The following is a 55,068-nucleotide window of genomic DNA, read 5'->3' as shown; positions in this document are numbered from 1 at the left end:
GCTGATAGTTGCCGATCACGCTGCCGCTTTGCAAGCGCAGCGGTTCGGCGAAGTGCATGGTCTGTGGAGCGACGATGCCGATCGATTCCATTCGTTCCGCCTTATGCCATATGACTGGGCGGCTAAATGGTGTCGGCGAGGCGCGGAGTCGAAGGTGCGCGGCTGACGACCTCTTTAGCCGCATTTGTAGTGAACCGCCGGGGAACGACGCATCGACGCGTCAAGGCCCCGGCCGGTTCGCGCGCCCGCAATCGAGTCAGCAAATCGGCGCGCTTCCGGCCTGCCGCCAAGGGGGCGGCAAGTCGGCAAAGTATAGCGGAATTCCGCCGGAGGCGGATTGCATCGGGGCGTGCGGCCCGCTGGCCCGTTACCAGCAGCGGTACTTTGCCGTGAATTGCCCCGTGGCCACCGAGTAGTCGGACAGGTTGCCTTCCGCGCGGAGGCTGGCCGATATCGAGAAGCGCTGGCTCACTTGTCCGGTCGTGCCGAGTCGGATGGAAGCGCGCGTCACTGCAGAATCAGCCGCAAATGCGCATCGGCCTGTTCCCCGGGCGGCTTCTGGAACCCGCCTTTGGCAAAGCGATGCCACCGGCCGATCACATAGCTGACGAGCAGGCTTGCGCGCGCGGCGGGATCGTAATCGGCCGGCAGCACGAACGGCGCCGCGCCGTCGGGCGCCTGGGATTCGGTGCGCGCGACCCGCAGGCACTGCTTGACGGTCGCCTCGATCCGGTCGAGCAGCTGGTTCACGCGCTCGGTGAGCCGCTCGTCCTCGCCGACCAGCGCCTCGCCGGTCAGCACGCGCGTCATGCCGGGGTTCTTCGCGGCGAAATTGAGCATCGTCAGCGCGATCGTGCGTGCCTGCAGCACGCCGTTCGGCTCCTTCGCGACGATCTGGTTGACGAGGCCGAACAGCGCCTGCTCGATGAACTCGATCAGCCCTTCGTACATCTTCGCCTTGCTGGAGAAGTGCCGGTACAGCGCGGCTTCCGACACGTCGAGCCGGGCCGCGAGCGAGGCCGTCGTGATTTTTTCGGGCTTCGGCGCCTCCAGCATCGCGGCGAGCGTCTGCAGGATCATCACGCGCCGCTCGCCCGGCTTCGGGCGCGGGCGGGACGGCGTGGCCTGGTCTTCCGTTACGGCTTGGTCCTGCGGGTAAGTCGGCTGCATTTTTGTCGCCCCGATCGTGTGCCCAGTCGCAGCGATTTTAACGAACGAATGCGCTGGTCGACATAATGCGGCCGGCCGATGTTCGGCAGATGACCCGGAAGGTGGCCCGTGATCCATACGGTGCCGATGCCGAGGCGCTTGTAGCGCTTCAGGTGGCTGCGGGTATCCTCGACGAGGATCGCGTCGGCGAGCCGCGCGTGCGCGGCGCGCAGCGTGCGGCGCAGCATCGTGTGATCGGGCTTTGCGCGCCACGCACGCCGGTCTCGCATGTGCTCGATCGCGATCACGCGCTCGAACAGGCGTTCGATGCGCAGCTCGCGCAGCACCGCGCGCGCGTAGTTCTCGGGCGCGTTGGTCAGCACGAACTTGCGGCCCGGCAGCGCGGCGATGATGCGCGCAAGGCCGCGCTCGGCGCGCAGCATCGCGGGCAGGTCGGAAAACGTGTGCACGACCCGCAGGAAGTCGTTCGGATCGATCGGATGGTGGCGCGTGAGGCCGAGGAGCGCGGCGCCGTAGCGCTGCGTGTAGCCGGTGCGCAGGCGATCGGCTTCGACGCGCCCGACGTGGAGCGTGTCGATGATGTATTGCGTCATCGCGCGGTTGATCTCCGGGAAGATCGCGTGCGATGCGTGGTGAAGCGTGTTGTCGAGATCGAACAGCCAGACAGGCGAGCCGGCGCGCGGCCGGCTGCGGGAGATGCGCCGGCGTCGCAGCGACGCCGGCAGGTCGGGGCGGGTGGTCTTGCGGCGCGCGCTCAATGCGAGCGGATCATCGTGCCGAACGGCTGCTCGGTCAGGATTTCCAGCAGCACCGAGTGCTCGATGCGGCCGTCGACGATGTGCACCGACTTCACGCCGCTCTTCGCCGCGTCGAGCGCCGACGAGATCTTCGGCAGCATGCCGCCCGAGATCGTGCCGTCCTCGAACAGCGCGTCGATCTCGCGCGCCGACAGGTCGGTCAGCAGGTTGCCGTCCTTGTCCATCACGCCGGGGATGTTGGTCATCATCAGCAGCTTCTCGGCGTTCAGCACCGTGGCGAGCTTGCCCGCGACCAGATCGGCGTTGATGTTGTATGAGAGGCCGTCCTCGCCGAAGCCGATCGGCGAGATCACCGGGATGAATGCGTCGTCCTGCAGCGCCTTCACGACCGCCGGGTTGATCGCCTCGACTTCGCCGACCTGGCCGATGTCGATGTACTGGCCCGGATTGTCGCGGTCCGGCATCAGCAGCTTGCGAGCATGGATCAGGCCGCCGTCCTTGCCCGTCAGGCCCACCGCATGGCCGCCGAAGTGGTTGATCAGCATCACGATGTCCTGCTGGACTTCGCCGCCCAGCACCCATTCGACGACTTCCATCGTTTCTTCGTCGGTGACGCGCATGCCCTGGATGAAGGTGCCGGCCTTGCCGATCTTCTTCAGCGCATGATCGATCTGCGGGCCGCCGCCGTGGACGATCACCGGATTGATGCCGACCAGTTTCAGCAGGATCACGTCGCGCGCGAAACCCTGCTTGAGCCGCTCTTCCGTCATCGCGTTGCCGCCGTATTTGATCACCACGGTCTTGCCGTGGTAGCGGCGGATGTACGGCAGCGCCTCGGCGAGGATTTCTGCCTTCAGCGTGGGGGCGATCTGCGAGAGGTCGATGGGCTCGGACATGGCGGCGGCTCTGGCTGGGAACGGTTGAAACAGGGCGAATTGTACAGGAGTGGCGCAGCGCAGCATCGGGTTTTTGGGCTGGCCGGACGGCCGATCGCGCGGGCCCGGCGCCACGCGCGGCGGCCCGTCGGCCATGGCGCCGGACCCTGCGCCGGACCCTGCGCCGAACCCCACGCCGAACCCCACGCCGAACCCCACGCCGAACCCTGCGCCGACCCCCGCGCCGGCGGCGCGAGCGGGGCGACGTGCGCCGCGTGCGGCGCGGTGTCGGCGGCACGCATCGGCCGGACGGCAGACGTGCAAAATCCGTGCGCCGCGCTATGCTTGTCGCGTAGGGAGACGTGCATGCCCGCTTTCACGCTTGAGCCATGACCGATTCCGCCGCCGCCGCCCGTTCGACCCCGCGCCGAGCGCGTTGCCCGCACTGCGGGCGCGGCTTCGACTGCGGCGCCGGCACGCAGCCGTTCGAGTGCTGGTGTGCATCGATGCCGGCCCTGCCCGGCGGCGCGCCGTCGGCAGCCGGTACGCGTTGCCGCTGTCCGGAGTGCCTCGCCGACGAGATCGCGCAACGCATGACCGGTGCGGCCGGCTGACGGTTGCCGGCCCGTGCAACCCGATGCGACGCCGGCTCGCCCGGTGCTCCGTTCGTCCCCACCGATCCGGCCCCCGGTAGAGGCGCCGGGCGCTAAACGGGTAAACTGCTCGGATGCAACGAATCACCACCACCGGGCGCGTCAACCTCAGTCACCTGTTCTGGCTGCGCAATCTCGCGATCATCGGCCAGCTCGTGACGATCGGCGTCGTGCAGACCTATTTCGGCGTGCATCTGCCGCTGCCGGCGATGCTGATGGTCATCGCGCTCGAAATCGTTTTCAACGCGCTGACCTGGGTGCGCGTGCTGCGCGCGCGGCCCGAGACCAATTTCGAGCTGCTCGGCCAGCTGTGGGTCGACCTCGGCGCATTGTCGGCGCTGCTGTTCCTGTCGGGCGGCACGACCAACCCGTTCGTGTCGCTGTACCTGCCGTCGCTCGCGATCGCGGCGGCCGTGCTGCCGTGGCACCTGATGATCTGGCTCGCGGCGTTCGCGGTCGCGTGCTACGCGGCGCTCGGCTTCGATTCGGTGCCGCTCAACATGGATAACCCGGCGAACCTGTTCGACTACTACCGCACCGGGATGTGGGCGAACTTCATGGTCAGCGTCGGGCTGATCGCATGGTTCGTCGCGCGCATGTCGAACGCGCTGCGCCAGCGCGATGCGGCGCTCGGCGAGGCGCAGGCGCACCTGCTGCGCGACGAGCGGGCGGTCGCGCTCGGCGTGCAGGCGGCCACCGTCGCGCACGAGATGGGCACGCCGCTGTCGACGATCGCGATGCTCGCGGAGGAACTGCGCGATGCGGCCCGCGCCGATCCGGGGCTCGCGCGCTACGAGGGCGACCTGAAGGTGCTGGAAGAACAGATGACGCTCTGCACGTCGGCGCTCGCGCGGCTGCGCAGCCGCGCGAGCGCGCCGGCGAGCCGTCAGCCGGTGGATGACTGGCTCGACACGTTCGTCGAGCACTGGCGCCTGCGGCATCCGCACGTGCAGTTCGAGCTGCTGGGTGCGCGCCCGTCTGGCGTCGCGCTCGACGACACGGTCGCGGCCGGCCAGATCCTGACGATCCTGCTCGACAATGCCGCGCGGGCGAGCCCGCACCGCGTGACGCTGGCCGCGAAGCTCGCGCACAACGACCGGGCGGGCGACCAGATCGAATTCGAAGTATGCGACGACGGCCCGGGCATTCCGGCCGCATTGCGCGAATCGCTCGGCGCGATGCCGGTCGACAGCACGCAGGGCGGGCACGGGGTCGGCCTGTATCTTGCGTTCAGCGCGGCCGCGCGCCTCGGCGGCGAGGTCGAGCTGTCCGATGTCACGCCGCGCGCGGCGGGCGGCAACGGGCGCGCGGGTGGCGGTGCGAACGGTCACGCCGCTGCTGCGTCGGGCCAGCGCGCGAGCGAACGAGCGGCAGCCGCGCCGGACAGCCGCCCGGCTGGCGTCACCGGCCGCGGCACCCGCGCGGTGCTGCGCCTGCCGGTGGCGCGCGTCACGGCGCCGGCCGCCTCAACCAACACGTAGACGGAGAAACCACATGAGCGAGAACAATTTCCTGGTGATCGACGACAACGAGGTGTTCGCGGGCACGCTCGCGCGCGGCCTCGAGCGCCGCGGCTACGCGGTCCAGCAGGCGCACGACAAGGAGGCGGCGCTGCGGCTCGCGGCCGGCGGCAAGTTCCAGTTCATCACCGTCGACCTGCATCTCGGCGACGATTCGGGGCTGAGCCTGATCGCGCCGCTGTGCGACCTGCAGCCCGACGCGCGGATTCTCGTGCTGACCGGCTACGCGAGCATCGCGACCGCCGTGCAGGCCGTGAAGGAAGGCGCCGACAACTATCTCGCGAAGCCGGCGAACATCGAGTCGATCCTGGCCGCGCTGCAGACCAACGCGAGCGAAGTGCAGGCCGACGAGGCGCTCGAGAATCCGGTCGTGCTGTCGGTCGACCGGCTCGAATGGGAGCACATCCAGCGCGTGCTCGCGGAGAACAACAACAACATTTCGGCAACCGCGCGCGCGCTGAACATGCACCGCCGCACGCTGCAGCGCAAGCTCGCGAAGAAGCCGGTGCGCCAGTAAGCGGTGCGGCGGCAGCGGCCGGCCGCCCCAACGAAAACGGGCGGCCCCGAAGGAGCCGCCCGTTTCGCATTCGCCACCGCGCGCGTTACAGCACGTAGCGCGACAGGTCTTCGTCCTGCGACACTTCGCCGAGCGCACGGTCGACATACTGCGCATCGATCGTCACGCGCTCGCCGGCGTGGTTGCCGGCCGAGAACGACACTTCCTCGAGCAGCTTCTCGATCACCGTGTAGAGCCGGCGCGCACCGATGTTCTCGGTCTTCTCGTTGACCGCGTACGCGATTTCGGCCAGGCGGCGAATGCCGTCTTCGGCGAACTCGAGCTGCACGTCTTCGGTGGCGAGCAGCGCCTGGTACTGTTTGACGAGGCTGGCATCGGTCGCGACGAGGATTGCCTCGAAATCCTTCACCGACAGCGAGTCGAGCTCGACGCGGATCGGGAAGCGGCCCTGCAGTTCGGGAATCAGGTCGCTCGGCTTCGCGAGGTGGAATGCGCCGCTCGCGATGAACAGGATGTGATCGGTCTTCACCATCCCGTACTTCGTGTTGACCGTCGTGCCCTCGACGAGCGGCAGCAGGTCGCGCTGCACGCCCTGGCGCGACACTTCGCCGCCGCTGCCTTCGTTGTTGCGCGACGTGATCTTGTCGATCTCGTCGAGGAACACGATGCCGTTCTGCTCGACGTTCTGCACGGCCTTCGTCTTCACTTCCTCGTCGTTGAGCATCTTCGCCGCTTCCTCGTCGGTCAGCAGCTTCAGCGCTTCCTTGATCTTCACCTTGCGGCGCTGCTTCTTGCCGCTGCCGAGGTTCGAGAACATCGAGCGGATCTGCTCGGTCATTTCTTCCATCCCCGGCGGCGCCATGATGTCCATGCCGGCCGACGGCTGCTCGAGGTCGAGCTCGACTTCCTTGTCGTCGAGCTGGCCTTCGCGCAGGCGCTTGCGGAAGGTCTGGCGCGTCGCGTTGTTGTCGTCGTTCGCGTGGTCGGCATTGCCGCCGAAGCCCACCGCGCGCGGCTGCGGCAGCAGGATGTCGAGGATGCGGTCTTCCGCCTGGTCGGTGGCCTTGCTGCGCACCTTGCGCATCTCGGATTCGCGCGTCTGCTTGACCGAGATCTCGATCAGGTCGCGCACGATGCTGTCGACGTCGCGGCCGACGTAGCCGACCTCGGTGAACTTGGTCGCTTCGATCTTGATGAACGGCGCGTCGGCGAGCTTCGCGAGGCGTCGTGCGATTTCGGTCTTGCCGACGCCCGTCGGCCCGATCATCAGGATGTTCTTCGGCGTGATTTCCTGGCGCAGCGGGTCGGCGACCTGCTGGCGGCGCCAGCGGTTGCGCAGCGCGACCGCGACGGCCTTCTTCGCCTTGGCCTGGCCGATGATGTGCTTGTCGAGTTCCGAGACGATCTCGGCAGGGGTCATGGTGCTCATGGGGCGGTCCTTACTCGATCGTTTCGATGATGCGGTTGTGGTTCGTGTAGATGCACATGTCGCCGGCGATCTCGAGCGACTTCTCGACGATCTCGCGCGGCGACAGCTCGGTGTTCTCCGCGAGCGCGCGGGCCGCGGCCTGCGCATAGGCGCCGCCCGAACCGATCGCGCAGATGCCGCCTTCCGGGTCGAGCACGTCGCCGTTGCCGGTGATCACGAGCGTGGTGGTCGCGTCGGCCGTGATCAGCATCGCCTCGAGGCGGCGCAGCATCCGGTCGGTGCGCCAGTCCTTCGCGAGCTCGACGGCCGCGCGGGTCAGGTTGCCCTGGTGCTTCTCGAGCTTCGCCTCGAAGCGATCGAGCAGCGAGAACGCATCGGCGGTGCCGCCCGCGAATCCGACCAGTACCTGGTTGTTGTAGATCCGCCGCACTTTCCGCGCGCCACCCTTCATGACGATGTTGCCGAGGGTTACCTGGCCGTCGCCGCCGAGCGCGACCTTGTCGCCGCGCCGGACCGAAACGATGGTCGTGCCGTGAAATTGCTCCATCTGCGTTCCTTGAGAAAAACGGGGAAGAGTCGGGCGGCGCGACGCGCCGCCGCGTGAATCCGCAGTGCGCCGGGGAGCGGCCCGGCGCGCGTCCGTTTCATTTTAGGGCGGGCGCCGGGATATCAAGAGGGGGACGCAAATCGGCCGGCGGGCCGGGAACCGGTGCCGGAAAAACAAAAAGCGCGCGGCAGGCCGCGCGCTTTCGGGAAGCAGCGTGTCGGAGCGGAACGCCGCTCGATCAGTCGCCGAACAGCTTTTGGCGCAGCTCGCGGCGCTCTTGCGCCTCGAGCGACAGCGTGGCCGTCGGACGCGCGAGCAGGCGCGGAATGCCGATCGGTTCGCCGGTTTCCTCGCACCAGCCGTAGTCGCCGGAATCGATGCGGGCGAGCGACTGCTGAACCTTCTTGAGGAGCTTGCGTTCGCGATCGCGCGTGCGCAGCTCGAGCGCGTGCTCTTCCTCGATCGTCGCGCGGTCGGCGGGATCGGGGACGATCACCGTCTCGCGCAGGTTCTCGGTCGTCTGGCCTGCGTTCTTGAGGATGTCCGCCTGCAACTGTTCGAGCCGATTTTTGAAGAAGGCGAGCTGATCCTCATTCATGTAATCCTTGTCGCTCATCTTCAGGATTTCGGCTTCGGTCAAGAGTTTCTTCGTCATCTGCTTGCTTCTTCAATGTGCGGCAAATCAGGAGATAGTGCCTGCACTTTGGGATTACCCGCAACTGCCGCTTGCAATCATTTGCGATTTGCCGTCGCGGGGCCGAAAGCCTCTGGAAAACCGGTTCTCAAATACCAGGACAGGCCTGGCGCGGATTTGCGCGCGCGGCGAACCGGTACTGCGCGGCAGATCGCATCGGCCGCGGCCGGGTGGCGGATGGGCGATCCGGCGCGGTTGCGATGCCCGGGTAATGGTTCTGCAAGAACCGGGCCTGTTATTGCCGTACTCCAGCGGGCACGTATTGTAACTGAATCGCAAGCGGGCGCCGTATCGGGTCGATCCCCGTCGGCTGCGCCAATATCTAGAAAATATAACGCGCAAATCGCGAAAAAGCGATGACGGCGAAACCCTGCCCGGAAACGGCACCCCGCAAGCCCCGCGGCCGCCCGCGAAGGCGGCCGCACGGAAGGCCTGCGACACCGGCCCGACCGCTCAGGCGAGGCAGGCGTCGAGGCCGTCGGTGATCAGGTCCTGCGGCAGGTCGACGCCGATGAACACCATCTTGTTGGTCTTCTTCTCGACCGGCAGCCACTTCGCGGCGAGGTCGCTGCCCATCATCTGGTGCACGCCCTGGAACACGACCTTGCGGTCGACGCCCTTCATGTACAGCACGCCCTTGTAGCGCAACATCCGTTCCCCGTAGATCTGCAGGATGCCGCCGAGGAAGTCTTCCAGCTTGTTCGGGTCGAACGGACGGTCGTTGCGGTACACGAACGACTTGATCTTGTCGTCGTGGTGCGCGTGATGATGATGGCCGTGGTCGTGATCGTGCGCGCATTGACCGTGATCGTGGTCGCAATCCGCGTGATCGTGATCATGGTCGTGATCGTGGTGATGGTGCGCGTGGTCGTCCTCGGCGAGGAAGTCCGGGTCGATCTCGAGCTTCGCGTTCAGGTTGAAGCCGCGCAGGTCGAAGATTTCCTTGATGTCGGCTTCGCCAAAATTCACGACCTTGATCGTCGCCTTCGGGTTCATGTGCATCAGGCGGTGCTTGAGCGCCGCGACGGCCTGGTCGTCGACGAGGTCCGACTTCGTGATGAACAGGCGATCGGCGAAGCCGACCTGGCGCTGCACCACTTCGTGTTCGTCGAGCTGCGCGTTCGCATGCTTAGCGTCGACCAGCGTGATGACGGCGTCGAGCAGGAAATCGTCGGCGATCTCGCTGTCGATGAAGAAGGTCTGTGCGACGGGGCCCGGGTTCGCGAGGCCGGTCGTCTCGATCACGATGCGGTCGAAGTCGAGCTTGCCTTCGCGCTTCTTCGCGGCCAGATCGCCGAGCGCGCGGGCGAGGTCGCCGCGGATCGTGCAGCAGATGCAGCCGTTGCTCATCTGGATGATCTGCTCGTTCGTGTCCTGGACGAGGATCTCGTTGTCGATGTTCTCTTCGCCGAACTCGTTCTCGATCACGGCGATCTTCATGCCGTGCTGTTCATTCAGGATGCGCTTGAGCAGCGTCGTCTTGCCGCTGCCGAGGAAGCCGGTGAGGATGGTGACGGGAGTGGCCATGTCGGTCGCCTGTGGTTCGTGAATCGGGGTCAAAACCAGGATGTGTGCGTCGCGCCGTCGACTCGCGAGCCGGGGCGCACAACCATCCATTGAAACATACCTGTCAAGCCCTCGCCCGTCGTCCGGACGACAGGCGAGAGCGCGGTTCCGCCAGCGCACGAACGGCCGGCGGACGGGTGTGCGTCTAGATCGGGGCGATCAGACGATTTGCAACAGCAGGCCCTTCAGATATTCGCCTTCCGGGAACGCGGCGAGCAGCGGGTGATCGACGCCCGCGCCGAGCCGCTTCAGGATCCGCGCGTCGACCTTCGCGTCGGCAGCCGCGCCCGCGACGATCTTCTGGAACAGGTCCATGTCGATCGCGCCCGAGCACGAGTACGTGAACAGCAGGCCGCCCGGACGCAGCAGCTTGAAGCCGCTCAGGTTGATGTCCTTGTAGGCGCGCGACGCGCGATCGACGCTGTCGCGGGTCGGCGCGAACTTCGGCGGATCGAGCACGATCAGGTCGAAGCGCTCGCCTTCGTCGACGAGGCGGCGCAGCGTCTTGAACGCGTCCGCGTCGAGCCAGGTCGCGCGGTCGGGATCGAAACCGTTCGCGACGACGTTCTGCTGCGCGAGCGCGAGCGCGTCGCCCGACGAATCGATCGACACGACGCGTTTCGCGCCGCCCTTGAGCGCCGCGAGCGAGAAGCCGCCCGTGTAGCAGAAGCAGTTCAGTACGTCGCGGCCGTCCGCGTATTGCGCGACGAGCGCGCGGTTGTCGCGCTGGTCGACGTAGAAGCCGGTCTTGTGGCCGTTCGGCACGTCGACGTGATAACGCACGCCGTTTTCGTTCGCGATCAGCGTAGCGGGCGGCGCGTCGCCGGCGAGCACGCCGGTCGTCTGCGCGAGCCCTTCCTTGTCGCGGATCGACACGTCCGAGCGTTCGTACACGTTCGGGCAGCCGGTCGCGCCGCTGAGCGCCGCGACGATCGCATCCTTCCATGCCTCGACGCCCGCGGCCATGAACTGGCACACGAGCTGGCCGCGCGGCGCGGCGCCCGGCTCCGCCGTGTCCGCGATGTAGTAGTCGACGATCAGCCCCGGCAGCCCGTCGGCTTCGCCGAACACGAGCCGCACCGCGCCCGTGCCCGACACCATCGTCGTGCGGTGCGCGACCGCGCGCTGCACGCGGCGCTTGAAGAAGGCGTGATCGATCGGCTCGTTTTCGTCGAAGCTCCACACGCGCACGCGGATCTGCGACTGCGGGCTGTACGCGCCGCGCGCGAGGAAGCGGCCGTCGTGCGCGCGCACGACCACGGTCGCGCCGGGGGCGGGCGTGCCGTCGACGCGGTCGATCGCATTGGCATAGATCCACGGATGCCGGCGCAGCAGCGATTTTTCCTTGGACGGTCTGAGTGTGACGGTTTGCATGATCGGATCGATTGGGGCCGCGGACGGCGCTGGCCGTTGCCGGCCGCCGCGCGCGGCGGGTAGGGCGGAACGCGCGTCAGTCGCGCTTCTTCGCGCGCGGATGCGCGCTGTCGTAAATTTTCGCGAGATGCTGGAAGTCGAGCGACGTGTAGACCTGCGTGGCGGCGACGCTCGCGTGGCCCAGCAGCTCCTGCACCGCGCGCAGGTCGCCGCTCGACTGCAGCACGTGCGTCGCGAACGAATGGCGCAGCACGTGCGGGTGGACGTTGGCGGGGATGCCCGCGGCCAGCGCCGCGCGCTTCACGCGGTCGCGCACGACGCCCGGCGCCATCCGGTTGCCGCGCACCGACACGAACAGCGGATGCGGATCGTGCTTCACGAATTCGCCGCGCACCGCGAGCCACGCGTTCAGCGCGTCGATCGCCTTGCGGCCGACCGGCACCTTGCGCTCCTTGTTGCCCTTGCCGCGCACGGTGACTTCGGCTTCGGCGAGATCGAGCCAGCCGGCCGAGCGGTAGCCGTCGGCCTGCGTATACATGACGTCGAGCCCGACCAGTTCCGCGAGGCGCAGCCCGGACGAATAGAACAGCTCGAGGATCGCGTGATCGCGGATGCCTTCGGTCGTGCCGGCGAGCGGCGTATCCATGAGTGCGACCGCATCGTCGACCGACAGCGCCTTGGGCAGCGATTTCTCGCGTTTGGGCGCGCGCACCCCGGCAACGGGATTCGCGGGCAGCTCGACGCGCTGCGCGAGCCAGCGATAGAACGCACGCCATGCGGAAAGCCGGTGCGAGATCGAGCGAGCGGACAAGCCGCCCGCGTGTGCGCGCACGACCGCGCCGCGCATGTCGGCGGCCGTCAGCGCGTCGAGCGGGCGGCCGGCGGCGAGTTTCTTCAGTTCGTCGAGTTCGTGCGTGTACGCACGCAGCGTGTGTTCCGACAGCTGCCTGACGTGTTTCAGGTTCGACAGGTAGGCGGCGATCGGATCGTCGGTCATCGCGGGAGCGATCTCAATGCGGCAGCAGACGCGTGAGCGCGGCGCTCGCGAGCGTCGCGATCTGCGCGAGGAAGTCGGTCGCCATCCCGTCGTGGAAGCGGCGCGGATCGGGCGAGCCGAGCACGAGCAGGCCGAACGCGGGCGCATCGGTGCCGCCGAGCGGCGCACGCAGCGCGAGCAGCGCGACCGACGTGGCCGCGCCGTCGCCGGCCGGCGCGGCTTCGGCGCCTTCCGCCGCATTCGCGGCCGGCGCCGCGAGCGCGGGCGCGAGCCACTGGGCCGCTTCGAATCCGGTGTTCGCGCCGCAGTACGGCGTCGACAGCCCGTTCGTGAAGAGCCGCACTTCCTCGCCGACCTGGCGCGCGAAATCGGCCTGCGCATAGGTGTCGGCGACGTCCCAAACGCGCAGCGCGGTTTGCGGCACATCGAACACGTCGGCGATGCCTTCGGCGATCGTGCGCGGCAGCGCGTACGGGTCGCGTTCCGCGATCACGCGCGCGGTCCAGCGGCTGAACTTCGCGGACAGGCTGTCGTTCTCGTGGCCGTAGCGCACGAGTTCGGCGAGCCGGCGCTCGAGATGCTTGTTCTTGTCGCGCAGCATCTCCATCTGCCGCTCCTGCAGCGAGATCGCGGCCTTGCCGTGCGGGTTCGCGAGACGGATCGTCGCGAGCAATTCCGCGTGTTGCGCGAAGAATTCGGGATTGGCGAGCAGGTAGTCGGCGACTTCGCGATCGTTCATGTGGCTGGAGCGTTCTTCGGTTATCGGGACGTTGAAGGGTCAGACGTTCAGGTCGATCTCGCCTTCGAACACGGTCGTGGCGGGCCCGGACATCATCAGCGCGGCGGCTTCGTCGCGCGCGCCGCCCCAGCCGATCGTCAGCGTGCCGCCATGCGTGTGCACGGTCACCGGCGAATCGAGCAGGCCGCGCCGGATGCCGGCCGCCACCGCCGCGCACGCGCCGGTGCCGCATGCGAGCGTCTCGCCCGCGCCGCGTTCGTACACGCGCAGCTTCACCTCGCTGCGCGACACGATCTGCATGAAGCCGGCGTTCACGCGCTGCGGGAAGCGGGCGTGGCGCTCGATCAGCGGGCCTTCGTCGAGCACGGGATACGCTTCGACGTCGTCGACGACCTGCACCGCGTGCGGGTTGCCCATCGACACCGTCGAGATCCAGCGCGTGTGGCCGCCGACGTCGAGTGGCCACAGCGTGTCGTTGCCTTCCGTCCGGCCGTCGAGCCCCGCGGCGTCGAACGGCACCTCCGCCGGCGCAAACACGGGCGCGCCCATGTCGACGACGACTTCGCCGTTGTCCTGCATCGTCAACGTGATCAGGCCCTTCATCACCTGCACGCGCACGCTGCGCTTGTCGGTCAGGCCGCGGTCGCTGACGAACTTCACGAAGCAGCGCGCGCCGTTACCGCAGTGTTCGACTTCGCCGCCGTCGCAATTGAAGATCCGGTACTTGAAATCCGCGCCGTCGACGGTCGGTTTCTCGACGAGCAGCAACTGGTCGGCGCCGATGCCGAAGTGTCGGTTGGCGAGCGCGCGCACCTGCGCCTCGGTGAGCGGCGGCAGCGCGCGCGAATAGCTGTCGAGCACGACGAAGTCGTTGCCCGCGCCGTGCATCTTGGTGAACGAGAGTTTCACTGGGTCCGGAATTCCATGGCGAACAGGGCGGCCGGCACGACGGACGCGGCGCGCCGTCATGCCGGGCGGCGTCGTTCGTCGTGCTGATCTCAACCGCAAATGATACATGCAGCCGACAGGGGCGTCCTGCGCGGGCGGGGCGCCGGGTGCCGTTCGGGCGGCGGAGCGCGGCGATGCCGGCCGATCGGCTGACTGGTCGCGTGGGCACCGAGTCGGCAGATTGAGGTGGTGCGGTGTGGCGAGCGTTGTCGGGACAGGTGAATCCGGCGGTACGCGTCGCGCCGTTTCCAGCGCACGGGATTTCGCCGCGTGCGCGTTTTCGTACCGGTCAAATTGACAAATCAATCAGGCGATTCGTATAGTCTGGCTATACGCCATGTGGGCCATGCCGTCGAATCGCACTCGAGTGTGGGAGGCCCATGATCAAGTCATGGCAGCACAAGGGGCTGGAAGCGTTTTTCACGAACGGGAGCAAGGCTGGCATCCGGCCGGATCATGCCCCGAGGTTGCGGCGCCAGCTTGCCCGTCTCGACATGGCGAGCCAGCCGTTCGACATGAACGTACCCGGCTGGCGCCTGCATGGCCTCGCCGGCGGGCTGGAGGGTTACTGCTCGGTGAGCGTGAGCGTCAACTGGCGCCTGACGTTCAGATTCGAGGGCCCGGATGCCGTCCTGGTCAACTATCAAGACTATCACTGAGGTCATTCAACGCCATGACTCGCATCTTCAATCCGCCCCATCCGGGCGAGGCGCTGCGCGACGACGTCTTGCCGGCGCTCGGCCTGACCGTCACCGAAGCCGCCGCGCAGCTCGGCGTCACGCGCGCGGCGCTGTCGCGCATCCTGCACGGCCATGCCGGCATCTCGCCTGAAATGGCGCTGCGTCTCGAAGCGTGGCTGGGCGAGGAAAACGGCGGGAAGGCGGATCTGTGGCTGGCGCAGCAGTCGGCCTACGATCTCTGGCAGGCGCGCGCGAAAGGCGCGCCGAAAGTGGCGAGGGTACAGGCGCGTATCTGACGACGCGCCCGCGGGTTCGACTCAGTAGAGGCTCGGCTCGCCGGGCGGGCGCGTCTTGAAGCGCTTGTGCACCCAGTAATACTGCTCGGGCATCAGCGGAATCTGCTCTTCGAGGAATTCGTTCATCCGCCGCGCGTCGAGATCGTCGTCGCCGGTCGGATAGTGATCCCACGGCTTGAACACCTTCAGCCGGTAACCCTGGTAGTTCGGCAGCACTTCGCCGATGAACGGCACGACCTGCGCGCGGCCCGTCTTCGCGAGCCGGCCGACGGCCGTCAGCGTGCACGCGGGCACGCCGAAGAAGGGTACGAACGTCGAATTGCGCAGCCCGTAGTCCATGTCGGCGCCGAGCATCACCGGCTTGCGGTCGCGCAGCCAGCGCAGCACGACGCGCGCGCTGTCCGCGCGGCCGACCATCTCGGCGTCGAAACGCCCGCGCGCCTTCTTCGCTTCTTCCTCGAGTATCGCATTCGAGAACGGCTGGTACAGCGATCCGCAACGGCGCTGCAGTGAACGGTTCAGCCAGATCGAGCCGGCTTCGATGCCGACGAAATGCAGGCCCAGGAACAGCGTCGGGGGCAGATCGGGGTCCGTGAGATCGACCGCGCTGTCGACCTGGATCAGTTTCGCGAGCTTGCGCTCGGAGCCGAACCACTGGACGCTGCGCTCGACGTAGCTGCGGATCGCGTGGCGGAAATGCCGGCCCGCCACTTCCTCGCGCCGCTCGTCGCTCCAGTCGGGGAAGCAGAGTTTCAGATTGGTATGTACGATGCGCTTTCGCCGGCTGGGAATCTGGTACAGCAGCCAGCCGAGGCCGTCGCCGAACCGTGCGGTCAGACCGTACGGCAGCAGGGCGAGCAGCTTCAGCAAGCCGATGGCGAGGTGCGTGCCGAGGCGGCCTAGCATGCGGAATCTCCGTGGGGCCGGCTGGCCGGCGCGTTGCGAACAGGGGGGTAGGACAGCGGACGATGCAGCACGTGTGGCGCTCTGTGACAATTCACGAAAGCCGCTATAATACGGGCTTCGCCGAGTTAACTGACAACTTGCGGGGCGAAGCCGGCTGGCGCGAAGCGCGCTGCCCGGTCCTGGTAATCCGCTAAAGCGTCGCCGCTTCAGGCCAACGAAGCTGGCTACGTGAAACCCACCGTAACCACACAGGAGCCTGAAAAAGTGGCAAACGATTATCTCTTCACGTCCGAATCCGTCTCCGAAGGCCATCCGGACAAGGTCGCGGACCAAATCTCGGACGCGATTCTCGACGCCATCCTCGAGCAGGACAAATACTCCCGCGTTGCGGCCGAAACGCTGTGCAACACGGGTCTCGTCGTGCTGGCCGGTGAAATCACCACGACGGCCAACATCGACTACATCCAGATCGCGCGCGACACCATCAAGCGCATCGGCTACGACAACACCGACTACGGCATCGACTACAAGGGCTGCGCGGTGCTCGTCGCGTACGACAAGCAGTCACCGGACATCGCGCAGGGCGTCGACCGCGCGCATGACGACAACCTCGATCAAGGCGCGGGCGACCAGGGCCTGATGTTCGGTTACGCATGCGACGAAACGCCGGAACTGATGCCGCTGCCGATCTACCTGTCGCACCGTCTCGTCGAGCGCCAGGCCAGCCTGCGCCGCGACGGCCGCCTGCAGTGGCTGCGCCCGGACGCGAAGTCGCAGGTCACGGTCCGCTACGTCGACGGCAAGCCCGATTCGATCGACACCGTCGTGCTGTCGACGCAGCACGCACCGGACATCGAGCTGCCGGCGCTGCGCGAAGCAGTGATCGAGGAAATCATCAAGCCGACGCTGCCGGCCGACCTGATCAAGGGCGACATCAAGTTCCTGGTGAACCCGACCGGCCGGTTCGTGATCGGTGGCCCGCAGGGCGACTGCGGCCTGACGGGTCGCAAGATCATCGTCGATACCTACGGCGGTGCCGCACCGCACGGCGGCGGCGCGTTCTCGGGCAAGGATCCGTCGAAGGTCGACCGTTCGGCAGCGTATGCCGGCCGTTACGTCGCGAAGAACATCGTCGCGGCAGGTCTCGCATCGCGCGCGCTGATCCAGGTGTCGTACGCGATCGGCGTTGCCGAGCCGACCTCGGTGATGGTCAACACGTTCGGCACGGGCCGCGTGTCGGATGCGGTGATCACGAAGCTCGTCCGCGAGCATTTCGACCTGCGTCCGAAGGGCATCATCAAGATGCTCGACCTGCTGCGCCCGATCTACGAGAAGACGGCCGCTTACGGCCACTTCGGCCGCGACGAGCCGGAATTCTCGTGGGAAGCAACCGACAAGGCACTCGCGCTGGCCGAAGCGGCTGGCGTGGAGCCGACGGCACGCGTCGCATAAGCGTCGTCCGCCTGAAACGAAAAACCCCGGCATGCCGGGGTTTTTTTATGCGCGTCGCGCGCCGGCGGAATGACGCGCGCGCGACGATCGTGGCGGGCAGCGTGCCGCCGGCTCGGCTTCAGCGTGCGCCGAACCCGAACCAGCCGTTGCTGGCCGCGAGGCGGCGCGGGCGATTGACGCGGCGCTGCGGGCCCAGCGTGCGGCGCAGCGCGAGCGCGCGCAGCGACGACGGCTTCTGCAGCAGCGAGCGCAGGCCGGCGCGGCGGGCGAACGCCTGTGCGCTCATCATCGAGAAGAACGCGTGGAACCACGCGCGGATGCCGTCCAGCCGGCTGTGCGCGTGCGTGTGCTCGGCGAGCGCCTGCGTGCGCGCGCGGTGATGGCGCAGCGGGCGGGCGGGAGCGGACGGCACGACGCGCTTCGCAGCGCGGCTGAGACGGGAAGTCAGACGGAATGGCATGTGAACGATGCTTCGCTTGTATGGATGGCGCCCTTGAAGAGCGCACTGGTATGAACGGCCTCGGATGGCGCAACGGATCTTACCGAAAGTCGTTGCGCGCCGCGCCCGCCAGAATTGACAGGCCGCGACAGGCTACCGGGGTTTCATGACGTGCAAAAGTCGCGATAAACCCTTGTGCCGCAAGCGTGTCGTCGCATACCGCCTGTCGCTGAGGCTCGCGCCGCGCCGCACAGTTCCCTTGAGCCAGATCAAATCGGCGATTGGCATGCCCCTGCGTACGACAATGGCGCTGTTCGCGGCATCCGGCGCCGATTTACAATCGTCACATTCACACAATAAACGTCTGGCATCCCATGTCGTCTTCATTGCAGTCGGAATCGATCCGCGCGCAAGTCGCGGAATTGCGCGAACGCGGCTTCGTCGTCGCGCGCGGCCTCGTCGGCGAAGCGCAGTGCGCGACGCTCAAGCGGATCGCGGCGCGCCAGTTGCAGGAAGCGGCGGAGCCGATCGAGTTCGAGGCGGATTTGCGCTACCCGGGCGCGCCCGAGTCGAAGCATGCGCCGGGCGGGCATACGGTGCGGCGGCTGCTGGACGCCTACACGCGCGATCCGGCGTTCGCCGAGCGCGCGATCGCGCCGGAAATCGGCGCGTGGATGCGCGAGTACTTCGGCGAGCAGCCGGTGCTGTCGCGCGCGCATCACAACTGCATGATGACGAAGCATCCGGCGTACGGCAGCCTGACGGGCTGGCATCGCGACTTCCGCTACTGGTCGTTCGAACGCGCGGACATGGTGTCGGTGTGGCTCGCGCTCGGCCCGGAAACGAATGAAAACGGGGCGCTCTGGCTGGTGCCGGGTTCGCACACGGCCGAATTCGGGCCGGAAGCGTTCGACGACGCGAAGTTCTTCCGCAGCGACCTGCCGGAAAACCGCAAGATGATCGACGCGGCAACCTGCCCGCCGCTCCAGACGGGCGACGTCGTGTTTTTCCACTGCAACACGCTGCATTCGGCGGGGCAGAACCGCTCCGACCAGGTGAAGTTCTCGCTCGTCTACACGTATCACGGCGTGAGCAACCGGCCGGTGCCGGGCACGCGTTCGGCGGCGAAGCCGGAAGTGCAGTTCTAGCAGCGGTTCGGGCGGCGCTGCAGCCGCGTCGATGGTTCGATGCGGCGCGGCGGCCGCATGAGCGGATGAAGAAACGGGCGGCCTGGCCGCCCGTTGCGTTTTGTGCGGCCCGCATCACGCGAGGCGGGAACGTCGTCGTGCGTCGCGCGACTGCGTGATCAGCGCTTGTTGGCCGGCATCGCGAGGCCGATCAGGCCGATCAGCATCGCGACGGCGCCGCTGGCGATCAGCAGGATCGTTTTCGTGGCGGGCGAGCCGGTGAAGAAGCGCGACACGTTGTCGTTGATCGAATGGAACGACTGGCCGCCGAAATACAGCAGCACGACGCCGCCGACGAGCAGCGCAACCGAGATGACCCGGGACATACCAACCTCGCTGTAACGGTGATTCGAGACGCCGCAGTGTAGGCGACGCGCGCAGCCGCGTCCATTGCCGTGCGCGCGTCGGCCACGTTCGCTACCATAGCCGTCGTATGTTTCCTTCGCCGCCGGCGCGTGATGTTCGCGCGCGGCGCGCGTCCCTTCCCCGACGTCCTGACGGAACCGACTCATGGCCTACGAAGCAGCTTCCGAACGTTATGCCGACATGCAATACCGCACCTGCGGCAAATCCGGGCTCAAACTGCCCGCCCTGTCGCTCGGCCTGTGGCACAACTTCGGCGACTCGACGCCGATCGCGACGCAGCGCGAGATCCTGCGCACCGCGTTCGACCTCGGCATCAATCACTTCGACCTCGCGAACAACTACGGGCCGCCGTACGGCAGCGCCGAAACCAACTTCGGCCGGCTGCTGAAGGAAGATTTCCGGCCGTACCGCGACGAGCTGCTGATCTCGACGAAGGCCGGCTGGGACATGTGGCCGGGGCCGTACGGCAGCGGCGGCGGGTCGCGCAAGTACGTGCTCGCGAGCCTTGACCAGAGCCTGCAGCGCATGGGCCTCGACTACGTCGACATCTTCTATTCGCACCGCTTCGACGCACACACGCCCCTCGAGGAAACCGCCGGCGCGCTCGCATCGGCCGTGCAGCAGGGCAAGGCGCTGTATATCGGCATCTCGTCGTACTCGGCCGCGAAGACGCGCGAGATGGCCGAACTGCTCGCGCAATACAAGGTGCCGCTGCTGATCCACCAGCCGTCCTACAACATGCTGAACCGCTGGATCGAGCCGGACCTGCTCGGCACGCTCGACGAGATCGGCACGGGCAGCATCGCGTTCACGCCGCTCGCGCAGGGGCTGCTGACGTCGAAATACCTGAACGGCGTGCCGGACGACGCACGCGTGAACAAACCGGGCGGCGGCTCGCTGAAGCAGGATCACCTGAGCGCGGAGAACCTCGAGCACGTGCGCAAGCTCAACGGCATCGCCGAGCGGCGCGGGCAGAGCCTCGCGCAAATGGCGCTCGCGTGGGTGCTGCGCAATGGCCGCGTGACGTCCGCACTGATCGGCGCGAGCCGTGCGGAGCAGGTGCGTGAAAACGTCGGCGCGCTGAAGAATCTCGAATTCTCGGCCGACGAACTCGCGGAGATCGATCGCCACGCGATCGAGGGCGGCATCAATCTGTGGGAAAAGCCGTCCACCGATCAGGCGATCTGACCGGCAGCAACGACCGTCGATACGGGATGCGAAGCATTGCATGCCGTATCGCCGCGCACGCACACACGCCGTCGCGTCGCTGCAATGCAGCGACGTGACCGCCGCGCGCCGACGCGTGGCTAGAGGAGTGCAGGCAGGCCCTCGACGAGCAATACCGCAACGCCGACGCCGAGGATGACGCCGAGCACGCGCAGCAGGTTGTGGCGGAATTCGGTTGCGCACGGCACCGCGCCGAGAAATAGCGCTCCGGCCAGCGCCATCGGAATCAACAGGATGAAGTCGCCGATCGTGAAATAGGTCGTCATGCGTGTCTCCGTAGTCGGCCGGAACAGGCGCATGCGCGTCTTCCAGCCCCATGCCGGGCATTTCTCTTGTTCGGCCGACCGATTCGCGATTGCGAGCGGGTCGGACAGTTCGAGTATAGGCAAGCTCGCCGCGTTTTTCGCTATCCGAACCATTAAAAGTATGCGGAAAACCCCGGGGATTCCGCATTTTTCCCGCGAATTGGACGAATGCCTTGCGCCAGTCTTTCCCGTTCCTTTCGATTGGCGCGGAAACGTCGTACGTGTTCGCTACGGGCTGCCGCACCCGCGGGCGCGGCAGCCCAGCCGCTTACGCGCGATCGGGTTGCGCGCGAACGGCGGGCGTGCGGAACACGAGCGCGAGGCCCCCGACGATCGCCCCCATGCCGGCGAGCGCGAGCGGTTCGGGCCGGTTGCCGAGCCAGAGCGCGTCCATCAGCGTGGTGACGACGGGCACGAGATAGAACAGGCTCGTCACGTTGACGAGATCGCCGCGCTGCATCAACCGGTAGAACAGCAACTGCGCGATCACCGAGATCACGATCCCGAGCCACAGCAGCGGCACGACAAACGCCCAGCCGATCTCGAGCGAGATCGGCCGGAACGGCAGGATCGCCACGCACAGCACGAGGCCGATCGCGTTCTGCAGCGGCAGCACGTCGGCAGGCGCCGCGCGCACGCGCTTTTGCAGCAGCGAGCCGGCGGTCAGCGCGACGAGCGCCGTGAGCGCGCAGGCGACGCCGATGACCGGCAGGCCGGTGCCGCCCACGCCGCGGCACACGACGAGCGCGAGACCAGCCAACGACAGCCCGAGCCCGGCGATACGTATCGGTTGCCAGCGCCGCTCGACGATCGCGAGCGTGAGGATCGGCTGCACGCCGAGGATCGTCGCGAGCACGCCCGGCGCGATCCCGCGATCGAGCGCGAGCAGGTAGAAGATCGAATAGCCGCCCATCATCAGCAGGCCGGTCAGCGCGGCCATGCGGCGCTCGCCGCGTGGCGGCAGCCAGCGTCCGCGCATGACGGCCAGCGCGAGCAGCACGAGTGACGCGAGCGCGAATCGCGTGGTGAGAAAGACGAACGCGGATGCGTGATGCAGACCGAGTTCCGCGAAGATCGCGCCGCTGCTCCACAGCAGGACGAAGAGCGACGTCACGCCATGCGCGGCGAGCGCGTGTTTGAACGAAACCATGTGAATCCACCTGTCGAACGGATCGAAACGTTCCATGTCGCGCGTGCGGGAACGCGTCGTGCGCGATCACGCACGAACGGCCCAAACGGGCAAATGGAAAACGGAAACCGAAAGCCGGCTGGTCAGCCGACGTGTGCCGCCGGCGGGGGCGGCGCGGCGCCGACGCGCGGCGGTGCGACAGGAGGAGGGAGGACCGACGGATGCGCGCACGCCTGCGGCCGCGAGTCGAACTGCGGCCGGGATTTTGCGAGAGCGGACGTGAGCGGATGCATCGTGTCGAAATGCGCTTGAACGCGAATGAACGTCAAAGGTAACGCAAGGCGGCCGTGCAGCGCAACCGCTGGCGCACCGGCACCGCCATACGCTATGGCGCCACGACACTACGACATCACGCCGCACGCCGCGCGCCGGTAGCTTCGTGAGTCTCGTTCGAGGTAGGGGGCGCGGCATTGAGGCGCGAGGCCGCGGGCGTGGTTCCGTTCGCTGCGCTCACGCGAAGTCTCCTCGCGACCGGGCAAAGGGCAGACGATAAGCCTGTCGTGCGATTCGCGTGCGCGCCGCGCGTATGGCCGGATTCGGCGGACAGTCACATTCGACAGGGTATGATGGGGGTATCCGCCCGTGCAAGCGCACGCGCGGCGCAGTGGTTGATTGGAGACATTCGACGAATTCGCGGCACTTCGCCTGCTTCTTCTTCTTTTCGCGCTTCGATAAACCGTGAACAATGGGATCACGCGCAACACCCCGACGAGGGCGGCGCGGATCGTGCATTTGCCGGCTCGCCAGCGAGCCGGGTTTCAAGTTTCAAGAGTGGGGAACCATCATGCATGTCGGGTCGATTGTCTGCACTACCCATATCGCAGTGCCGAAGGGCGCGCGCGGCATCGTTCAGCGCGTTCTGGGCGACATGGCCATGGTGACCTGGTACGCGGGCGTGCCGGGCGAGTCGAAGGAACTCAACACCGAGCCGTTCTTTCTCGAGGACCTGATCGACACCGGCGAATCCGTGCTGCCGGCCGGCGCCGCGATCCACTGAGCGCGCGTGCCGCACCGGGCGCTCGTGTTTCGGCGCGGCTGACGGCACAATGCGGGGCATGAAAGACGACACTTCCGCCCCCGCAGCTCCCGCCGGCCCGCCGTTCGCCGGCCTCACGCCCGAGTGCGTGCTCGACGCGCTCGACAGCGTGCTGATGCCGTCCGGGCTGCGCACCGACGGGCGCCTGCTCGCGCTCAACAGCTACGAGAACCGCGTCTACCAGGTCGGCATCGAAGACGGCCCGCCGGTCGTCGCGAAGTTCTACCGGCCCGCGCGCTGGTCGGACGACGCGATCCTGGAAGAACACGCCTTCGTCGCCGAGCTCGCCGCGCGCGAGATTCCGGCGGTGCCCGCGCGCGCGTTCGACGGCCGCACGCTGCATGCGTTCGACGGCTTCCGCTTCTCGATCTTCGAGCGGCGCGGCGGCCGCGCGCCCGATCTCGACCGCAGCGACACGCTCGAATGGCTCGGCCGCTTCATCGGCCGGATTCACGCGGTCGGCGCGACCGAGCCGTATGTCGCGCGTCCGGTGCTCGACATCCGCACGTTCGGCTACGAGCCGCGCGACTACCTGCTCGCGCACGATTTTCTTCCCGACGATGTCCGGCCCGCCTACGAGACGGCGGTGAACCTCGCGCTCGAAGGCGTCGAGGCCGCGTTCGAGCGTGCGGGCGAGATTCGCCTGCTGCGCACGCACGGCGACTGCCATCCGAGCAACGTGTTGTGGACCGACGCAGGCCCGCATTTCGTCGACTTCGACGATAGCCGGATGGCGCCCGCCGTCCAGGATCTGTGGCTGCTGCTGCCGGGCGATCGCGAAGGCGCGTCGCGCGCGCTCGCGGACCTGCTCGCAGGTTATGAGGACTTCTGCGAATTCGAGCCGCGCGAGCTGCATCTGGTCGAAGCGCTGCGCACGCTGCGCTTGATCCACTACGCGGCCTGGCTGGCGCGCCGCTGGGACGATCCGGCGTTTCCGGCCGCGTTCCCGTGGTTCAACACGCATCGCTACTGGGAAGCACGCGTGCTCGAGCTGCGCGAGCAGATCGGCGCGATGCAGGAAGGGCCGCTCTGGCCCGTGTGACGTGCGACGGCGCGCGCGGCAGCGTCGCCGCGCGGCGTTCGCGGGCGGGCCGGCGCGTGTGGCGCGCGGCCCGCATCGCTCAGAACTTCAGCATCATCCTGATGACCGCGGCGAAGCGCTTGCCGTAAGGCGGTGCGATCAGCCCACGGGTATTCAGGCGCGCCTGCGTGAGCACGGGCTTCATCTTCGAGAACGTCACGAAGCCGTCGTAGCCGTGATACGCGCCCATCCCGCTCGCGCCGACGCCGCCGAACGGCAGGCTGCCGCACGCAATGTGCAGCAGTGCGTCGTTCACCGTCACGCCGCCCGAGATCGTTTCGCGCATCACGCGCTCGACCGTGCCGCCATCCTCGTCGAACAGGTACAGCGCGAGCGGCCGCGGCCGCGCGTTCACGTACGCGATCGCCTCGTCGAGCCGCTCGTACGGCACGAGCGGCAGCAACGGCCCGAAGATTTCCTCCTGCATCAGTTGCGACGCGGCCGGCACGTGCGTGACCGCGCACGGCACGAAGCGGCGTGACGCGGGATCGGACTGCGCGTCCGACAGCGGATGCAATTGCGCGCCTGCCGCCTGCGCGTCGGTCGCCAGTTGCTGCAGCCGGGCGTAATGGCGCGGCGACACGATCGTCGTGTAGTCGCCGTTGGTCGACAGGTCCGGATACAGCTTCGCGAAGCGCGCTCGTGCCCGCTCGATGAACGCGGCTTCCATCCCGCGCGGCAGCAGCACGTAGTCGGGCGCGATGCAGGTCTGGCCCGCGTTCAGCGTCTTGCCGCCGATGATCGCGTCGACGGCCGCATCGAAGCGCGCATTCGGACCGACGATCGCCGGAGACTTGCCGCCGAGTTCGAGCGTGACGGGTGTGAGGTTGTCGGCCGCGGCGCGCATCACATGGCGGCCGACGTGCGTCGACCCGGTGAACAGCAGGTGATCGAACGGCAGCGCGCTGAATGCGGCGCCGATCTCCGCATCGCCGTTCACGACCGCGACGTGGTCGCGCGAGAAGGTCTTCCCGATCAGTTGCGCGAACAGCGCCGACGTGCGCGGCGTCAGTTCGGACATCTTGATGATCGCGCGGTTGCCGGCCGCGAGCGCGCAGATCAGCGGCCCGGCCGCGAGCAGGAGCGGATAGTTCCACGGCACGACGATGCCGACCACGCCGAGCGGCTGCGGCAGCACCTTCGCGCGCGCCGGCCGCAGCCACTTGTTCATCGGCTTGCGGATGGGCTTCATCCAGCGCTTGCCGTGCTTGAGCGCATCGTCGATCTCTTCCTTCGCCATCCAGATTTCCGACAGCAGTACTTCCTGCTTCGCGCGATGCCCGAAGTCGGCGCTGATCGCATCGGCGAGCGCATCCGCGTGATCGAGCAGCATCGTGCGCAGCGCGCGCAGGTGCTGCGCGCGGGTGTCCCACTCCGGATACGGCGCGCGCAGGTAGGCCGCGCGCTGGTCGCGCAGCAGCGACGTCAGCGCATCGACCGACGGCGCCGTTTGCGGGGCCAGTTCGGGCAGGTCGTTCTTCATGTCGTCTACTCCAGTTGGGCGTGGCACGTCGGCCAGCAGTCAGGCCGCACGTACCCGCTCGGCGAGCGTGGTGGGGCGGGTCGGGATGGCGCGCGTCGCGCGGCACGGGGCCGGATGCAATGCACGGTCGAAAACAGGGTGCAACGTGCGGCAAGCGTCGTATCCGCGCGACGGTATTCGTGTTCGAAAACGGGATTGCTCGGGGTGCGCGTGCGGCTCGCTGCGACTTCCGAATGGTGCGCGATCGCGAATTGCCGATGCTTGCCGGCGCACCGAAGCGGCATGACGCGATGCGCGCGACGATGCATGAATCGGCAGGTCGAGCCGCGCATGCGACGCGCCGTTCAAACGGTCGGCGATACGCGGCGTCGTTCGATTTCGACCGGCCGCGCGCACGGTGTTGCACGTCACCGCCAAGGCATCCGTTTGAAATGAAATGCGGGCCGCGCGCGGTGCGTCCGGACAACCCGGTCGGCACGCGGCCTGCAGAACGTCGCGCTGCATCGTCGTCTCCCCAGTTTCGCGACGGCGCGGCTTCTGGCGGCCGCTGCATCGCGTCGAATTCATCGATACATCTTAAATTTAGTTCACGCGGGCGTTTAGAGGAATCGCTCTTGAATCGGCGTGCCGCGCGCGCGACGGCCATTCCTACAATGCCCGAACATTACAAGCGGGAGCCGGGCCGCGCCGGGCGCCGTTCATGACACGAAGGAGACGTGACATGCAATACGACTACATCATCGTCGGCGGAGGATCGGGCGGGTCGAGCCTCGCGAGCCGCCTCGCCGATGCATGCCCCGACGCGACGATCGCGTTGATCGAGACCGGTTCGCACACGGCGCGCAACCTGCTCGTCAACATGCCGGTGGGGATCGCGGCGCTCGTGCCGTTCAAGCTCGGCACGAACTACGGCTACGAGACGGTGCCGCAGCCGGGCCTCGGCGGCCGCCGCGGCTACCAGCCGCGCGGACGCGGGATGGGCGGCTCGAGCGCGATCAACGCGATGATCTACACGCGCGGCCATCCGGGCGACTACGACGAGTGGGCACAACTCGGTGCGACGGGCTGGGGCTGGCAGGACGTGCTGCCGTATTTCCGCCGCGCGGAAGGCAACGCGCGCGGCGCCGACGCCTGGCACGGCGCGGACGGGCCGCTGACGGTGTCCGATCTGCGCTTTCGCAATCCGTTCTCCGAACGATTCATCCAGGCCGCGCACGCGGCCGGTTATCCGCTCAACGACGACTTCAACGGCGCGACGCAGGAAGGCGTCGGCTTCTATCAGGTCACGCATCGCGACGGCTCGCGCTGCAGCGTTGCACGTGCGTACATCTACGACCGTGACCGGCCGAACCTGCATGTGATCACCGATGCGACGGTGCTGCGCGTGGGCTTCGACGGCAGGCGCGCGGTCGGTGTGGTGGTGTCGCGCGACGGACGCGTCGAGACGCTCGGCGCGCGCGCGGAAGTGATCCTGTCGGCCGGCGCGTTCAATTCGCCGCAACTGCTGATGTGCTCGGGGATCGGGCCGGCGGAACAACTGCGCCGGCACGGGATCGCGGTCGTGCAGGACGCACCGGATGTCGGCACCAACCTGATCGACCATATCGACTTCATCATCAACACGCGCGTGAATTCGTCGGAGCTGGTCGGCATCTGCCTGCGCGGGATCGCGAAGATGGCGCCGGCGCTCGCGCGCTATTTCTCGAGCCGCACGGGGATGATGACGAGCAACGTCGCGGAGGCCGGCGGCTTCATCAAGAGCGATCCGTCGCTCGATCGTCCGGACCTGCAACTGCATTTCTGCACGGCGCTCGTCGACGATCACAACCGCAAGATGCACTGGGGCTTCGGTTATTCGCTGCACGTGTGCGCGCTGCGCCCGTTCAGCCGCGGCACGGTCGCGCTCGCGAGCGGCGATGCGCGCGACGCGCCGCTGATCGATCCGCGTTTCTTCAGCGATATGCGCGATCTCGACCTGCTCGTGCGCGGTGCGCAGGCGATGCGCCGGATCCTGTCGCAGGCGCCGCTCGCGTCGCAGGGCGGGCGCGAGTTGTACACGCGCGCGGGCCAGAGCGAAGCCGAGCTGCGCGCGACGATCGTCGCGCACGCCGACACGATCTATCACCCGGTCGGCACCTGCCGGATGGGCTCGGATGCGCGCGCGGTCGTGGATCCGCAACTGCGCGTGCGGGGTGTCGAAAGGCTGCGGGTGGTGGATGCGTCGGTGATGCCGACGCTGATCGGCGGGAACACGAATGCGCCGTCGGTGATGATCGGCGAACGCGCGGCGGACTTCATCGTCGCGGCGCGCCGGGGCAGCGTGCCGCGCGGCGAGGCGGCCGCGGCCGCGCACGGCCGCTGAGCGGCACATACTCGCACGTACCGGCACATACCGGCACGCGAGCGACGCGATGCTCAGGCGAACGTATCGACGAGGCCCGCGCGGCTCACGGTGGCGGCGGCCGATGCGGATTGCGCGGCGTCGACCGGTGCGTCGACGGCTGACGATCCGGCGCGCGCGCGCGGCGACGACCGGCCGCCGGCGAAGCTTTGCTGCGGGTTCTGCTGCTGCGACGCGAAGCCGCCGTCGCTGACCGTCGCGCTGCCCAGGCCGAGCCCGCCCGCTTCCATCGCCTCGCGCAACTTCGGCAGCGCGGCTTCCACCGCGTCACGCACCTGCGCGTGCTGCGATACGAACAGTGCATGCGCGTGGTTGTCCGCGACGCGCAGCACGACCTGCAGCGGGCCGAGGTCCGGCGGGTTCAGCGTCAGCTCGGCGCTCTGCTGGTGCGCATTCGACAGGAACACGACCTTCTGGCTCAGCGCATCCGTCCAGTCGGCGGTGCCGACGTGCGGGGCCAGCACGTGCGGATTGGCCGCGGCGATCGTGCTTGCGGCGGGCGATGCCTGGAGGTTCGCCTGGGCGGCTGCCGCAGCCGTGGCGGCGGCAGCGACCGTTGCGTCGGCGGCCGGGCTGGCGGTTTCTTCGGCGGCCGCGAATGCATGTTGCGCGGCGGGTTGGGCCGTTGCGCCGGCCTGCAGCGGTGCGGCGGCCTGCGTGGCGGGCTGCTGTGTCGCGGGCGCGCCTTTGGCGTCGGCGAGCGCGCGGTCGAAGGTCGGGACCTTCGGCGTCAGCGGGGCGGCGGCCGAGGCCGACGTCGTCGCTGCCGGTGCCGGCGCTGCGGTCGCCGCCGCGCCCGTCGCGGGCATCGCGATCGCGCCCGCACCGCCGGTCAGCTTCGCCAGCGCGGCCTGCAGCGCGTCGCGACCCGACGCGGGGGCAGCCGGCTCGGCGGCCGCATCCTTGCCGGCATGATTCGGCAGCGCGGCCGTGGCGTCGGGCTGGCCGGACACGGCCGTCGTCTGCGCGGCGGCAGCGGTGCTGTCGGCATCGGCCGGCGCCGCGTCGTTCGTGCGAGCCAGCAGTTGCGCCTGCACGGCGGCGGCCGCAGCGAGTGCGGCGGCGTCGGGATTGGGCGTCGCGTTCGCATCGTCGATCGGCTTGTCGTCGCCCGTGCCGTACGGCTTGGTGCCGGCGGCCGGCGTCGCCGACACCTGTTTCGTCGCGGCGTCCGGCATGCCGGCATTCGTCGCGTCGTGCCGCGTGTCGACGCTTTGCTTCAGCGTCTGTGCGAACGGCACGGCGGCCGGGCTGGCGGCGGCATCGTTGCCGGCGGCGGCCGACGAACCCGCGTCGCGGACGGCCTTGAGTGCGGTGCCGGCGGTGTCGAGCAGCGCGCCGAGCAGGGGCAGGGGAGGCATGACGATTCTCTCGTTCGAAAGCGGTGAGCGGCTATGCCGAGCGGGCGGCGTCGGCCCGCATGCGCAGGATCTTCGCGGCGTGTTCGTCGGCGTCGCGCTGTTCGCGCTTCGCGGTACGCTGCGCTTCCTGCGCGACGCCGCGCGCCTGCAGGATTTCGTATGAGCCGACGGTGCGTTTCTTCTGTTGCCAGTTCGGGCGCGCCTCGTCGATGCGGCGTTCAGCTGCGGCCAGCACGTTGCGCTGCTGCGCGATCGCAGCGTCGAGCGTGTCGATGAACGCCTGGAAATTGCGCCAGTTGCCGGCCGGCATCCCGCTCTGCGCGGACTGCGCGAAGCGTGCGTGGTATTCGTCGCGATAGCGCAGCAGCGCATCGAGCTGCTCGGCGGCAGCGGTGCGGTCGCGCTGCGCGGTGCCGAGCTGCTTCGCGGCCGTATCGAGATCTTCCTGCGCGCGGTCGAGCAGCAGTTGAAGGGGAAAGCCGTGTGCCATCGGGATCAGCCTCCGTGTACGTCGAACAGCGCATCGAGCGCGGCGAGGCTCGATTCGAACGGTGCGCATTCGCGAAAGCCCTGCTGCAGGAACGATTCGATGCGCGGGTAGAGCGCGATCGCGCGGTCGAGCTGCGCGTCGCGGCCGGGCGCATAGGCGCCGACCGCGATCAGGTCGCGATTGCGCTGGTAGCGCGACAGCATCTGCTTGAACTGCCGAACGCGGTCGAGATGCGGTTCGTCGATCAGCGCGGTCATCGCGCGGCTGATCGACGCCTCGATGTCGATCGCCGGATAGTGGCCGGCCTCGGCGAGCGCGCGCGACAGCACGACGTGGCCATCGAGGATCGCGCGCGCCGAGTCGGCGATCGGGTCCTGCTGGTCGTCGCCTTCGGTCAGCACCGTGTAGAACGCGGTGATCGAGCCGCCGCCTTCGGGCCCGTTGCCGGTGCGCTCGACGAGCGCGGGCAGCTTCGCGAACACCGACGGCGGATAACCCTTGGTCGCGGGCGGCTCGCCGATCGCGAGCGCGATCTCGCGCTGCGCCATCGCGTAGCGCGTCAGCGAATCCATCAGCAGCAGCACGTGCTTGCCCTGGTCGCGGAAATACTCGGCGAGCGACGTCGCGTAGGCGGCGCCCTGCATCCGCAGCAGCGGCGACACGTCGGCCGGCGCCGCGACGACGACCGAGCGCGCGAGCCCGTCCTCGCCGAGGATCTGTTCGATGAATTCCTTCACTTCGCGGCCGCGTTCACCGATCAGCCCGATCACGATCACTTCCGCGCTGGTGTAGCGCGCCATCGTGCCGAGCAGCACCGACTTGCCGACGCCGGAGCCGGCGAACAGGCCCATCCGCTGCCCGCGGCCGACGGTGAGCAGGCCGTTGATCGCGCGCACGCCGACGTCGAGTACGTGGTGGATCGGCTCGCGATCGAGCGGGTTGATCGACGGCGCCGACAGCGGCGCATCGACCTTCGACCCGAGCGGGCCGAGGCCGTCGAGCGGGCGGCCCGACGCGTCGACGACGCGCCCGAGCATTTCCCAGCCGACCGGCAGCCGCTTGGCGCCCGCGAGCGGATCGGCGACGGGCGCGGCCTCCAGCGGCCATACGCGCGCGCCGGGCAGGACGCCGGCGACGTCGGTGGTCGGCATCAGGAACAGGCGATCGCCGGAGAACCCGACGACTTCCGCTTCCGCGTGCGGCAGCGTGCTGCCGGGCGGCAATTCGATCGTGCATTCGGCGCCGACCGACAGGCGCAGCCCGATCGCCTCGAGCACGAGGCCCGCGGCGCGCGTGAGGCGCCCGCACGGCCGCAGCGGCAGCGCGCGGTGGCTGCGTGTCGCGAGCCCGTTCAGGTGCGTGCGCCAGTGCGCGAGATGCGGATTGTGCGGCGCGCGCGGCGTGTCGCAGGCGGCATCCGTCGCGTGTGCCGGCGCGTCGTGCGCGGTGTCGTGCGGACCGTCGGGGCCGAACGACGCGAGCGCGAGTTCGCGCTCGAGCGGCGTCATTCCGTCGTGCAGGATCGATTCGGGCGTGGGCGTCACCATGCGCTCACCTTGCCGATCGCGGCGGCGACGCGCTGCCAGCGGGTGGGCAGCGTCGCGTCGACCTCGCCCGTCGCGGCGTGCGCGCGGCAGCCGCCGCGCTCGATCGACGCGTCGGTGCGCACGTTCCAGCCGAGCGTATCGAGTTCGTCCTGCAGATAGGCTTCGACGACGGGCAGGTCGGCCGGATTCACCGCGAGATGCGGCGCGCCGGACAGCGCCGGTTCGGCGGCGAGCACGTCGCGCACCGCCGCGACGAGCGCGGCCGGATCGTGCTTCACGTGCTGGCGCACGACCTGCTGCGCGATGTCGAGCGCGAGCTGCGCGAGGTCGGACGCGAGATCGTGCTCGATGCTCGACACGGCTTCGCGGAACGACGCGGCGAGCGCCGCGAGCTGCGCGGCCTGTTTGCGGGCTTCGGCCTGGCCGGCTTCGAAACCCTGCTCGCGGCCCTGGTCGAAACCGGCCTGATAACCCAGCGCCTGGCCTTCGACGTGACCGGCCGCATGGCCTTCGGCATGCGCGGCGTCGCGCACGCGCTGCAGGTCCGCGGCGAGCGCGGCGGCGGCCGCTGCGGCAGCGTCGGGCGGCGGCGGGGGCGGCGGCGGATCGAACGACGCCATCTCCCACCGCTGGTACGCGGTGAGGGTGCCGGCGGGCTCGCGCGCGGAATCAGACATACGCGTCTTCCGCCTTGCCGCCGATCACGACCTGGCCGCTTTCGGCGAGATTGCGGACGATTTGCAGGATGCGGCGCTGCTGCGTCTCGACTTCGGACACGCGCACCGGGCCGCGCGCGTCGAGATCCTCGGCGAGCAGTTCGGCCGCGCGTTGCGACATGTTCGCGAGGAACTTCTGGCGCAGCGCGGGCGGCGCGCCCTTCAGCGCGATGATCAGCGTTTCCGACTCGACTTCCTTCAGCACCATCTGGATCGCGCGATCCTCGAGGTCGAGCAGGTTCTCGAACACGAACATCTGGTCGATGATCTTCTGCGCGAGCTCCGCGTCGTACTGGCGCACGCTTTCGAGCACGCCTTCCTCATGATTGCTCGTCATGAAGTTCAGGATCTCGGCCGCGGTGCGGATGCCGCCCATCGGGCTGCGCTTCAGGTTGTCGCTGCCGGACAGCAGGCCGGTCAGCACGTCGTCGAGCTCGCGCAGCGCGGCCGGCTGGATGCCGTCGAGCGTCGCGATCCGCAGCAGCACGTCGTTGCGCAGCCGCTCGGTGAAGCACGATGCGATCTCGGACGCCTGGTCGCGGTCGAGGTGCACGAGGATGGTCGCGATGATCTGCGGATGCTCGTTCTTGATCAGTTCGGCCACCGCGCCCGAGTCCATCCACTTCAGGCCCTCGATGCCGCTCGTGTCGCTGCCCTGCAGGATCCGGTCGATCAGCACGCCGGCCTTGTCCTCGCCGAGCGCCTTGGTCAGCACCGAGCGGATGTAATCGCTCGAATCGAGCGACAGCGCGGTGTGCTGCTCGGCTTCCCTCGCGAACTCCTGCAGCACGTCCTCGACCTGCTCGCGCGTGACGTTCTTCAGCGCGGCCATCGCGGCGCCGATCTTCTGCACCTCGCGCGGCGCGAGGAACTTGAATACTTCAGCGGCCTCTTCCTCGCCGATCGACATCAGCAGCAGCGCGCTCTTGGTCAGGCCTTCAGCGTTCATCGGACACCCAGTTCTTCACGACGGTGGCGACGATCTTCGGATCCTGGCGGGCGATCGTGCGCGCGTAGTCGAGGTTGCGTTCGTAGCGGTTCTTTTCGTTCTCGAAGCCGAGCAGCAGCGCATCGGGCTCGTCGGCCTTGTCCGGGGCGGGCAGGCCGTCGAGCACGACCGCATCCTCCGGCGCCGCGAGCGCCGGCGCGGCCGGCTCGGGCGGCGGGAACGCGCGGCGCATCGCCGGGCGCACGAACATGAAATAGAGCGCCGCCGCGGCCGCCGCGATGCCGAGCCACTTCGCGGCTTCCTTCGCCATCGCGATCATGTCCGGCTGGCGCCACCACGGCAGGTCGGCGTACGGATCGCTCGCGGTCGAGAACGCGCTGTTCACGACGTTCACCGAGTCGCCGCGCTTCTCGTCGTAGCCCATCGCGTCCTTCACGAGCTGCTCGATCTGGGCGAGCTTCGCGGGTGGCAGCGGCTGCATCGTCACGTGGCCCTTCGCGTCGGCCACCGGCTGGTAATTGACGACGACGGCGACCGACAGCCGCTTCACGTTGCCCATCGGCTGCTCGACGTGGCGGATCGTCTTGTCGAGTTCGTAGTTGGTCGTCTGGTCCTTGCGGTCGCTGACGGGCGTCGACTGCGGCCCGCTCTGGCCGTTGCCGGCGACGATCGGCGCGGAGGCCGGCTGCGGCGGCGTGTTCGACAGCGCGCCCGGCACGCCCGAGGCGCCGCCCTGCGCGAGTTCGGTGGCCGTGCTGGTCTGCTGGCTGCGGATCGCGGTCTGCTGCGGCGAGGCGTTCGGGCCGTAGCTTTCCGAGGTCTGCTCGAGCCTGGAGAAATCGACGTCCGCGCTGACCTGCGAGCGCGCGTTGCCGGCGCCGAAGATCGGCGCGAGGATCGCGTCGATGCGCTTCTGCGTGTTGCGCTCGACCTGCTGCACGTACTTGAGCTGGCTCGCGTCGAGGCCGGAGGCCGACGCCGTCTGGGTCAGCAGGTTGCCGTCCTGGTCGACGATCGTCACGTTCTTGGCCGGCATGTCGGGCACGCCGGACGACACCATCCGCGTGATCGCCTGGACCTGGCCCTCGTCGAGCACGCGGCCCGGGTAGAGGTCGACGAACACCGACGCGCTCGGCGCTTCCTTGTCGCGCACGAACACCGACGGCTTCGGGATCGCGAGATGCACGCGCGCCGTTTTCACCGCGTTGATCGACTCGATCGTGCGCTGCAGCTCGCCTTCGAGCGCGCGCTGGTAGTTCACCTGCTCCGCGAACTGGCTGATGCCGAATTTCTGGTTGTCCATCAGCTCGAAGCCGACCGAGCCGCCCTTGGGCAGGCCCATCGCGGCGAGCTTCAGGCGCGTTTCGTGCACCTGGTTCGACGGCACCAGGATCGCGCCGCCCGCGTCGGCGAACTTGTAGGGAACGTTTGCCTGCTGGAGCGCGGTGATGATCGCGCCGCCGTCGCGGTCCGACAGGTTGCTGTACAGCACGCGATAGTCGGGCGCGCGGCTCCACAGCACGAGCGCGGTGATCGCGGCGACGGCGAACGCGACCGCGATCACGAACGGCAGCTTCGGGTTGCCCTTCATCCGCGAGATGCCGGGGATGCGTTCCGCGAAGCCGCCGAACCCGAAGTCCGCGCCGGCGCCGCCTGCTCCCGGCAACGCGGCGGCCGCGGTGGCGCCTGGCACCGGGCTGGCGAGGCCCGTGCGGGCGTCGGGGTTGATCAGCGAGTTGGCCTGCGAATCCATGCGTGGAGTTTCTCCGGAGCGGGACGACTGAGCCGCTCGGACGAGCGGACGGACAATGACACGATGCGATTATCGGGACCCGGGCGCGACTCCGATCGACCGAAAAGAGCGGGGTTTCCCCCGTACTTTCGCGGCTTTGGCGCGCGCCGCGCTGCTATCCTTTTTCGCGATCCGGCATGGTGCGCGTCGTACGGCGCCGTCGGAAACGCCCGGTGTGCCCGGGTCTCATCTCTTACAGGTCTGGGGACAACATGGCTGCCAACGTCAGCGGAATCGGTTCGGTGTTGCAACAGATGCAGGCGATGGCCGCGCAGGCGAGCGGCGGCGTCGGGAGCCCGGCGGCAGCGCTCGCCGGCTCGGGCGCCGCGACGGCCGGCACGTTCGCGAGCGCGATGAAGGCGTCGCTCGACAAGATCAGCGGCGACCAGCAGCACGCGCTCGGCGAGGCGCACGCGTTCGAGGTCGGCGCGGCGAACGTGTCGCTGAACGACGTGATGGTCGACATGCAGAAGGCCAACATCGGTTTCCAGTTCGGGCTCCAGGTCCGCAACAAGCTCGTGAGCGCGTACAACGACATCATGCAGATGTCGGTCTGACCCGCCGGCAACCGGCGACGGGCATCCGGCGACGGGCTTCCCGGGGCAGCCGCCCAGGGGAGCAGCCTGCCTGCCGCGCCGGCGGCCCGCGCACCTAAAGCTTTCCAATTCCGTTCCGATAACTCTGGAACGAGGCCGCGTCGTGCATCGCAAGGCGGCGGCCACCGCATAGCCAACGCATCACAAGGAGAAGCGCATGTTTTCCCCAGGACACGCTGGAGCCAGTGCGTACGCGCGTGTCGGCGTCGAGACGGGGGTGATGGGCGCCTCCCCGCACCGGCTGATCGCGATGCTGTATCAGGGCGCGCGGCAGGCCATCGCGCTCGCGCGCATGCATTTGCAGCAGGGCAACGTGTCCGCACGCGGCGAAGCGATCGGCAAGGCGATCGGGATCGTCGAGAACGGCCTGCAGGTGTCGCTGAATCGCGACGCGGGCGGCCAGATCGCCGAGCGCCTCGACGCGCTGTACACCTATATCGGCCGGCGCCTGCTGGAAGCCAACATGCACGCGAGCGACGCGATGCTGGTCGAGGTCGACGGGCTGCTCGCGACGCTCGAGGAAGCATGGACGGGCATCGCTCCGGAAGTCGCGCGCATGGCCGCGCAACAGGCGGCGGGCGCGGCGCGATGAATCTCAAGGCCGAATACTTCGCTCGCTACGAGGCGCTCGCGGCCGTGTCGGGCCGCATGCTGTGCGCGGCGCGCGGCGCGGACTGGCGCGCGCTGCCGGAGTTGCAGGCCGAATTCCTGAGGCTCGTCGACGGGTTGAAGGCGGCCGCTCCGGGTGTCGCGCTCGACGAAGCGGACCTCGGCCGCAAGCTCGCGCTGATCCGCCGCATCCTCGCCGACGACGCCGCGATCCGCGATCTCGCGAGCCCGGAAGTCGCGCGGTTGTCCGCGCTGTTCGAGGCGCGGCGCTCGACCGAGGTATTGACCGATCTCTACCGCGCTCGCGGATAGTGCCCGTTTGCCGGGGCGGCGGTAGCCGCGTGCCCGGCATCGCAACGATGTGGCTGAGGTGAGCAGGCTTCGATCATGACCGGTATCGACTCCGTTGCGGCCGCCCTGCTGGCGAGCCGCCTCGACAGCCTGCTGGCCGGCACCGTGACGGCGCCCGCCGGCGGCGGCGCGACCGCGCAAGTCGGCACGCCGGGTGCCGGCGCGTCGTCGCCGCCCGCGACGGGGGCCACGCCGGCCGCGCCGCCGGCGTCCGCGCAGACGGCGTTATCCGATGTCGCGCTCGTGCTCGATGCGATCTCGCGCTCGGGCGGTGTCGCGACGCCCGTGATCGTCGGGCGCACGCCGCTGCTGGCCGACCCTTCCGTGCTGCTGGGCGGCGCGGCGACCGCGCCGCCGGTCGGGCAGAGCGCCTCCGATCCGGCCGCTTCGGCCGCCGCTTCTTCCACTGCTTCCTACACCGCTTCTTCCAGCACTTCTTCAACCGCGTCGCCCGCGTCCGACGTCGCGGCCACGCGGGCTGCGGCTGCCGCACCGCCCGTCGCGGCGCTGCGCGCGGCGCTCGCGCAGGCCGTGAGCGAAAGCGGCCTCTTCTACGAATCCCATCTCGCGCAGTGGCTGGCCGGCCAGCGCCCGCTCGCCGCGCTGATGCGCGAACCGCAGGCGCGCCTCACGACCGTGCCGGTGCAGCCCGCCCCGGATGCCGCGCAGCACGATGCGCCCGATGTGCTCGACGAACTGCTCGCGCCGCGTCTGCCGTTGCCGGCGGCCGCGCCGCGATTCGCCATGCAACCGGGCGCGCCCGCGCCGAGCGGTGCAGTGCCGCACGAGCCTGTGCAGAACGCCCAGCTGGTCGCCCGGCCGGGTACCGCGTCGGGCACGGCCGCGCTGACCGACCCGCTCGGCGACCATCCCGACCCGCGCTGGACGCCGGCGCGCGCCGAACTGGCCGCCGCGTCGGCCGATCCGCAGGCGCAGGCATCGGCTCCCGTGCATCCGGCCGCCGTGCCGATCGTCCGGCAGCAGCTCGACGCACTCGCGACGGACCAGTTTCGCTGGGCGGGCGAGGCATGGCCCGGCGCGCGGCTCGACTGGACGATCGAGCCCGACGAGCCGGGCGGCCGCGCGTCGCGCGGCGGCGACGACACGGGGGACGGGATCGCCTGGCGCACCCGGCTGACGCTCACGTTGCCGTCGCTCGGCACGGTCGACGCGGAGCTGGTGTTGAACGGCAAGCAGCTCGTCGCGCGGCTGCGCGCGAATTCGGCCGGCGCCGACCGGCTCACGCGAAACGAGGCGGCGTTGCGGCAACGGTTCGAGGGATCGGGCCTGCAGCTCGGCGGACTGTCGATCCGCGCGGTCGGCGACGAGCCGGACGGCTTCGATCCGCTCGTCGCGCAGGCCGCCGCTGCCGCGTATGCGCGCAGTGCGGCTGGCGGCATGCCGGGCGCCGACGACGAGGTGCCGCGATGAGCATGACGTCGCGCAAGCGCGCGGCCGCGCTCGTCTACGATCCGAAAGGCGGCGATGCCGCGCCGCGCGTGGTCGCGAAGGGGTATGGCCTGCTCGCCGAGATGATCGTCGCGCGTGCCCGTGATGCGGGGCTGTACGTGCATACCGCGCCGGAGATGGTGTCGCTGCTGATGCAGGTCGACCTCGACGACCGGATTCCGCCGCAGCTTTACCACGCCGTCGCGGATCTGCTCGCGTGGCTGTATGCGCTCGATCGCACCGAGCCCGAACCGGATGACGCCGCGCCGCGCTTTCCGTTGCCGCCGCTGCGCCGCTGAGTCGCTGAGTCCGCGTCCACGCCTCCCCCCGGGTTTTCTTGCGAAATGCTGTCCGGGTCTTTCGCGATCATTTCGTCGGCATTTTTCGTCTATTGACCGGAATCTGTGCGCGATCTGTATGCTTTTTCGGTTATCTCTGGACTTTCTCGCCCGCTCCGGCGTGTGCCGGCGGATTGAGCGGTCGCGTCATTTGTGTAATGATATCCATTCTCATTTTCATGCTGTCCTGGCGGCGTACGTTTTCCGTGCGCCGCCCGTTGCTTTGAACGAATGGATACTCTCGCGTGAACGCGCCCGAAACTATCGCCCCCCCGCAGGCCGGCAGGCCCCCCGCGGGCGTTACCGTGCTCCATCCGGCCGCACGGCCCCTGAGCGACGCCGAACTGGCGGTGCGCCGCCAGCGCTCGCGCCGCGCGACCTTCATCAAATGGCTGCGCAAGGTGCATGGCTGGATCGGACTGTGGGGCGCGGTGCTCGGATTGCTGTTCGGCGTGACGGGCGTACTGCTGAACCACCGTGCGCCGCCGCTGAAGATCCCGACCGGGGAACCGCAGGTCGAGCAGATGCAGATCGCGCTGCCGGACCCGGTGCCGAAGTCGCCCGCCGCGATGACGAAGTGGCTCCAGCAGGAACTGCACTTCGACGGCCGGCCGGGCCGCGTGCGCAAGGAGCCTGCGCAGCCGGTCACCTGGGGCGACAAGCGCGTGATGCAGCCCGAGCACTGGCAGATGGGCCTGTTCGGTCCGCACCAGAACCTGCAGGCGGAATACTGGGTCGGCAACGGCTACGTGTCGGTGAAGCGCACCGGCAACACGTTCCTGACGACGCTGAACAACCTGCATCGCGGCGTCGGCATGAATCTCGGCTGGGTGCTGCTGATGGACACGATCGCGGGTTCGCTGATCCTGCTATCGCTGACGGGCGTGCTGCTGTGGACGGAGCTGAACAAGCGCCGCACGGTCGGCGTGGTGCTGGTGGCCGGCTCGGTCGCTGCGGCGCTCGCGGCGGGACTCGCCTGACGTCGGCATCGACGCGCGCCGGTTTTCGCCGACGCATGACGGCCATCCGGCGCGGCCTTGCACCGCAGCGACGGCGTCAAGAAAACGCCGGGCCGCCCCAGGTTTTCCGTCCCGAAGGAAGTCTCCTTGGGGGGCTGGCGCGAAGCGACCGGTTTGGAGGGGGCCTCAGAGGCCGCAGGCCGCGCCGCCGTTTGCCGCGATTTCGCGGGCGGCCTTCGCGCCCTCGACCTGCAGGATCGTCGGCAGCGACACGTTGTTCTTCGCGGCCGTCACTTCGGCGAGGATCGAGATCGCGATTTCGGGCGGCGTGCGGCTGCCGATGTAGATGCCGGCCGGCCCGTGCAGCCGCGCAAGTTCCGCCTCGCTCAGGTCGAATTCGAGCAGCCGCTCGCGCCGCGCCGCATTGTTGCGTCGCGAGCCGAGCGCGCCCACGTAGAACGCGGGCGTCTTCAACGCCTCCATCAGCGCGAGATCGTCGAGCTTCGGGTCGTGCGTGAGCGCGATCACGGCCGAACGCGCGTCGAGCTTCATGTCGAGCACCGTGTCGTCGGGCATCGTGTGCACGACGCGCGTGCCCGGCACATCCCACGCATCCGTGTATTCCTCGCGCGGATCGCAAACCGTCACCTGATAGTCGAGGCCGACCGCGATCTGGCACAGATAGCGCGACAATTGCCCGGCGCCGATCACGAGCATCCGGTAGCGCGGCCCGTGGATCGTCACGAGCCGCTCGCCGTCGAACGCGAGCCCGTCGGTCGCCTGCGCGGGTGACAGCGACGCGCGCCCGGTCGCGAGCGTCATCGTGCGCGTGACGAGGCGGCCGGCTTCGACTTCCGCGCACAACGCGGCGATCCCGCTGTCGCGCGTGAGCGGCTCCAGCACGAGCTGGATCGTGCCGCCGCAGGGCAGCCCGAAGCGGTGCGCTTCCTCGGCCGTCACGCCGTACTTGACGGCTTCCGGGCGCGCGTCGGCCGCGATCCCGCTCGCATGCACGCGGGCGATCAGGTCGTCCTCGATGCATCCGCCGGACACGGAGCCGACCACGAGCCCGTCCTCGCGCACCGCGAGCATCGCGCCTTCGGGGCGCGGCGACGAGCCCCACGTCTTCACGACCGTCACGAGCAGCACGCGGCGCCCTTCGTCGAGCCAGCGCGCGCTGGATTTCAGTACATCGAGATCGACGCTTTCCATCATCCTGTTCCTGTTGCCGGACGGCCCGCCGGGCCGGGCCGTCGTTCGATGGCGGGATTATGAACCGGCCGGCGCGCGCGTGCCGGCAGCGTGCAGATCGTGGCGGCAAATCCGGACGATCGGGCAAGAAATCGCGACGATCGGGCAGCGATCGTGCGCGGGCGGGGCGAAGCGGCGCATGTCGCGCCGCCCGCGCGGGTGCGCCTGTGGCGAGGACGATTCGGGCGGGAGACGATTCAGGCGGGAGGGAGCGGGGCGCACGGGGCCGGTGCCGGCCCGGCGTGGCGTCGTACCGCTACACGCTGGGTGCTGCGCGCGGTGTGCGCGCGCAGCGGCGGCGGTCAATGCGCGTCGTGGTGACCGTGCGCGAGCTTCGAGTGGCGCCGCGAATACAGGAAGTAGATCACGAGGCCGATCACGAGCCAGATGCCGAACGCGGCCCACGTGACGGGCTGCAGGTTCAGCATCAGGAACAGGCACGCGCCGACCGCGAGGATCGGCACCACCGGCACGCCCGGGCAACGGAACGCGCGCGGCAGTTCCGGGTGCGTGCGGCGCAGCACCAGCACCGCGATCGACACCATCGAGAACGCGGCGAGCGTGCCGATGTTGATCAGCTCGGCGAGCACGTTGAGCGGCACGAGCGCGGCGATCAGCCCGAAGAACAGGCCGACGAGCCAGGTCGTCAGGAACGGCGTCGCGTAGCGCGGATGCACGCGCGACAGCGTCGCCGGCAGCAGCCCGTCGCGCGACATCGCGAAGATGATCCGCGTCTGGCCGTAGCTCATCACGAGGATCACGGTCAGCATGCCGAGCACCGCGCCGAGGTCGATGAAGCCCGCGACCCACTTCTCGCCGGCGATCTGCAGCGCATACGAGATCGGGTGCGACACGTTCGCGTACTGCGCCGACGGCACGATGCCGGTCGCGACCGCCGCGACCGTCACGTACAGCACCGCGCACACCGCGAGCGACGCGATGATGCCGATCGGCAGGTCGCGCTTCGGGTTCTTCACTTCCTCGGCCGCCGACGACACCGCGTCGAAGCCGATGAACGCGAAGAACATCACGGCCGCGGCGCCGAACACGCCGTTCCAGCCGTGCGGCATGAACGGCTTCCAGTTCGCGGGCGTCACGTGGAACACGCCGACCGCGATCACGAGCAGCACAACCGACACCTTGATGAACACCATGATGTTGTTGATGCGGGTCGACTCGCGGATGCCGATCGACAGCAGCGTCGTGATCACCAGCATCACGAGGAATGCCGGCAGGTTGAACCACGTGACGACGCCCGGAATCGCGCCGGGTGCGGCCGTCAGCACGGTCGGCAGCGAGAGCCCGAAGCCCTGCAGCAGCGACTGCAGGTAGCCCGACCAGCCGACCGACACGGCCGACGCCGCGAGGCCGTATTCGAGCATCAGGTCCCAGCCGATGATCCAGGCGACGAGCTCGCCGAGCGTCGCGTACGAATACGTGTAGATCGAGCCCGCGACCGGAATCGTCGACGCGAATTCGGCGTACGACAGCGCCGCGAGGCCGCATGCGATCGCGGCGATCACGAACGACAGCATCAGCGCTGGGCCGGCCTGCACGGCGCCCGTGCCGGTCAGCACGAAGATGCCGGTGCCGATGATCGCGCCGATGCCGAGGAAGGTGAGGTCGATTGCGCCGAGCGCTTTCTTGAGCCCGGCGCCGTGCGCGCCGGCGATCATGCGATCGACGTTTTTCTTGCGGAAGAGGGACATTGCGGATGTGTCTCCGGCGCGCGCGAGCGCGGCGGCGCCGAGTGAGTGAAAACCCGCAATTTTAGCCGATTTGGCGTGAAAGACCCGCTGCGGCGCAGCGGCGTGCTCCGGAATCGCCCGACAAAACAAGCGCTTGCGCGCAGCATTCGGCGGCCGGCGCCGGCGCGGCGCAGGCCGGCGCGGTGAACGGCGCGATTCCGGTGAATCCGGCGGATCAGGCGCCCGACGCGGGCGTCATCTCGACGAGCCGGTTGCTCATCACGTAGAACGTCAGTTCCGCGTTGTTCGACAGCCGCATCTTCTCGAGCAGCCGCGACCGGTACACGCTGACCGTCTTCACCGACAGCGACAGCGTGTTCGCGATGTCGGTGAGGCGCTTGCCCGACGCGAGCATGCAGAGCGTCTGGTATTCGCGGTCGGACAGCTTCTCGTGCGGCAGCGGTTCGTTCTCGAACGACACGTATTCGGCGAGCGCCTCGGCCATCGCCGGGCTCACGTACTTGCGGCCGGCCGCGACCTGCTGGATCGCGCCGATCATCTGCGCGGCATTCACCGTCTTCGACAGGTAGCCGGAGGCGCCGGCCTTCAGCGCGCGCACCGCGTACTGATCCTCGCGGTACATCGAGAACATCAGCACCGGCGCGCCCGGCAGCTTGCGCTTGATGCGCTTGAGCACCTCGATGCCGTTCGCGTCCGGCAGCGAGATGTCGAGCAGGATCACATCGAAGGCCTGGCGGTCGACCGCGGCCATCGCATCGCTGCCGGTCTCGGCTTCGGTCACGTCGCGCGCGACACCGCGGTCGATCAGCAGGTGGCGGATCCCTTGGCGGACGATCGCATGATCGTCCACGAGCAGGATGTTCAGGCTCATGGCGACCTCACGAAAGCGACGCGCGGCGCGCGGCGGCCGGCACCGCGAACAGCGAGTCCCACGCGAAGCGCGCGATGACGCGCGTGCCGCGGCCCGCTTCCGGCGCACGCGCGTCGAAGCTGCCGCCGAACGCCTCGCAGCGTGCGCGCATCCCGGCGAGGCCGTAGCCGGCGCGCCGGCTGCGGGTAAAACCGGTCCCGTCGTCGGTGACGATCAGGGACAGATGCGTGGCGTCCGTGTCGATCTGCACGTCGACGGACGCCGCGCGCGCATGCTTCGCGACGTTCGACAGCGCTTCCTGCGCGACACGGAAGATCGCGAGCGCGCCGGCGCCGCCGAGTTGCGTGAGGCGCGCGTCGGCCGCGCAGACGAAGCTCGTACGCAGGCCAGTGCGGGCCGCGTGGCTGTCGGCCCACGTCGACAGTGCGCCGACGACGCCGCCGTCGAGTGCCGGCGTGTCGCGCTCGTCGATCAGCCTGCGGTTGGCGTCGGTCGCGGCGTCGAGCGACCGCTGCGCCAGCTCGAGCGCGCGCAGGCAGCCCTCCGGCGCATCGGCCGGCAGCCACGTTTGAACGTTTGCGAGCGCGAAACGCGCGGCGGTGAGTTCGGCGCCGAGCCCGTCGTGCAGTTCGCCGGCCAGATGGCGGCGGGCCGCTTCGTCGGCGGCCGTCAGCTGAAGGGACAGCGCCGCGATCCGGGCGGCGGACGCGTCGCGGTTGGGCAGGGCTTCGGCCACGGGGGCTGCTGCCGCGCCGTCGCCAGGCACGCGCGGCTGCGACGGGAACGGGGCGTGGGCGCCCGGGGGCGCGTTGAGCGACGTATCCATGACTCTCCCTGCTGTCAGAAAGCGGTTCGGGCACCGGCTGGCTGCGTGGATCGGCTGCCGTTTCGATGACGGTCGCCGTCAGAGAATCGCCCCTTGCCGAGGTAACAGAAGTTACAATTTGTAACGTTTGAGTCCGACCCTTCAATGACCGTCCCGACGCCAACCATGCGGGCCGAATAATATCTCAAAAATTTTGAAAAGGTCATGTCAGACGGAGGTTTAAGGGTAAATGTGAATAATCGGAATGAAGCTGGCTGTAGGAAAAACACCGACACGAAAGCACCGGCGTTGCGCGTATCCAAATGTAACGATTTGACATGGAATAGTCCCAGTTTGTTACGAATTCGCCAAGTAGGGACGAAAAAAAACCGGAGCTTTTGCTCCGGTTCTTGATACGGCACAAATTCGGGGTTCGATCAGTCCACGAATGCACGCTCGATCACGTAGTGACCCGGCGCGCTGTTCTTGCCTTCGACGAGGCCGGCCTGCTTCAGCAGGTCGGTCGTGTCCTTCAGCATCGCGGTGCTGCCGCACAGCATTACGCGGTCGTTTTCCGGCGAGAACGCCGGCACGCCGAGGTCCGTGAACAGCTTGCCCGTCGCGATCAGGTCGGTGATCCGGCCCTCGTTGTCGAACGCTTCGCGCGTGACCGTCGGGTAGTAGACGAGCTTTTCCTTGATGATGTCGCCGAGGTACTCGTGGCCCGGCAGGTCGTGCTTGATGTAGTCCATGTACGCCAGCTCGCCCTTCAGGCGGCAGGTGTGCGTCAGGATGACCTTGTCGAAGCGTTCGTAGATGTCCGGGTCGCGGATGATCGACATGAACGGCGCGAGGCCCGTGCCGGTCGACAGCATCCACAGCGTCTTGCCGGGCAGCAGGTTGTCGGCGACGAGCGTGCCGGTCGGCTTCTTGCCGATCAGCACCGAGTCGCCCACCTTCAGGTGCTGCAGGCGCGACGTCAGCGGGCCGTTCTGGACCTTGATGCTGAAGAATTCGAGGTGCTCTTCGTAGTTCGGGCTGACGATCGAGTAGGCACGCGCGAGCGGCTTGCCGTCGACCTCGAGGCCGACCATCGTGAATTCGCCGTTGTTGAAGCGCAGGCTCGGCTCACGGGTGCAGGTGAAGCTGAAAAGCGTGTCGGTCCAGTGATGGACGGATTGGACGGTGGCGGTGTCGTATTTGCTCATGGCTTTGAAAACGGACGCGCGTAGCGGACGCGTGTAACGGGCCCAAAAACGGGCAAAAAAACCGAGTGCGTCGGCCCGATCGCGGATCGGCCGGCCGGCGCGTCGGACACGCGCCTTCTCGATGACAGACGTTTGATGAACTCTTTATTTTACCCTGCTTGGGGCAGATGCGGGCTTGACCCGCGCGGCTGCGCGGATTTGGCGCAACGGAATCTTGCAAACAGCTTTCAGTAATCGGCAGCGAGCTTCGCGCCGCGAACATGCTGGTCCGGAACGCGCACGCTTTCGAGCCGGTCACGCAGGTGAACCGGCCGCTGCGATATGCGCTTCGGTAGTCGCGGGCATGCGGTGCTGCCGCGTCACCGCGAATCGAGGCGCAGCCGCGCGATATACGGCAGGTGGTCCGACAGCCACGCGGTTTCGCCGGACGGCGCCTGCCATTCGAGCGGCGTCAGCCCGCGCACGAACATCTTGTCGAGCGCGAGCGCCGGGGAGAACGCGGGGAACGTGCGGCCCGACTCGCCGAGCAGCGTCGCGACCTCGGACAGCCCGATCTCGGCGAACAGCGCGACCGAATCGTTGCGCCAGTCGTTGAAGTCGCCGGCGAGCACGAGCGGGTCGTCGCCCGCGTTGCGCACGATCCAGTGCGCGATCCAGTGCATCTGGCGCAGCCGCGCCGCACGCGTGAGCGCGAGGTGCGCGCACAGGAGCGTGACGGGCCGCGCGCCGGCGAGCGTCGCGCGCGCGACCAGCAGCCCGCGCCGCTCGAAGCGGTGCGCGGAGATGTCCCAGCGGCCGCCGAGGTCGAGCGGGTGCGGCGACAGGATCGCGTTGCCGTGCCGCCACGACGGCTTGAACACGTTCGGTCCGAGCGCGATCTGCCAGTCGAGCGCTTGCGCGATCTCGGTGGCCTGGCAGTGCCACACGTCGTCGACCGCGTCGTCCATCGGCGCGCCGAAGCCGGGGGCGAGCATCGGACGCGGCATGCGGCGCGCCATCGCTTCCTGCAGGAAATACACGTCGGCGTGCGTCGACTGCATCCAGTTGCGCATCGCGTTCCATGCGGTGAAGCCGAGCGGCGAGCGGCCCTTGTGCAGGTTCCAGCTGACCGCGGTGATTTCGTCGGGCGCGGCGTGCGGTTCGGCGAACGGGAGGGACAGGGCGTCGGCGGACATGGCGCTCAGTCCTTCGCGACGTGCGCGCGCACGCGGTAGACGAGATGCGGGCGTTGCTCGACGAGCGTCCAGTCGGTCCATGCGTCGCCGCCGACCGACAGCCCCGGATGGCTCGCGACGATCTGCCGCGGCGACGCGGGCACGCACGGATCGCTGCGCGTCGCGTTTTCGTCGTCGAGGGTTTCCTGCACGTCGAGCGCGAGCGACACGGTGCGGGCGGCGTCGTCGACGGTGAGCGGCGCGACCGTCACCGAGCGCGAGCGCTCGGTCGGCACGACGCGCGCGGCGTTGCCGCAGCCGACGGGCACGGCGGACGGATAGCGATGGGTGTCGGTGCGGGTCTGACCGACGGTGGTGCGTTGCTGGAACGTGTCGATCGTCTGACCGTCGCGCACCACCTGGATCTCCCATGCGACGGCTGCCGGTGCGGCGCTCTGCGCATGGGCCGCGAGCGCGGCGCTCGCGAGCAGGACGGCCAGGCCGTGTTTCAGCATGAAACTTCTCCGGAAACGCGGGGTAGCGGGGAACGGACGCACATCTTACGCCCGATCGATCCGGACGGTCGCGTGACACGATGCGTCGCCGCGGGTTCGCAGCACGATCTGGTCCTGATCGAAAGGTAGGTGCGCGTCACGCGTTTTCAAGCGAAAAAGCGCGCGAACTCGGCGACGCTCGCGCGCTCGGTGACGAGGCGGTTCTCGATCGCGTGCGGGTCCGCATGGCCGAGCGACATCCCGCACACGAGTTGCTCGTTGGCCGGGATGCCGAGATGCTCGGCGACGATCCGGTGGAACGGCACGAACGCGGCTTGCGGGCAGGTGTCGAGGCCGCGTGCGCGCGCGGCCGTCATCACGCCCTGCAGGAACATCCCGCAGTCGAGCCATGCGCCGTGCGTCATCACGCGGTCGAGCGTGAAGAACAGTGCGACCGGCGCATCGAAGAAGCGGAAGTTGCGCGCATGCTGCGCGTGCATGCGGGCCTTTTCGTCGCGGCCGATGTTCAACAGACCATACAGGTCCCAGCCGACCTTGCGGCGCCGGTCGATGTACGGCGACACCCATTCGCGCGGATAGTAGTCGTACTCGGCGACGTATTTCTCGTCGCGCGCCGGATCGTCGTATGCCGCGGTGAGGGCCGCGGCGAGCGCGTCGCGGGTCGCGCCGGTCGCGACGTACACGTGCCACGGCTGGATGTTGGTGCCCGACGGCGCGCGGCTCGCGGCTTCGAGGATTGCCTCGAGCGTGTCGCGCGGCACGGGCGTCGGCAGGAACGCGCGAATCGCGCGGCGCGACTTGAGCGCGGCGTCGACAGCGTCGACGGCGTGGATCGCGTCGGGATCGACGCGCGGGGCAGCAGCGGGGACGGACATCGGCAACCCTTCGAGACGAAGCGCGCGGCGCCGTGCGGGCGCCGTGGCGAGGCCGGCGCGACGGCCGGTGAACCGTCGATCATACGCCGCGCGGCGCGACGCCGCAGCGCGCGCACGGTGTTAGCAGCAGACCGCGGTGGCTGCTTGCTTGCACGCCGATGCGGGATCGCTACACTGAAATCGTAAGGGTCTGATGATCGTGTGACGGCAGCAGCGGCGAGGTTGGTATGACGACGGCGATGGTGAAACAGGAACTGGCGGTGGCGTCCTTCAGCACGGTGTACGACCTCGAGCAGGTCGAGACCGCGTTGAACGAGCTGAACGAGAGCGCGAGCGACGCACTGCGCGCCACCTACGAGCGGATGCTCAAGACCGGCAATCTGCGCTTTTGCGTGAAGCCGAACCGGATGCCGTCGTTCGACGAACTCGGCGACGCGCTGCCCAATTTCACCGAACCCCTCGACGACGTGCGCAAGCAGGTCGCGCTGTGCCTCGAGACCGACGACCGGCTCGAACTGATGCCGATCCTGCTGCTCGGGCCGCCCGGCATCGGCAAGACGCATTTCGCGAAGGCGCTCGCGCAACTGCTCGGCACCGCGTACCACTACGTGCCGATGAGTTCGCTGACAGCCGGCTGGATCCTGTCGGGCGCATCGTCGCAATGGAAGAACGCGAAGCCCGGCAAGGTGTTCGAAGCGCTCGTCAACGGCAGCTACGCGAACCCGGTGATCGCGGTCGACGAGATCGACAAGGCGGGCAGCGACGCGCAATACGATCCGCTCGGCGCGCTGTACGCGTTGCTCGAGCACGACACCGCGCGCGCGTTCGTCGACGAATTCGCCGAGGTGCCGATCGATGCGGGCAACGTGATCTGGGTCGCGACCGCGAACGATGCGCAGGCGATCCCGGAGCCGCTGCTGAACCGGATGAACGTTTACGAGATCGCGCCGCCGGACGCGGCCGGCGCGCGCCGGATCGCGCAGACGATCTACGACGAGATCCGCACGTCGCACGCGTGGGGGCGGCGCTTCCCCGACACGCTCGACGACGACGCGCTCGACGTGCTGGCCGCGACGCCGCCGCGCACGATGCGCCGTGCGCTGCTGCATGCGTTCGGCGCCGCGCGGCTCGACGGCCGGGACGTGATCGCACCGTCCGACATCCGCGCCGACGAGGGCGCGGCGAAGCGCCGGCCGATCGGGTTCTGAGCCGGCGGCGCGCGCCTCGCCGCGGCCTGCGCGCGTCGCGCCGTGCGGCGCGGCGCACGCGACATGCCGATGCAAGCGCGTTCGGCAGGCGGGCGAACCGGGACGTACAATTCTCTTCTCTCCCCTCGACGCGTGAGCGACGCGAAACGCCATGGAGCAGATGGATTGTGTGGTGATCGGCGCGGGTGTCGTCGGTCTTGCGATTGCGCGGGAGCTGGCCGCGCGCGGACGCGAAACGATCGTGCTCGAGGCGGCCGACGCAATCGGCACGGGCACGAGTTCGCGCAACAGCGAGGTGATTCACGCGGGGCTCTACTACTCGCGCGGCTCGCTGAAGGCGATGTCGTGCGTGCGCGGGCGCGACCTGCTGTACGAGTTCTGCGAGACGCGTCACGTGCCGCACCGGCGCGTGGGCAAGCTGCTCGTCGCGACAAGCGCCGCGCAGGTGAAGCAGTTGAAGGCGATCGCCGCGCGCGCGGCGGAAAACGGCGTGCTCGACCTGATGCCGCTCACGCGTACCGAGGCGCAGACGCTCGAGCCCGCGCTCGATTGCGTGGAGGCGCTGTTTTCGCCGAGCACCGGCATCGTCGACAGCCACCAGCTGATGCTCGCGCTGCTCGGCGACGCGGAGCGCGACGGCGCGGTGTGCGCGCTGAAATCCCCGGTAGAGTCGATCGACGTGTTGCGCGGCGGCCGCTTCGTCGTGCGCACCGGCGGCGACGCGCCGACCGAAATCGAGGCCGCGTGCGTGATCAACAGCGCGGGCCTCGGCGCGCAGGCGCTCGCGCGCCGCACGCGCGGCCTCGATCCGCGCTGGGTGCCGCCGCTCTATCTCGCGCGCGGCAACTACTTCAGCCTGTCCGGCCGCGCGCCGTTCTCGCATCTCGTCTATCCGATACCCGACCGCGCGGGGCTCGGCGTGCATCTGACGCTCGATCTCGCCGGGCACGCGCGCTTCGGCCCGGACGTCGAGTGGGTCGATGCGCTGCGCTACGAAGTCGATCCGGCGCGCGCGCAGGCGTTCTACACGTCGATCCGCACGTACTGGCCCGACCTGCCGGACGACGCGTTGCAGCCGGCCTACGCGGGGATCCGGCCGAAGCTCGCGGGGCCCGGCGAGCCGCCGGCCGACTTCATCGTGCAAGGCACGGCGCAGCACGGCGTGCGCGGCCTCGTGAACCTGTTCGGCATCGAGTCGCCGGGGCTGACCGCGTCGCTCGCGCTCGGGCAGCGCGTCGCCGACATGACGTCGCATGGCTGACACTCACGGCCCGCATCCGTGCGGGCCGGCCGTGCGAAACCCCGGGCGAGACCCGTGTGAAATCCCTTGTGTGAAATCCCTTATCTCCGGCATTTCGGCGCGCACATTCATGCGCTTGAGCGTTATTCTGTTGAACGGCCGTCGCCAGAACGGCTTTCAAACCGATAACGTTGGAGCGAGTCCCCCATGAAAACATCCCGTCGGAGTTTCCTGATCACGAGCATCGGCGCCGTGTCCGCGCTGGCGCTGTCGCGCGAAGCGCTGGCCGATGCGCCGATGCTGTCGGAAACGGATCCGACCGCCGTGGCGCTCGGCTACAAGGCCGATGCGACGAAGGTCGACAAGACGAAGTATCCGAAATACGCAGCGGGCCAGGATTGCGCGGCCTGCATGCTGTACCAGGGCAAGAAGGGCTCGGCGTCGGGCCCGTGCGGTGCATTCCCGGGCAAGCAGGTATCGGCGAAGGGCTGGTGCAGCGCATTCTCGAAGATGGGTTGATGCCCGCGGCGGCATCGTGCGATGCCGCAATGTGGCGAAAACCGCAAAACGCCCGCCATCGGACGATGGCGGGCGTTTTTTATGCTTGAAAACGGTTCCGTCGCTTTCTACACTCGCTGCAAACCAACGCGCCGCGGGCCCTCCGCGCGCCGCGCCCGATACGGCGGATTCACGAGAACGAGGCTCGCATGGCGACGATTGCGAATTCAACGAAAACGATCCGGCCCGAGCGCGCGCTGAACCGCCGCGCGGTAGTCGCCGCCGTGATCGGCAACGCGCTCGAGTGGTACGACTTCACGGTGTTCGGCTTCATGACCGTCGTGATCGCCGAACTGTTCTTCCCGACGACCAGCGAATACTCGTCGCTGCTCTTGACCACCGCGACCTTCGGCGTCGCGTTCTTCATGCGCCCGATCGGCGGCATCGTGTTCGGGCTGTACGCCGACCGCGCGGGCCGCAAGGCCGCGCTGTCGCTCGTGATCCTGCTGATGACGGCCGGCATCTTCCTGCTCGCGATCGCGCCGCCCTATGCGGCGATCGGCATCGGCGGCCCGCTCCTGATCGTGCTCGGCCGCCTGCTGCAAGGCTTCTCGGCGGGCGGTGAATTCGGCAGCGCAACGGCGCTGCTGATCGAAGCCGCGCCGTTCTCGAAACGCGGCTTCTACGGCAGCTGGCAGATGGCGAGCCAGGCGGGCGCGCTGCTGATCGGCGCGCTCGTCGGCGCGGCCGTCACGCGCGGGCTGTCGCACGACGCGCTGCGCAGCTGGGGCTGGCGCGTGCCGTTCATCCTCGGGCTCGTGATCGGCCCGATCGGTTTCTACATCCGCCGTCATCTCGCCGATTCCGAAGCGTTCCTGCATGCGCAGCAAAGCGCACGCCGCGCGACGCTCGGCGAAGTGTTCACGCGCCATCCGCGCGAGGTGCTGTGCGGGCTCGGCTCGGTGATCGCGCTGACGGTGACGGTCTACGTGCTGATCAGCTATCTGCCGACCTTCGCGGTGAAGCAGCTGAAGCTGCCGTATGCGCAATCGTTCTATGCGGTGATCATCGGCAACCTGCTGCTGATGGTGCTGTCGCCGGTCGCGGGCGCATGGTCGGACCGCATCGGCCGCAAGGGTCTGTCTTTGTGGTCGCTCGGGCTGACGCTCGTGCTGATGTATCCGCTGTTCGCGTGGCTCGACGCGGCGCCGAGCATCGCGCGGCTGATCGTGGTGCAGGCCGTGCTGTCGGTGACGCTCGCCGGCTACTACGGGCCGTTCGGCGCGATGATCGCCGAGCTGTTCCCGGCCAACGTGCGCTCGACCGGGCTGTCGATCGCGTACAACGTCGCGGTGATGCTGTTCGGCGGTTTCGGGCAGTTCATCGTCACGTGGCTGATCAAGGTGACGGGCACGCCGCTCGCACCGACCTATTACGTGATGGCGGGAATCGCACTGTCGATCGTCGCGGTCGCGTTCGTGCCCGCGCGCAGCGCGGATCTCGACGCGCCGGCCTGACGGTTGCATTGCATCGCATGCATCGTTTCGGAAGCCGCAACGATGTGCGGACTGGCCGCGAACACGGCGCGACAACCCTCTGCGTTCGCGCCCGAATTGTTTAGTTGTCGAACGAAACATGCGCGGGATGAACGAAATGGCCGCTCGTGCGCGCAGAGGCACTTTTCGCGTGTGCAAGACATCGGCAAAAACCCGCGTGGATGCGCGTCTAGAAGAGTTTTTTCTCCAGCTTGTTGCAAAATCGCTAGCTCAAGTAATATCCGCGTACCCGGCCCCCAGGGGGACCGGTTCCGATCTGGAGACCTGGAGGAAACATGGAATACAACCGTCTGTTGCACACCCTGCGTGTTACCGCCATCGCAGGCGTGGCAGCGGCATCGCTCGGCGTCGCGGGTTCTGCATTCGCACAGATCCCGAACAAAACGCTCGTCTACTGCTCAGAAGGCAGCCCGGCGGGTTTTGATTCCGCGCAATTCACGACCGGCGTCGATTTCACCGCCGCCACGTTCACCGTCTACAACCGCCTCGTCGAATTCGAGCGCGGCGGCACCAAGGTCGAGCCCGGCCTCGCCGAGAAGTGGGACGTCTCGTCCGACGGCAAGGTGTACACGTTCCACCTGCGTCATGGCGTGAAGTTCCACACGACCGACTTCTTCAAGCCGACGCGTGAATTCAACGCGGACGACGTCGTGTTCTCGTTCGAGCGCATGCTCGATCCGAACAATGCGTTCCGCAAGGCCTACCCGGTGTCGTTCCCGTACTTCACCGACATGGGCCTCGACAAGCTGATCACGAAGATCGAGAAGGTCGATCCGTACACCGTGAAGTTCACGCTGTCCGAGCCGAACGCGCCGTTCATCCAGAACATGGCGATGGAATTCGCGTCGATCCTGTCGGCCGAGTACGGCGACCAGCTGATGAAGGCCGGCAAGGCCGCCGACATCAACCAGAAGCCGGTCGGCACGGGCCCGTTCATCTTCCGCAGCTATACGAAGGACGCGACGATCCGTTTCGATGGCAATCCTGATTACTGGAAGAAGGGCGCGGTGAAGCTGTCGAAGCTGATCTTCTCGATCACGCCCGACCCGGGCGTGCGCGTGCAGAAGATCAAGCGCAACGAATGCCAGGTGATGAGCTATCCGCGTCCGGCCGACATCGCGGCGCTGAAGGCCGACTCGGGCATCGACATGCCGTCGCAGCCGGGCTTCAACCTCGGCTACCTCGCGTACAACGTCGAGCACAAGCCGGTCGACAAGCTCGAAGTGCGTCAGGCGCTCGACATGGCGATCAACAAGAAGGCGATTCTCGAATCCGTCTATCAGGGTGCCGGCCAGGCCGCCAGCGCGCCGATGCCGCCGACCCAATGGTCGTACGACAAGAACCTGAAGATGGCCCCGAACGACACCGAGAAGGCCAAGGCGCTGCTCGCGAAGGCCGGCTATCCGAACGGTTTCGACATCACGCTGTGGGCGATGCCGGTGCAGCGCGCATACAACCCGAACGCCCGCCTGATGGCCGAGATGATCCAGGCCGACTGGGCGAAGATCGGCGTGAAGGCGAAGATCGTCACGTACGAGTGGGGCGAGTACATCAAGCGCGCGCACACGGGCGAGCAGGACACGATGCTGATCGGCTGGACGGGCGACAACGGCGACCCCGACAACTGGCTCGGCACGCTGCTCGGCTGCGAGGCGATCAAGGGCAACAACTTCTCGCACTGGTGCTACAAGCCGTTCGACGACCTGATCCAGAAGGGTCGCACGACGACGGGCCAGGACGCGCGCACGAAGATCTACACGCAGGCCCAGCAGATCTTCGCGCAGCAGCTGCCGTTCTCGCCGATCGCGAACTCGACGGTCTACCAGCCGGTACGCAAGAACGTGGTCGACATGCGCATCGAGCCGCTCGGCTATGCGCGTTTCGACGGTGTCAGCGTGAAGTAACCGGCCTGGCGTAAGCTGTCGTCTTGAGAAGACCGGCTTGAAATCATCCGGCGACGAGGGGCCAAAAGCCCCTCGTCGCCGGTCGTACATTTCCCACAAGAAAATACGAGACGCATCATGTTCACATTCGTGTTGCGCCGCGTGGGCATGGTGATCCCGACCTTCATCGGCATCACCATCCTGGCGTTTGCGCTGATTCACCTGATACCGGGCGACCCCATCGAAGTGATGATGGGCGAGCGCGGCGTCGATCCCGCGATGCATGCGGAGGCCATGAAACGCCTCGGGCTCGACCAGCCGCTGCCCCTGCAGTACATCCACTACATCGGCCGGGCGCTGCATGGCGACCTCGGCACGTCGATCATCACCAACACCAGCGTCGCGGGCGAATTCTTCGCGCGCTTCCCGGCGACCGTCGAACTGTCACTGTGCGCGCTCGTGTTCGCGCTCGCGGTCGGGCTGCCGGCCGGCGTGATCGCCGCGCTGCGGCGCGGCTCGGTCGTCGATCACGGCGTGATGGGCACCGCGCTCACCGGCTACTCGATGCCGATCTTCTGGTGGGGGCTGATCCTCATCATGGTGTTTTCGTCGTACCTCGGCTGGACGCCCGTGTCGGGCCGCATCGCGGTCGAATACGATTTCCCGCATCCGACCGGTTTCATGCTGATCGACGCGCTGCTCGCACCCGACGAAGGCGCGTTCAAATCGGCGGTCAGCCACCTGATCCTGCCGGCGATCGTGCTCGGCACGATCCCGCTCGCGGTGATCGCGCGGATGACGCGCTCGTCGATGCTCGAAGTGCTGCGCGAGGACTACATCCGCACGGCGCGCGCGAAGGGGCTGTCGCCCGTGCGCGTGGTCGTCGTGCATGCGCTGCGCAATGCGCTGATCCCGGTCGTCACCGTGATCGGCCTGCAGATCGGCACGCTGCTGGCCGGCGCCGTGCTGACCGAGACGCTCTTTTCGTGGCCCGGTGTCGGCAAGTGGCTGATCGATGCGATCGGCCGCCGCGACTATCCGGTCGTCCAGGGCGGCATCCTGCTGATCGCGACGCTCGTGATCGTCGTGAACCTGGTCGTCGACCTGCTGTACGGCGTGCTGAATCCGCGCATCCGCCACACGAGGTAATTCCATGAGCAATCTGCAAAACACCCTGCCGAGCGAATCCGCGCCGGCCGGCGGCCGTGCGCTCGCGCTGCGCGAGTTCTGGGCCAACTTCTCGCGCAACCGCGGCGCCGTCGGCGCCGGCATCGTCGTGCTGGTGCTGATCCTGGTCGCGCTG

At 68.1% G+C, this 55,068-nt stretch carries 57 protein-coding genes (2 of these 57 only partly in view); 24 read left to right on the top strand and 33 right to left on the bottom strand.

Annotation, left to right across the window (positions count from 1 at the left end; all coding sequences use genetic code 11):
- The 4 genes from DIE12_RS15300 to argB all read right to left on the bottom strand — a co-directional run.
- Window positions 1–91, bottom strand: the beginning of a protein-coding gene (locus DIE12_RS15300) for a homoserine O-acetyltransferase (protein WP_044847831.1). It extends 1,055 nt beyond the left edge of the window; the window shows 91 of its 1,146 coding nt (coding positions 1–91); the start codon lies at window positions 89–91; the stop codon falls past the left edge of the window.
- 416 nt (window positions 92–507) lie between these two features.
- The gene (slmA, locus tag DIE12_RS15290) at window positions 508–1,170 is read right to left on the bottom strand and encodes a nucleoid occlusion factor SlmA (RefSeq protein WP_124486693.1); all 663 of its coding nucleotides are present in this window, start codon (window positions 1,168–1,170) and stop codon (window positions 508–510) included.
- Window positions 1,137–1,928, bottom strand: coding sequence for an HAD-IA family hydrolase (locus DIE12_RS15285; RefSeq protein ID WP_124486692.1), 792 nt, complete (start codon window positions 1,926–1,928; stop codon window positions 1,137–1,139). The genes slmA and DIE12_RS15285 overlap by 34 nt, the downstream gene beginning before the upstream one ends.
- Entirely contained in the window at window positions 1,925–2,824 is a 900-nt protein-coding gene (gene argB, locus DIE12_RS15280; protein WP_006490510.1) for an acetylglutamate kinase, read from the bottom strand. The genes DIE12_RS15285 and argB overlap by 4 nt, the downstream gene beginning before the upstream one ends.
- Before the next feature lie 368 nt (window positions 2,825–3,192).
- Between argB and DIE12_RS15265 the strand changes: the two genes are divergently transcribed.
- From DIE12_RS15265 to DIE12_RS15255, 3 genes are all read left to right on the top strand, one after another.
- Complete coding sequence (locus DIE12_RS15265; protein ID WP_124486691.1) at window positions 3,193–3,417, top strand: cysteine-rich CWC family protein; 225 nt, start codon at window positions 3,193–3,195, stop codon at window positions 3,415–3,417.
- 113 nt (window positions 3,418–3,530) lie between these two features.
- Window positions 3,531–4,937: an ATP-binding protein gene (locus DIE12_RS15260; RefSeq protein ID WP_044847840.1), complete on the top strand. Its 1,407-nt coding sequence runs from the start codon at window positions 3,531–3,533 to the stop codon at window positions 4,935–4,937.
- A gap of 13 nt (window positions 4,938–4,950) precedes the next feature.
- A complete protein-coding gene (locus tag DIE12_RS15255) occupies window positions 4,951–5,493 on the top strand; it encodes a response regulator transcription factor (protein WP_044847841.1) in 543 nt (180 codons plus the stop codon).
- Between the two features lie 85 nt (window positions 5,494–5,578).
- Here the strand turns inward: DIE12_RS15255 and hslU are convergent, their stop codons facing one another.
- From hslU to dapF, 8 genes are all read right to left on the bottom strand, one after another.
- Entirely contained in the window at window positions 5,579–6,922 is a 1,344-nt protein-coding gene (gene hslU / locus DIE12_RS15250; protein WP_044847842.1) for an ATP-dependent protease ATPase subunit HslU, read from the bottom strand.
- 10 nt (window positions 6,923–6,932) lie between these two features.
- The gene (gene hslV / locus DIE12_RS15245; RefSeq protein ID WP_006760749.1) at window positions 6,933–7,469 is read right to left on the bottom strand and encodes an ATP-dependent protease subunit HslV; all 537 of its coding nucleotides are present in this window, start codon (window positions 7,467–7,469) and stop codon (window positions 6,933–6,935) included.
- Between the two features lie 238 nt (window positions 7,470–7,707).
- The gene (gene dksA / locus DIE12_RS15240) at window positions 7,708–8,124 is read right to left on the bottom strand and encodes an RNA polymerase-binding protein DksA (RefSeq protein WP_006477498.1); all 417 of its coding nucleotides are present in this window, start codon (window positions 8,122–8,124) and stop codon (window positions 7,708–7,710) included.
- Window positions 8,125–8,616: 492 nt separating this feature from the next.
- Complete coding sequence (locus tag DIE12_RS15230; RefSeq protein WP_124486689.1) at window positions 8,617–9,690, bottom strand: GTP-binding protein; 1,074 nt, start codon at window positions 9,688–9,690, stop codon at window positions 8,617–8,619.
- Between the two features lie 198 nt (window positions 9,691–9,888).
- The gene (locus DIE12_RS15225; RefSeq protein WP_124520553.1) at window positions 9,889–11,103 is read right to left on the bottom strand and encodes a class I SAM-dependent rRNA methyltransferase; all 1,215 of its coding nucleotides are present in this window, start codon (window positions 11,101–11,103) and stop codon (window positions 9,889–9,891) included.
- 76 nt (window positions 11,104–11,179) lie between these two features.
- Window positions 11,180–12,100: a tyrosine recombinase XerC gene (gene xerC, locus DIE12_RS15220; RefSeq protein WP_124486688.1), complete on the bottom strand. Its 921-nt coding sequence runs from the start codon at window positions 12,098–12,100 to the stop codon at window positions 11,180–11,182.
- Window positions 12,101–12,113: 13 nt separating this feature from the next.
- The gene (locus tag DIE12_RS15215) at window positions 12,114–12,839 is read right to left on the bottom strand and encodes a DUF484 family protein (protein WP_124486687.1); all 726 of its coding nucleotides are present in this window, start codon (window positions 12,837–12,839) and stop codon (window positions 12,114–12,116) included.
- Window positions 12,840–12,878: 39 nt separating this feature from the next.
- A complete protein-coding gene (dapF, locus tag DIE12_RS15210) occupies window positions 12,879–13,748 on the bottom strand; it encodes a diaminopimelate epimerase (protein WP_124486686.1) in 870 nt (289 codons plus the stop codon).
- Between the two features lie 419 nt (window positions 13,749–14,167).
- On the opposite strand from dapF, the gene DIE12_RS15205 reads away from it, so the two are divergent.
- Window positions 14,168–14,446 carry a type II toxin-antitoxin system RelE/ParE family toxin gene (locus DIE12_RS15205; RefSeq protein WP_124486685.1) on the top strand — a complete coding sequence of 93 codons (279 nt, stop codon included), beginning with the start codon at window positions 14,168–14,170 and terminating at the stop codon, window positions 14,444–14,446.
- A 14-nt stretch (window positions 14,447–14,460) separates the two neighbouring features.
- The gene (locus DIE12_RS15200) at window positions 14,461–14,763 is read left to right on the top strand and encodes a HigA family addiction module antitoxin (RefSeq protein WP_044847849.1); all 303 of its coding nucleotides are present in this window, start codon (window positions 14,461–14,463) and stop codon (window positions 14,761–14,763) included.
- Window positions 14,764–14,784: 21 nt separating this feature from the next.
- Here the strand turns inward: DIE12_RS15200 and lpxL are convergent, their stop codons facing one another.
- The gene (gene lpxL, locus DIE12_RS15195) at window positions 14,785–15,669 is read right to left on the bottom strand and encodes a lauroyl acyltransferase LpxL (RefSeq protein ID WP_044847850.1); all 885 of its coding nucleotides are present in this window, start codon (window positions 15,667–15,669) and stop codon (window positions 14,785–14,787) included.
- Between the two features lie 264 nt (window positions 15,670–15,933).
- Between lpxL and metK the strand changes: the two genes are divergently transcribed.
- On the top strand, window positions 15,934–17,121 hold the full coding sequence (metK, locus tag DIE12_RS15190) for a methionine adenosyltransferase (RefSeq protein ID WP_044847851.1): 1,188 nt from the start codon (window positions 15,934–15,936) through the stop codon (window positions 17,119–17,121).
- A gap of 118 nt (window positions 17,122–17,239) precedes the next feature.
- Here metK and DIE12_RS15185 read toward each other — a convergent pair whose 3' ends face one another.
- Window positions 17,240–17,581, bottom strand: coding sequence for a hypothetical protein (locus tag DIE12_RS15185; protein WP_044847852.1), 342 nt, complete (start codon window positions 17,579–17,581; stop codon window positions 17,240–17,242).
- Window positions 17,582–17,934: 353 nt separating this feature from the next.
- On the opposite strand from DIE12_RS15185, the gene DIE12_RS15180 reads away from it, so the two are divergent.
- On the top strand, window positions 17,935–18,708 hold the full coding sequence (locus DIE12_RS15180) for a phytanoyl-CoA dioxygenase family protein (protein WP_124486684.1): 774 nt from the start codon (window positions 17,935–17,937) through the stop codon (window positions 18,706–18,708).
- 158 nt (window positions 18,709–18,866) lie between these two features.
- Here DIE12_RS15180 and DIE12_RS15175 read toward each other — a convergent pair whose 3' ends face one another.
- The gene (locus DIE12_RS15175) at window positions 18,867–19,073 is read right to left on the bottom strand and encodes a DUF3185 family protein (protein WP_124520552.1); all 207 of its coding nucleotides are present in this window, start codon (window positions 19,071–19,073) and stop codon (window positions 18,867–18,869) included.
- A gap of 184 nt (window positions 19,074–19,257) precedes the next feature.
- On the opposite strand from DIE12_RS15175, the gene mgrA reads away from it, so the two are divergent.
- Entirely contained in the window at window positions 19,258–20,301 is a 1,044-nt protein-coding gene (gene mgrA / locus DIE12_RS15170; RefSeq protein ID WP_124486683.1) for an L-glyceraldehyde 3-phosphate reductase, read from the top strand.
- Between the two features lie 119 nt (window positions 20,302–20,420).
- On the opposite strand, the gene DIE12_RS15165 is transcribed toward mgrA, so the two are convergent.
- Window positions 20,421–20,606 (bottom strand): hypothetical protein, encoded by a 186-nt coding sequence (locus tag DIE12_RS15165; RefSeq protein ID WP_014895742.1) that lies wholly within the window; start codon window positions 20,604–20,606, stop codon window positions 20,421–20,423.
- 307 nt (window positions 20,607–20,913) lie between these two features.
- Window positions 20,914–21,795 carry a DMT family transporter gene (locus DIE12_RS15160; RefSeq protein WP_124520551.1) on the bottom strand — a complete coding sequence of 294 codons (882 nt, stop codon included), beginning with the start codon at window positions 21,793–21,795 and terminating at the stop codon, window positions 20,914–20,916.
- An 823-nt stretch (window positions 21,796–22,618) separates the two neighbouring features.
- On the opposite strand from DIE12_RS15160, the gene DIE12_RS15150 reads away from it, so the two are divergent.
- Window positions 22,619–22,831, top strand: coding sequence for a hypothetical protein (locus DIE12_RS15150; RefSeq protein ID WP_011886311.1), 213 nt, complete (start codon window positions 22,619–22,621; stop codon window positions 22,829–22,831).
- Between the two features lie 49 nt (window positions 22,832–22,880).
- Window positions 22,881–23,912: a serine/threonine protein kinase gene (locus tag DIE12_RS15145; RefSeq protein ID WP_124520550.1), complete on the top strand. Its 1,032-nt coding sequence runs from the start codon at window positions 22,881–22,883 to the stop codon at window positions 23,910–23,912.
- A gap of 79 nt (window positions 23,913–23,991) precedes the next feature.
- On the opposite strand, the gene DIE12_RS15140 is transcribed toward DIE12_RS15145, so the two are convergent.
- Complete coding sequence (locus DIE12_RS15140) at window positions 23,992–25,434, bottom strand: coniferyl aldehyde dehydrogenase (protein WP_124486679.1); 1,443 nt, start codon at window positions 25,432–25,434, stop codon at window positions 23,992–23,994.
- Between the two features lie 39 nt (window positions 25,435–25,473).
- Window positions 25,474–25,938 carry a hypothetical protein gene (locus tag DIE12_RS15135; protein ID WP_124486678.1) on the bottom strand — a complete coding sequence of 155 codons (465 nt, stop codon included), beginning with the start codon at window positions 25,936–25,938 and terminating at the stop codon, window positions 25,474–25,476.
- Between the two features lie 217 nt (window positions 25,939–26,155).
- Between DIE12_RS15135 and DIE12_RS15125 the strand changes: the two genes are divergently transcribed.
- Window positions 26,156–27,796 carry a GMC family oxidoreductase gene (locus tag DIE12_RS15125; RefSeq protein WP_124520994.1) on the top strand — a complete coding sequence of 547 codons (1,641 nt, stop codon included), beginning with the start codon at window positions 26,156–26,158 and terminating at the stop codon, window positions 27,794–27,796.
- Between the two features lie 53 nt (window positions 27,797–27,849).
- Here DIE12_RS15125 and DIE12_RS15120 read toward each other — a convergent pair whose 3' ends face one another.
- From DIE12_RS15120 to fliF, 6 genes are read right to left on the bottom strand one after another with little or no spacing between them, the layout of a single operon-like run.
- Window positions 27,850–29,196: a flagellar hook-length control protein FliK gene (locus DIE12_RS15120; protein WP_124520548.1), complete on the bottom strand. Its 1,347-nt coding sequence runs from the start codon at window positions 29,194–29,196 to the stop codon at window positions 27,850–27,852.
- Window positions 29,197–29,227: 31 nt separating this feature from the next.
- Complete coding sequence (fliJ, locus tag DIE12_RS15115) at window positions 29,228–29,686, bottom strand: flagellar export protein FliJ (RefSeq protein WP_044849246.1); 459 nt, start codon at window positions 29,684–29,686, stop codon at window positions 29,228–29,230.
- A 5-nt stretch (window positions 29,687–29,691) separates the two neighbouring features.
- Window positions 29,692–31,233, bottom strand: coding sequence for a flagellar protein export ATPase FliI (gene fliI / locus DIE12_RS15110; protein ID WP_124486675.1), 1,542 nt, complete (start codon window positions 31,231–31,233; stop codon window positions 29,692–29,694).
- Window positions 31,227–31,910, bottom strand: coding sequence for a flagellar assembly protein FliH (fliH, locus tag DIE12_RS15105; RefSeq protein WP_124486674.1), 684 nt, complete (start codon window positions 31,908–31,910; stop codon window positions 31,227–31,229). Before fliH ends, fliI begins: the two co-directional genes overlap by 7 nt.
- Complete coding sequence (gene fliG, locus DIE12_RS15100; RefSeq protein ID WP_124486673.1) at window positions 31,903–32,898, bottom strand: flagellar motor switch protein FliG; 996 nt, start codon at window positions 32,896–32,898, stop codon at window positions 31,903–31,905. Before fliG ends, fliH begins: the two co-directional genes overlap by 8 nt.
- Window positions 32,888–34,651 carry a flagellar basal-body MS-ring/collar protein FliF gene (fliF, locus tag DIE12_RS15095; protein ID WP_044849242.1) on the bottom strand — a complete coding sequence of 588 codons (1,764 nt, stop codon included), beginning with the start codon at window positions 34,649–34,651 and terminating at the stop codon, window positions 32,888–32,890. Before fliF ends, fliG begins: the two co-directional genes overlap by 11 nt.
- Before the next feature lie 251 nt (window positions 34,652–34,902).
- On the opposite strand from fliF, the gene fliE reads away from it, so the two are divergent.
- The 6 genes from fliE to DIE12_RS15060 all read left to right on the top strand — a co-directional run bounded on the left by fliE (window position 34,903) and on the right by DIE12_RS15060 (window position 39,013).
- A complete protein-coding gene (gene fliE / locus DIE12_RS15085; RefSeq protein WP_044849241.1) occupies window positions 34,903–35,247 on the top strand; it encodes a flagellar hook-basal body complex protein FliE in 345 nt (114 codons plus the stop codon).
- Window positions 35,248–35,443: 196 nt separating this feature from the next.
- On the top strand, window positions 35,444–35,878 hold the full coding sequence (fliS, locus tag DIE12_RS15080) for a flagellar export chaperone FliS (protein WP_044849240.1): 435 nt from the start codon (window positions 35,444–35,446) through the stop codon (window positions 35,876–35,878).
- Window positions 35,875–36,207 carry a flagellar protein FliT gene (locus DIE12_RS15075; RefSeq protein WP_044849239.1) on the top strand — a complete coding sequence of 111 codons (333 nt, stop codon included), beginning with the start codon at window positions 35,875–35,877 and terminating at the stop codon, window positions 36,205–36,207. The genes fliS and DIE12_RS15075 overlap by 4 nt, the downstream gene beginning before the upstream one ends.
- Before the next feature lie 75 nt (window positions 36,208–36,282).
- A complete protein-coding gene (locus DIE12_RS15070; protein ID WP_124520547.1) occupies window positions 36,283–37,677 on the top strand; it encodes a flagellar hook-length control protein FliK in 1,395 nt (464 codons plus the stop codon).
- Window positions 37,674–37,994, top strand: coding sequence for an EscU/YscU/HrcU family type III secretion system export apparatus switch protein (locus tag DIE12_RS15065; protein ID WP_124520546.1), 321 nt, complete (start codon window positions 37,674–37,676; stop codon window positions 37,992–37,994). Before DIE12_RS15070 ends, DIE12_RS15065 begins: the two co-directional genes overlap by 4 nt.
- A 284-nt stretch (window positions 37,995–38,278) precedes the next feature.
- Window positions 38,279–39,013 (top strand): PepSY-associated TM helix domain-containing protein, encoded by a 735-nt coding sequence (locus DIE12_RS15060; RefSeq protein WP_124520545.1) that lies wholly within the window; start codon window positions 38,279–38,281, stop codon window positions 39,011–39,013.
- Window positions 39,014–39,178: 165 nt separating this feature from the next.
- Here the strand turns inward: DIE12_RS15060 and DIE12_RS15055 are convergent, their stop codons facing one another.
- The 8 genes from DIE12_RS15055 to DIE12_RS15015 form a co-directional block, all read right to left on the bottom strand.
- Window positions 39,179–40,204, bottom strand: a complete 1,026-nt coding sequence (locus DIE12_RS15055) for an XdhC family protein (protein WP_044848843.1) — start codon at window positions 40,202–40,204, stop codon at window positions 39,179–39,181.
- Between the two features lie 341 nt (window positions 40,205–40,545).
- Window positions 40,546–41,952 carry an amino acid permease gene (locus DIE12_RS15050; RefSeq protein ID WP_124520544.1) on the bottom strand — a complete coding sequence of 469 codons (1,407 nt, stop codon included), beginning with the start codon at window positions 41,950–41,952 and terminating at the stop codon, window positions 40,546–40,548.
- A 214-nt stretch (window positions 41,953–42,166) separates the two neighbouring features.
- Complete coding sequence (gene rqpR / locus DIE12_RS15045) at window positions 42,167–42,823, bottom strand: response regulator transcription factor RqpR (protein ID WP_044848845.1); 657 nt, start codon at window positions 42,821–42,823, stop codon at window positions 42,167–42,169.
- A gap of 7 nt (window positions 42,824–42,830) precedes the next feature.
- Complete coding sequence (gene rqpS / locus DIE12_RS15040) at window positions 42,831–43,649, bottom strand: quorum system sensor histidine kinase RqpS (protein ID WP_124520543.1); 819 nt, start codon at window positions 43,647–43,649, stop codon at window positions 42,831–42,833.
- A 416-nt stretch (window positions 43,650–44,065) separates the two neighbouring features.
- A complete protein-coding gene (locus DIE12_RS15035) occupies window positions 44,066–44,836 on the bottom strand; it encodes a ferredoxin--NADP reductase (RefSeq protein WP_059535031.1) in 771 nt (256 codons plus the stop codon).
- A gap of 359 nt (window positions 44,837–45,195) precedes the next feature.
- The gene (locus tag DIE12_RS15025) at window positions 45,196–46,011 is read right to left on the bottom strand and encodes an endonuclease/exonuclease/phosphatase family protein (RefSeq protein ID WP_124520542.1); all 816 of its coding nucleotides are present in this window, start codon (window positions 46,009–46,011) and stop codon (window positions 45,196–45,198) included.
- Between the two features lie 5 nt (window positions 46,012–46,016).
- Window positions 46,017–46,505 (bottom strand): hypothetical protein, encoded by a 489-nt coding sequence (locus DIE12_RS15020; RefSeq protein WP_044848849.1) that lies wholly within the window; start codon window positions 46,503–46,505, stop codon window positions 46,017–46,019.
- A 146-nt stretch (window positions 46,506–46,651) separates the two neighbouring features.
- The gene (locus DIE12_RS15015; protein WP_124486663.1) at window positions 46,652–47,380 is read right to left on the bottom strand and encodes a nitroreductase; all 729 of its coding nucleotides are present in this window, start codon (window positions 47,378–47,380) and stop codon (window positions 46,652–46,654) included.
- Between the two features lie 227 nt (window positions 47,381–47,607).
- Between DIE12_RS15015 and DIE12_RS15005 the strand changes: the two genes are divergently transcribed.
- From DIE12_RS15005 to DIE12_RS14975, 7 genes are all read left to right on the top strand, one after another.
- The gene (locus DIE12_RS15005) at window positions 47,608–48,588 is read left to right on the top strand and encodes an AAA family ATPase (protein ID WP_044848851.1); all 981 of its coding nucleotides are present in this window, start codon (window positions 47,608–47,610) and stop codon (window positions 48,586–48,588) included.
- Window positions 48,589–48,739: 151 nt separating this feature from the next.
- Window positions 48,740–49,849, top strand: a complete 1,110-nt coding sequence (locus DIE12_RS15000; RefSeq protein ID WP_124520541.1) for an NAD(P)/FAD-dependent oxidoreductase — start codon at window positions 48,740–48,742, stop codon at window positions 49,847–49,849.
- A gap of 186 nt (window positions 49,850–50,035) precedes the next feature.
- Entirely contained in the window at window positions 50,036–50,347 is a 312-nt protein-coding gene (locus DIE12_RS14995; protein ID WP_021163765.1) for a high-potential iron-sulfur protein, read from the top strand.
- Window positions 50,348–50,535: 188 nt separating this feature from the next.
- Complete coding sequence (locus DIE12_RS14990) at window positions 50,536–51,843, top strand: MFS transporter (protein ID WP_124492201.1); 1,308 nt, start codon at window positions 50,536–50,538, stop codon at window positions 51,841–51,843.
- 314 nt (window positions 51,844–52,157) lie between these two features.
- Complete coding sequence (locus tag DIE12_RS14985) at window positions 52,158–53,786, top strand: ABC transporter substrate-binding protein (RefSeq protein WP_044848854.1); 1,629 nt, start codon at window positions 52,158–52,160, stop codon at window positions 53,784–53,786.
- A gap of 117 nt (window positions 53,787–53,903) precedes the next feature.
- Window positions 53,904–54,914, top strand: coding sequence for an ABC transporter permease subunit (locus DIE12_RS14980; RefSeq protein ID WP_044848855.1), 1,011 nt, complete (start codon window positions 53,904–53,906; stop codon window positions 54,912–54,914).
- Between the two features lie 4 nt (window positions 54,915–54,918).
- Window positions 54,919–55,068, top strand: the start of a protein-coding gene (locus tag DIE12_RS14975) for an ABC transporter permease subunit (RefSeq protein WP_044848856.1). Its footprint extends 768 nt past the window's final position; only the first 150 of its 918 coding nucleotides appear in the window; it begins with the start codon at window positions 54,919–54,921; its stop codon lies beyond the right edge, outside the window.

This window comes from Burkholderia sp. Bp9015 (assembly GCF_003853505.1).
Lineage (GTDB): Bacteria > Pseudomonadota > Gammaproteobacteria > Burkholderiales > Burkholderiaceae > Burkholderia.
The sequence above is the reverse complement of the archived record's forward strand: the minus strand, read 5'-3'. Positions and strand labels throughout refer to the sequence as shown.

Bases quoted from the DNA above. Each gene is read 5' to 3' on its own strand.
- slmA (WP_124486693.1), bottom strand. From the start codon at position 1,170: ATGCAGCCGACTTACCCGCAGGACCAAGCCGTAACGGAAGACCAGGCC.
- argB (WP_006490510.1), bottom strand. From the start codon at position 2,824: ATGTCCGAGCCCATCGACCTCTCGCAGATCGCCCCCACGCTGAAGGCA.
- DIE12_RS15265 (WP_124486691.1), top strand. From the start codon at position 3,193: ATGACCGATTCCGCCGCCGCCGCCCGTTCGACCCCGCGCCGAGCGCGT.
- DIE12_RS15260 (WP_044847840.1), top strand. From the start codon at position 3,531: ATGCAACGAATCACCACCACCGGGCGCGTCAACCTCAGTCACCTGTTC.
- DIE12_RS15255 (WP_044847841.1), top strand. From the start codon at position 4,951: ATGAGCGAGAACAATTTCCTGGTGATCGACGACAACGAGGTGTTCGCG.
- hslU (WP_044847842.1), bottom strand. From the start codon at position 6,922: ATGAGCACCATGACCCCTGCCGAGATCGTCTCGGAACTCGACAAGCAC.
- hslV (WP_006760749.1), bottom strand. From the start codon at position 7,469: ATGGAGCAATTTCACGGCACGACCATCGTTTCGGTCCGGCGCGGCGAC.
- dksA (WP_006477498.1), bottom strand. From the start codon at position 8,124: ATGACGAAGAAACTCTTGACCGAAGCCGAAATCCTGAAGATGAGCGAC.
- DIE12_RS15230 (WP_124486689.1), bottom strand. From the start codon at position 9,690: ATGGCCACTCCCGTCACCATCCTCACCGGCTTCCTCGGCAGCGGCAAG.
- DIE12_RS15225 (WP_124520553.1), bottom strand. From the start codon at position 11,103: ATGCAAACCGTCACACTCAGACCGTCCAAGGAAAAATCGCTGCTGCGC.
- xerC (WP_124486688.1), bottom strand. From the start codon at position 12,100: ATGACCGACGATCCGATCGCCGCCTACCTGTCGAACCTGAAACACGTC.
- DIE12_RS15215 (WP_124486687.1), bottom strand. From the start codon at position 12,839: ATGAACGATCGCGAAGTCGCCGACTACCTGCTCGCCAATCCCGAATTC.
- DIE12_RS15205 (WP_124486685.1), top strand. From the start codon at position 14,168: ATGATCAAGTCATGGCAGCACAAGGGGCTGGAAGCGTTTTTCACGAAC.
- DIE12_RS15200 (WP_044847849.1), top strand. From the start codon at position 14,461: ATGACTCGCATCTTCAATCCGCCCCATCCGGGCGAGGCGCTGCGCGAC.
- lpxL (WP_044847850.1), bottom strand. From the start codon at position 15,669: ATGCTAGGCCGCCTCGGCACGCACCTCGCCATCGGCTTGCTGAAGCTG.
- DIE12_RS15185 (WP_044847852.1), bottom strand. From the start codon at position 17,581: ATGCCATTCCGTCTGACTTCCCGTCTCAGCCGCGCTGCGAAGCGCGTC.
- DIE12_RS15180 (WP_124486684.1), top strand. From the start codon at position 17,935: ATGTCGTCTTCATTGCAGTCGGAATCGATCCGCGCGCAAGTCGCGGAA.
- DIE12_RS15175 (WP_124520552.1), bottom strand. From the start codon at position 19,073: ATGTCCCGGGTCATCTCGGTTGCGCTGCTCGTCGGCGGCGTCGTGCTG.
- mgrA (WP_124486683.1), top strand. From the start codon at position 19,258: ATGGCCTACGAAGCAGCTTCCGAACGTTATGCCGACATGCAATACCGC.
- DIE12_RS15165 (WP_014895742.1), bottom strand. From the start codon at position 20,606: ATGACGACCTATTTCACGATCGGCGACTTCATCCTGTTGATTCCGATG.
- DIE12_RS15160 (WP_124520551.1), bottom strand. From the start codon at position 21,795: ATGGTTTCGTTCAAACACGCGCTCGCCGCGCATGGCGTGACGTCGCTC.
- DIE12_RS15150 (WP_011886311.1), top strand. From the start codon at position 22,619: ATGCATGTCGGGTCGATTGTCTGCACTACCCATATCGCAGTGCCGAAG.
- DIE12_RS15145 (WP_124520550.1), top strand. From the start codon at position 22,881: ATGCGGGGCATGAAAGACGACACTTCCGCCCCCGCAGCTCCCGCCGGC.
- DIE12_RS15140 (WP_124486679.1), bottom strand. From the start codon at position 25,434: ATGAAGAACGACCTGCCCGAACTGGCCCCGCAAACGGCGCCGTCGGTC.
- DIE12_RS15135 (WP_124486678.1), bottom strand. From the start codon at position 25,938: ATGCAGCGCGACGTTCTGCAGGCCGCGTGCCGACCGGGTTGTCCGGAC.
- DIE12_RS15125 (WP_124520994.1), top strand. From the start codon at position 26,156: ATGCAATACGACTACATCATCGTCGGCGGAGGATCGGGCGGGTCGAGC.
- DIE12_RS15120 (WP_124520548.1), bottom strand. From the start codon at position 29,196: ATGCCTCCCCTGCCCCTGCTCGGCGCGCTGCTCGACACCGCCGGCACC.
- fliJ (WP_044849246.1), bottom strand. From the start codon at position 29,686: ATGGCACACGGCTTTCCCCTTCAACTGCTGCTCGACCGCGCGCAGGAA.
- fliI (WP_124486675.1), bottom strand. From the start codon at position 31,233: ATGGTGACGCCCACGCCCGAATCGATCCTGCACGACGGAATGACGCCG.
- fliH (WP_124486674.1), bottom strand. From the start codon at position 31,910: ATGTCTGATTCCGCGCGCGAGCCCGCCGGCACCCTCACCGCGTACCAG.
- fliG (WP_124486673.1), bottom strand. From the start codon at position 32,898: ATGAACGCTGAAGGCCTGACCAAGAGCGCGCTGCTGCTGATGTCGATC.
- fliF (WP_044849242.1), bottom strand. From the start codon at position 34,651: ATGGATTCGCAGGCCAACTCGCTGATCAACCCCGACGCCCGCACGGGC.
- fliE (WP_044849241.1), top strand. From the start codon at position 34,903: ATGGCTGCCAACGTCAGCGGAATCGGTTCGGTGTTGCAACAGATGCAG.
- fliS (WP_044849240.1), top strand. From the start codon at position 35,444: ATGTTTTCCCCAGGACACGCTGGAGCCAGTGCGTACGCGCGTGTCGGC.
- DIE12_RS15075 (WP_044849239.1), top strand. From the start codon at position 35,875: ATGAATCTCAAGGCCGAATACTTCGCTCGCTACGAGGCGCTCGCGGCC.
- DIE12_RS15070 (WP_124520547.1), top strand. From the start codon at position 36,283: ATGACCGGTATCGACTCCGTTGCGGCCGCCCTGCTGGCGAGCCGCCTC.
- DIE12_RS15065 (WP_124520546.1), top strand. From the start codon at position 37,674: ATGAGCATGACGTCGCGCAAGCGCGCGGCCGCGCTCGTCTACGATCCG.
- DIE12_RS15055 (WP_044848843.1), bottom strand. From the start codon at position 40,204: ATGGAAAGCGTCGATCTCGATGTACTGAAATCCAGCGCGCGCTGGCTC.
- DIE12_RS15050 (WP_124520544.1), bottom strand. From the start codon at position 41,952: ATGTCCCTCTTCCGCAAGAAAAACGTCGATCGCATGATCGCCGGCGCG.
- rqpR (WP_044848845.1), bottom strand. From the start codon at position 42,823: ATGAGCCTGAACATCCTGCTCGTGGACGATCATGCGATCGTCCGCCAA.
- rqpS (WP_124520543.1), bottom strand. From the start codon at position 43,649: ATGGATACGTCGCTCAACGCGCCCCCGGGCGCCCACGCCCCGTTCCCG.
- DIE12_RS15035 (WP_059535031.1), bottom strand. From the start codon at position 44,836: ATGAGCAAATACGACACCGCCACCGTCCAATCCGTCCATCACTGGACC.
- DIE12_RS15025 (WP_124520542.1), bottom strand. From the start codon at position 46,011: ATGTCCGCCGACGCCCTGTCCCTCCCGTTCGCCGAACCGCACGCCGCG.
- DIE12_RS15020 (WP_044848849.1), bottom strand. From the start codon at position 46,505: ATGCTGAAACACGGCCTGGCCGTCCTGCTCGCGAGCGCCGCGCTCGCG.
- DIE12_RS15015 (WP_124486663.1), bottom strand. From the start codon at position 47,380: ATGTCCGTCCCCGCTGCTGCCCCGCGCGTCGATCCCGACGCGATCCAC.
- DIE12_RS15005 (WP_044848851.1), top strand. From the start codon at position 47,608: ATGACGACGGCGATGGTGAAACAGGAACTGGCGGTGGCGTCCTTCAGC.
- DIE12_RS15000 (WP_124520541.1), top strand. From the start codon at position 48,740: ATGGAGCAGATGGATTGTGTGGTGATCGGCGCGGGTGTCGTCGGTCTT.
- DIE12_RS14995 (WP_021163765.1), top strand. From the start codon at position 50,036: ATGAAAACATCCCGTCGGAGTTTCCTGATCACGAGCATCGGCGCCGTG.
- DIE12_RS14990 (WP_124492201.1), top strand. From the start codon at position 50,536: ATGGCGACGATTGCGAATTCAACGAAAACGATCCGGCCCGAGCGCGCG.
- DIE12_RS14985 (WP_044848854.1), top strand. From the start codon at position 52,158: ATGGAATACAACCGTCTGTTGCACACCCTGCGTGTTACCGCCATCGCA.
- DIE12_RS14980 (WP_044848855.1), top strand. From the start codon at position 53,904: ATGTTCACATTCGTGTTGCGCCGCGTGGGCATGGTGATCCCGACCTTC.